Source organism: Streptomyces sp. NPDC001443 (assembly GCF_053597355.1).
Map to the genome: position 1 here is coordinate 1 of NZ_JBSFIA010000016.1, position 56,591 is coordinate 56,591.

Consider the following 56,591-nt stretch of genomic DNA (forward strand, 5'->3'; position numbering starts at 1 on the left):
ACCTTCGCCACCGGCCAGCTGCTGCGCGTCGCCCTGGACGGCACCGGCGCCCAGCTCGTCAACGCCGGCCACCTTTGGCCCCTCCTGCTGCGCGAGGGTGCGGTCCAGGAGGTCGAGCCGGCCGTGGACCTGCCCTTCGGCGTTCTGGCGCAGGGACCGTACCGGGTGCAGGACCTCGACCTGCGCCCCGGTGACCGCCTCGTGCTCTACACCGACGGTATGCAGGAACGCCAGGCGGAGACCGTCGATCTGCCCGACGTCATCCGCAACACCGCAGCCCAGCACCCGCGCGAGGTCGTACGCATTCTGACCGCGGCGGTCACCGACGCCACCGACCGCCACCTGCCGGACGACGCCACCGTGCTGTGCCTGGACTGGCACGGCCCCCACCGCGGAGAGTGCGACGCGGAGGCCGGAGCCGACACCTGACCTGCCCGTGCGACCCACGCCCCCCGAAATTCGACGGCGCCCCCGAGGTCCACCGCCACTCGGGAGGCGCCACAGCCGAGTCGTGTCGGCTGATCACCGCCCCTGGGCGGGGTCTGCGGCCTTCACCGACCGGGCCTTCGCGGACCGGCTGCTGTCGTCGCCCGCGAGGTTCCGAGGCCGGTTGCGTGACCGGCGGGTGGACGCCGGGGTGGTGAGGACGGCGAGGCAGGTGATGACGAGCGCGATGCCCGCCCAGCCGGTGGCCGGGAGGCGTTCGCCGACGACCAGGACGGCGAGGAGCGCGGCGACGGCCGGTTCGAGCAGGGACAGGGTGGTGGCGGTGCTGGCGGGCACGTGGGCGAGGCCCCAGCCGAAGAGGACGTAGCCGACGAGCATGGGCACGAGCGCCATGTAGGCGCCCACGGCGGCGTTGGACCAGGAGGCGACCAGCGGCGCGCCCGTGAGTGCCAGAACGGGCAGGAGGAGGAGTCCGCCGATCCCGAAGACGGCGCCCATCGCCGCGCGGGAGGGGATCCGGCGCGTGATGAGCCGGTGCGCGGCCCAGGAGTAGAGGGCATACGTGGCTGCCGCCATGAGCCCGAGTCCGATGCCGAGCAGGGTGGCGCTCATGGAGGCGCGGCCGCCGGTGGCATCGGCGTGGGCGGCTTTGGCGACGCAGAGCAGGAGGGTACCGAGGAGGCCGAGGGCGGCCGCGAGCATCCAGCGGCGGGTGAGCCGGCGGCCGTCCACCACGCGCTCGATCAGGGCTGAGGCGAGCGGGGCGGTGCCGATGGAGACGACGGTGCCCACGGCGACTCCGGCCAGGTACATGGAGCTGTAGAACGCCAGCGGGTAGACGGCCACCGAGGCGGCACCCAACAGGACCGTGCCGCGCTGCTCGCGCAGACCGGCGGTGCTGTCGGCCAGCCGCGGGGCTGCGAGGAGGGCCTGAAGGAGTCCGCCCGATCCCATGGCGGCGGCGCCGATGGCCAGGGGGCCCACGGCCGGGGCGAAGGTGGCGGCCGTGCCGGTCGTGCCCCACAGCACGGAGGCGGCCAGCACGCACAGGGCTCCGACCCCCGCGGACCGGCCGGTGCCGGTGCCGGTCACAGCCGCTCCAGCAGTGCCGCGGCCATCGAGCGGGCATGCCGGACGCGCTCGCCGTCGCCCTCCAGACCGGCGCGGGCCATCGCGCCCTCCAGCAGGAACGACAGATGCTCGGCCGCCGCGCGGGCCTCGTCGGGCCGACCGGGCAGCAGCCGCTCCAAGTGGCCGGCGAGCAGACGCTCGACCTCCTCCTTGTGGGCGCGCACCACAGCCCGCCCCTCGTCGCCGGCCGGGAGCTCGGCGGCGGCGTTGAGCAGCCCGCAGCCGCGGAAGCCGTGCTCGTACGCGAACGCCGCGTGGTCCGCGTAGGCGTCGAAGACGGCCAGCACACCCTCGCGGGGGCCGTCGACGGCCTCCAGCCGGGACCGGTAGAGACCGAGCCACTCCTCGTGCCGGGCGTCCAGATAGGCCCGGACCAGGTCGGCCTTGGAGGAGAAGTTGTTGTACAGGCTCATCTTCGCGACGCCGGCCTCGGCCGTGATGGTGTCGATGCCCGTCGCCGCCACCCCGTCGGCATAGAAGCGCCGGGCCGCCGCCTCCAGAAGCCGTTCCCGGGCCGGCCGCCGCCGTCCCGTACTCACCTCGGTCCCGCTCATCACAATCCCATCTAGGTAGGTCGGTCTACCTATATTAGGGGACCGGTCGGAGCCGTGGAAAGTCGCCCACCAGTAGCCGATCCCGGCGCGCGAAGGCAGACGGCCGGAGCGGACCGTGTACGCGGCGACCGAGCTGGGCCAGAGCGAATTCGTCCGCCGGCTCGGCGAACTCATGCGCACACCCGTCGCGGAATACCCGAAGTCCACGGCCGCGGTGTCCTGGCTCGGCGCCCTCGGTCCGGACAGGACGGCAGAGGCATCGGCTGAACGGGCGGGGCATCTGGTCAGGTGCTCCCGCCGTCGCGTACGGCCGGACCCGGCGGGGGGACTCGCGGTCTGCCGCGGTGGCGCCGTCACGAGGCCCGGTCCTCGATCCAGGCCACTACGCGCGCCCGGGCATGGGCGTCGGAGGTCTGTTCGTGGGGCTGTGCGCGGTCGAACCGGTGGAAGTACGCGCCGCGTACACCGGCCAGTTCGGAGTCCAGGGCCACCCGCAGTACCGCCAGTGTCCCGTCGTCGAGTGTCGAGGCGACGGGGAGTCCTGCCTCCCTGACCAGCGGGGTGGGCATCTCCCGTGCAGGGTGGACGACGTTTACCGGAATGCCTTTCCGGGCCAGCTCGATCGTGGACATCACCAGGGCGACCTTGCTGCGGCAGTAGGCCTCGATCCCGTCGTAGTCACGCTCGTAGTTCAGATCGTCCAGGTCGAGCGGCAACTGCCCCATGCTGCCCACCTGCACGATCCGTCCCGCGGGGGTCAGTGAACCGGACAGCTCCCGGGCGATCAGATGCGGCGTGACGGCGTTGACCGCCATCCGCAACTCGACCCCCGCGGTGTTCGTCTCCCTGCGAGCGGGATCGGCCCCGCCGCCGACCGCGGCGTTGTTCACCACGAGGTCCAGCAAGCCCTCGCCGATGACGGTGCGGCACATCTCCCGGACCGCCCCGTGATCGGACAGATCGCACTCGACGACCAACGGCAGGGGCGCCCCCATCGCCCTTGCGGCCGCCACCACTTCGTGGGCTCGCGTCGCGGTGCGCACGGGCAGTACCAGCCTCCAGCCGCGTCGCGCCAGGTCCAGTGCGAGCTCGCGGCCGAGCCCGGAGGCGGCCCCTGTCAGCAAAGCAGTATGCGCAGCAGAAGTATTCACGTCTTGAAGACTATCAAGGCCTTGATATCTTTAAAGGGCTGTAGAGTGAGGGCATGGCACTGGCGGTGGGCGAACGGCTCGGGTACGACATCAAGGCCACTGAGGTCGCGTTCATGACGGCCAAGGCCGAGGCTCTGCGGCCGATGGGCCTCACGGTGGCGCAGTACGCCGTGCTGCTGGCGCTTCGTGACAACCCCGGGATCAGCGGCGCGGGCATCGCCAGGGCCTGCCTGGTCACGCCCCAGGCGTCGGCGGCCACGCTGAAGACCTTGGAAGCCAAGGGACTTGTCGTACGTGAGCTGGACGACTGGGCCCGCAACAGCCGGCCCAACCGGCTCTCCGACGAGGGGCGCCGCCTGATCGACCTCGCGGACTCCGCGGCCGGCACGGTCGAGCAGCGCATGTACGACGTGCTCGCCCCGGCCGACCGCGACGTGCTGCGACGTCTCCTCGCCCAGTGCCGTACCGCGGTCGCGGTGAACCCCTGACCGTCCGACCGAGCCGCTCGGGGGAGGTTGTCACACATGTGCGCCCGTCGGTGTCTTCATGCCGAAGCAGGCCGCCAGGCCTCTGGAAATGGAGAACACCATGACACCGCGCATCCCCAAGGCCGAGCTTCCCGCCGAGATGAAGGAGGCTCTGGTCAAGCAGCTCGGTTCCGTGCCCGAGCCCGTGGAAGTCGTCTTCAACAACCCTGCCGTCGCCATCTCCAACCTGGAGTTCTCGGCGAAGGCCGCCGCGTGGGACGCGGTCGACGAGGGTCTCAAGACGTTCGCCCACATGGCCGTGGCGGCCCAGGTCGGCTGCAGTTGGTGCCTGGACATCACCTACTTCGCCGCGCTGAACCAGAACCTCGACCTGGACAAGGCCGGCCAGGTGCCCGACTGGCGTGACTCCGACGTGTTCACCCCGCTGGAGCGCGAGGTGATGGAGTACTCCGAGGCCATGACGAACACACCGCCCACCGTCACCGACGGACTGTCGGCGAGCCTGCTCGAGCAGCTCGGATCGGCGGGCCTGGTCGAACTCACCGTGTTCATCGGCTTCGCCAACCTGTCGACCCGCGTCAACACCGCGCACGGGATCACGTCGCAGGGCTATTCCGAGGCGTGCCGGATCCCGCTGGCCGAGCGCCCTCGGACGGCGGGTGCGGCCTGACAGCGTGACCGGGGTGACGCATGACGCGTGGGCGATCCGTTCGTCGGACCGGACCGGCCGACCGCGTACTGCGGCGGGCGGCCCGTTCGCGATCGACGCCGGGCCAGGGCGGCCGGCCGTGCAACGCCCCTGGAAAGGCGGCCGGTCGGAACCCGGAGGCGGGGCGGGAGCGACTTCGGGTCACGGGCGCGGGAAGCGGGTGCGCATGGCGTCGATGCAGGTGTCCCGGGACGTCGGTCCGGCGAACCGGAGACGGTCGTAGGCGGTGAACGCCGGTTCCAGCGCGTCGAGTTCGTCGACCAGAGCGTGCAGCCGCTCACGCCACCGCCCCGAACCGGCATCCGGCTCGTGCTCGGAGGAACTGATCGCGGCCGTCAGGTAGTCCTTGCGCTGAATGGCGGCCGGGGTCACCGAATGCAGACACACGTACTGTCCGCTGAGATAGGCATCCCACTCCGCCTTCCCGGTGACCGGGTCGGCCCAGTGAGCGGTGAACCACGTCTCGAGCAGTTCTGTGCCGCCGGCGTCGTCGGCGAGGGCGAACAAGTCGGCCGGCACCATCTCGGCACCGTCGGAGCGGAGATATCCAGGAAGCGGCAGACACCGCCCCAGCATCAGTCGGCGGACCTCATCGGCATCGCGGCCATGGACTGCGCACAGTTCCTCCAGGGCGACGAACTGCGCGCTGACGTACACGTCATCCGCGTCGGTCATGGGATGGTCGCCGTTGACCTCGCGAAACCGCTTCGTAAGCTGCGTCTTCAGATCTGTCTCCGACATCTGGCTCCCTCCGGCGTCACCGGCGCGGGCATCTTCCGCGCAACGCTTCGCACGCTACCTACCGGACGGTTCGGCACCCACCGAACCATCGACGAGATCACGGCAGCACGAGGCGGGGCTGCCCTTCTCGTGGGGTGACGGGGTTTGGCGGTTGGGTCTGACCGTGTGCCGTGCGGGCCAGTGATGGAACCGGCGTATGGCATACAGGTTCAGGGCTCGCACGGTGGCTGCGGAGGCAGACGTCGATGGCGAGACGCAGGCCGGCGTAGCGGAGTACGAGGATGAGGAGGGCTTCTTCCTGTTCTTTACGTGCCCTGTCGGTGAGCCGTCTGCGCACGGCATCGCGCTCGGGCTCGATACTTACCGCGTGATGACCCCGGACCAGTGCACGGCTTACGGCTGTGTCCGTGAAGTCGCTCTGACGGACGGCCTGCTCACGGTGTCGTTCGACCCGGATCGCCTGGACGACTTGGAGCCGGAGGACGCCGGGACCGGGGCAGTGCTCGATGTGTCGGCCGAGAGCATTGATGAGACGCACGAGGTGCTTGCGAAGGTGCTGACCTTTGGACGAAAGAATGCCCGCCCTCGGCTCACGGGCTTCTCGGCCTGATCCGCTGGGCGGGTCGGCGGTAGCCGACAGGGCACGAAGTACATTGGTGCGAGGCTCCGTTGCCAGGGCCTCCAAGACAACGGGGGCTTTCATGGGCATGGACACGGCGGCCAGGGCCGAGTGGTGGGCGAGTCTGCCGACCGGGATCCGCGAGGAGATCGACGGGTACGTCCTTCAGGACTCCCTTCTCACGGCGGTGAAAACTGTCACCGCCGTCGGCCGTGTTCCTCATGGCATCGGGATCGGTATCGCCCAGTTGATCGTCAACGACCGGTACCTCCACTACGGAGACCGGATCGCCCGCAGGCCGGAGAGCCCCCTCGACCTGGAGTCGCTGGCCTGTCGGGCGGCCGGGTGCGGGGGCCGCATCGTGGCGATCGAGGCCATCTGGGACGGTGACACCATCCACGACTGGTTCGTGCTGCTGGCCATCACCGCCGATCCGGCGGGAGAGGCCGCGCTGGCCACCGTCTACTGGTCGACTGCTCGGCGATACCTCGGCGAGGAAGGGAAGCACCTGACGCGCCACCCCGCAGCGGTGGCCGCCGAGCAGGCGGGCCGCGCTCTCGCCGACCACCTCTCGGTTCCCTTCCACTTCGCCAGCCCGGACACCCCCGATGACGAGGTCCCGCGCTGGGCTGGGTCCGCTCAGGCCCGCTGACGGGCTGCGAGCGCACCCCGTCGCGCCGCGCCGGTCAAGGCTGACGTCCCCGGCCCCCCGATCGGGACTCACGTGATCCACGACTCGTGACAACGACTCACGGCGGAGGGACGGACCCGCAGGGGCCGCGGGCGGTCATCCTGCGCGTCGGTGGCCGCGAGGGCGTCGCGCAGGGAGAAGGGAAAGCCCGTGTGCGGCTATCCCCAGGCCTGGCGGCACAGGGCCGTGATGCCCGAGGAGGTGACGCCGTTCGCTCGGTGGCACAGTTGGCGCAACTCGCTGGGCCAGGGCTGCGGGCGGACGCGCGGTGCCCGCGGAGCCCGGTGGTGGGGCTTTGCCCGCGAGTGCGGTCGCGACGGGACCCCGTGCCGCGGCACGGCCGGCGCGTGCGGCACCACGCGTGTCGGCGGGGTCGTACGAGGTGTGCGTCGTGCCGGTTCCGCCGCCCGGTGTCGAGGAGCCGTTCCGGCCGTGGCCGAACGCCTCGGTCGCTGCGGACCGGTTTTCACCAGGGCGGAGCGGGGCGAGGCCTGTACCGCGGGCACGGGCTCGGGCACGGGTGTCGGTGTGGTCGCGCTGTCGGCCGCGAGCGAGGCACGTACGCCCGGGTGGCGAACGGCCGGCGCGGTGTCGGGGGTCACGGTCGTGCAGCCGGTGACACTCAGCAGTGCCAGCAGCAGGACGGTCAGCGGGCGAGGAGGCACCGGCCCACTGTGCTGCACCCAGGGCGTGGGCAGACGGCACCACGCGCTCGGTCTCACCGCAAGGAGGGGAGGGTGACGTTGTGGGTTGACGAGGCGGGCGACGACGTAGCGCGGTTCGGGAGCCGCGCCGGCCGCGTCGGTTGACGTCCTGGCCGGCCCCACTGAGGCCAACCCGAAGAGGTCAGTGGCCGATCTGTTCGGCCAGGGCGAGGATGATGCCTGAGGGGCCGCGGAGGTAACAGAGGCGGTAGATGTCCTTGTACCGCGCCACCTCGCCGAGCAGTTCGGCGCCGTGGCGGCGCAGGCGGGCGATGGTGTCGTCGATGTCGTCGACGGCGAACATGACCCGGTGCAGGCCCAGCGTGTTCGGCGGCGGGTTGTCCGATGCGTCACCGATCGCCGCGGGGGTGTGGTACTGCGCGAGCTCCAGCCTGCCGTGGCCGTCCGGGGTCCGCATCATCGCGATGTCGCTGCGGACTCCGTCGAGTCCGATGGCCTGATCCGCGAAGAGGCCCTCGATCTGTGCCCTGCCATCGACCTCCATGCCCAGTTCGATGAAGAAGGCGACAGCGGCGTCCAGGTCTTCGACGACGATGCCGACGTTGTCCATCCGCTGAAGCGTCATGACGGTTCTCCCTCTGCGTCGCGCGACCCTTTGAGGCCACCGGTATACCGAGGACGGAGCCGGCCGCCCGTTCTCGACACCCGTGAACGGGCGATCGCGTGCCCCGTCGTCGTGCCCGTCAGACGACTCCTCCGCGGAAGGCACTCTTCTGGTTCATCGCATTCCCGATGTGCCGAGGGCGTCCAGCGTCGCGATGACGTCGGCGGGTTCGGCGCGGGCGGTGTAGTCGGTGTCGACGAAGGCCCAGCGGATCACGCCGTCCGGGTCGATGACGTAGGTGGCGGGCAACGGCAGTGTGCGGGGGTGGCCGTCATCGACGCGCTGAAGGTCGAAGCCGAGCTTGTCGTAGACGGCGGCGAGGCCGTCGGAGAGGTCGAACGCGAGGCCGTACTGCTTGGCCGTACCGGAGCCGAGGTCGCTGAGGACGTCGAAGGCCAGACCGTGCTTCTCGGTGAGGGTGAGCGACTCGTCGGGAATCTGCGGGAAGACGGCGACCAGACGGGCACCGCGCGCGGCGAAGTCGGCGTGGTGCCGCTGAAGGGCACGCAGCGCGAGGTTGCAGTACGGGCACCAGGCGCCGCGATAGAAGGTGAGGACGACGGGACCCTCGGCGAGCAGGTCGTCCAGAGCCACCAGGGCGTCGGTCTCGGAGGGCAGGGCGAACCGCGGGGCGGGCTCGCCGACGGTGCGGGCGCGGCCACGGCGGCCGACCTGCCGGCCCTGCTCGCCTACGGCGTCAACCTGCGTTCCCGCGCGGGCGCCGACGCCGGTTCGCCGAGCGCGACCGTCGCTGCCGCGCTGCGATCGTTCGGCAGCCGTCCGGCCGAGCAGCCGGTCCCTTTCGGGGGCGGCCGCAGCCCGCCTTCGACGACCTCGCGGCCCGTCGGCGCTCGCTGTCCGGACCGGAGGCGCCGGCCTGGTGCGACCGGGTCCGCAACCGGCTCGTCGACGGCTTCGCGGACCGCGACCGGAGGTGGCAACCGCCGTGGTACGGGCCGCCGATGAGCGCCGTGGCCTGTCCCACCGCACGGATCATGGTGACCTGGGCCCGCGGCCAGGAGGTCACCGACGCGCTCCGCGTCACCCGCGAGCCGACCGCGCGGCCGCGACACGTCGCGTCATCCTCGGTGCGGTTCGGTTCCACCGCTTCGGGGCGGGGGCGATGCTTCCTCCCGGATCTCGTGCAGTGCCTCCTCGAACATGGTGCGGGCGCGGGTGAACCAGTCCGTCAGTACGGCGATCTCCTGCGGTTCGTAGTCACCGAAGAGGGATGCGAGCCGCTGGTAGACGGGGCCGTAGATCTCGAGGACGCGCCCTTGGGCGGTCTCCTCCATGACCACGTACACCCGTCGGCGGTCGCCCGGGTCCGCGGTGCGCCGGATGTAGCCGGCCTTCTCCAGGCGGTTCAGTACGCCGGTGACCGCTCCCGTGGTCAGCCTGGCCCGCTCCGCGAGGTCGCCCGCGACCAGTGACTCGCCCGCCATGGAGGCCTCGATGAGGAAGCCCAGACAGGTGAGGTCCGTGACGTTCAGGCCCATCCGGCGGGCGATGTCCTGCTGCCCGAACTGGGCCGTGGCGATCATCCGGTCCATGGCGTAGAGGGCCTGGTCCGCCGTTGCGGCCGGGCGCGTCTTGTGATCGCTCACGAATCCCCTTAGCATCTAAGATAATTAGCTCGCGAGGTAAGAGATTCTCGCGGCGGGTCACCCCTACCATCTTCACAGCCCCAGGAGCACGATCATGTTCATCCACGGTGACGACGACCACGACCTGGGCCACACCGTGGCCGGCTGGAGCGGTGCGGGTATCGCGGTGCTGGGATTCGGGCTCTGCGGACTGGCGATGGTGAGGGCCTCGGGGCTTCTCGCCCTCGGGGGAGTGGCGGTGCTGACCACATGGATGCTGCACCTGGCGGGCTGGGGCAAGCCGAGCGGCCCGCGCCCGGTCGCCGAGTGGGACTGGCGCGTCAGGGACCGCACCGCCCGGGGCGGTCACGCGGACTGCCTCGGCTGCCGCCTCGCCGGGCGACGGGCATCTCGCCGACAGACCGTGGACCGCCCCGACGGGGCTGTCGTGGCCCCCGTCCTGTCGGTCGATCGGGGCTGACCTCTGCCCCCTCCTGGGGGAGGGCTCCCGCGGCCCGCCCGACGGGGCGGGCCGGTCAGGCGATCTTCACGACGGTGCCGGCGTCTTCGAGTGCGGCGACCTCGTCGGCGGGTGCGGTGGTGTCGGTGACGACTGTGTGCAGGAGCGTGGAAGGGCCGACATGGGCGAAGGCGGTGTGGCCGAATTTGCTGCCGTCGGTGGCGAGGAGGACGCGGCGCGCTGAGGTCATGGCCGCCCGTTTCACCGCGGCGTCGTCGAGGTCGTAGGCGGTCAGGCCGTCGGCCGCGCTCAGCCCGCAGCAGCCGATGACGGCGGTGTCGAAGCGCAGGGCCGCCAGGGAGGCGAGGGTGAGGGGGCCGGTGAGGGCTCCCTCGGCGGCGCGGGGCTGTCCGCCGGGCACGACCAGCGTGGCCGGGCCGGGTGCCGTGCCGAACAGGTGGATGGCCTGGAGGGACAGGGGCATCACGGTCACCGGGCGGTCGCGCAGGAGGCGGGCGACCTCCAGACAGGTGGTGCCGCTGTCCAGCAGGACGCTCTCGCCGTCGGCGACGAGCGCGCAGACCTCGGCGGCGATCCGGCGCTTGGCGTCGACCGATTCGTTGGTGCGCAACGCGAAAGGAGGCTCCTCGCCCCTGAGCAGCAGGGTGCGGGCCCCGCCCCGGACGCGTTCGAGGACGCCCTGGGCGGCCAGGGCGTCGAGGTCGCGCCGGATGGTCATCTCCGAGGCGCCGGTCAGTTCCGCGAGCTCTTGGACCGTGATGGCGCCGGAGTCCCTGACGGCCTTCGCGATCAGCCCGTGCCGCTCTGCGTTGCTCATGCACGGATTGAACACCACCACATAATGAACATGCAATGCGTTCAATGATCGGCCTTTCGAACATCGGAAATGTTCGTTACGGTGAGCGGTATGGAACGTTCGCTTCGAGCCGCCCGCGTGGCGACCTATGTCTACTTTGTCCTGTGCGGCACCCTGATGGGTGCCTGGGTGGTGCACATTCCCGCCGTCGAGGAGCGCGTGGGCGTCAGCCACGCGGCACTGGGCGGCCTGCTGGTCCTGCTCGGGCTCGGGGCCTTCGCCGGGATGCAGGTGGCCGGCCCCCTGGCCGACCGCTTCGGCGCGCGCGTCGTGGTCCCGGCCGGCGGCGTGCTGTGCGGCGCGACCCTGATCCTGCCCGGCCTCGCCCGGGATCCCTGGACGCTGGCGGGAGCCCTGTTCGTCTTCGGGTTCTGCAACGGCTGCCTGGACGTGAGCATGAACGCCCACGCCGTGCACGTGGAGAAGGCCTACGGACGGTCCGTCATGTCCGGCTTCCACGCCACGTTCTCCGTCGGCGGCGTCATCGCCGCGCTCGTCGCGGCCGGTGCCGCGAGCGCCGGCCTGACCCCGGTCGCGAGCATGGCCGCCACGGGAGCCGCAGGCGTCGTCGTCGCCCTGGCGTCGGTCCGCGCGCTCCTGCCGACCGCCCCCGCCCCCGCCCCCGACGCCGAGGGCGCCGGCTCCGACTCCCTCGAGGAGGCCGGGACATCACCGACCCTCACGCCCGCCAGCGCCAAGGGGCGCATCTGGCTGCTCGCGGTCCTGGCGCTGATGGTCATGCTGTGCGAGGGCGCCGCGAACGACTGGAGCGCTCTGCATCTGAAGGACGTTCTCGGCGCACCCGCCGGAACGGCCGCTTTCGCCTACGGCACCTTCGCGGCGGCCATGACCATCGGCCGGCTGCTCGCGGACCGTCTCGTCGCCCGGTTCGGTTCCATGGCGATCCTGCGTCACGGAGCGGCGATGGCCGCCGTCGGCATCACGCTCGTGGCTCTCGGCCCGTGGATGTGGGCCGCGTTCATCGGCTGGGCGCTGTTCGGCCTGGGCCTGTCCGGCACGGTCCCGCAACTGTTCAGCGCGGCCGGTCACGCCGACCCCGCTGCCGCCGGGGCCAACGTCTCCCGCGTCGCCGGGCTCGGCTACGTCGGCATGCTCGCCGGTCCCGCCGTCATCGGCTGGCTCACCCACCTCGTCGCCCTCGACCACGCGTTCGTCCTGCTGACCCTGCTGTGCGTCACCACCGCCGCGGCCGCCGGGATCCTGCGCACCGGATCCGACCGCACGCCCCAGAACGAGATGGCCACCGCCGACCGCTGACCGCCGATCGCTGACCGTCGGCGCGGCACGGGCCTGACCCCGTGCCGCGCCGGCCGCCGTCTCGTCGGCTGCCGGGGTCGGGCGCGAACTCGCCCGACGACTACGGAAGTTCGCGGCGCGAGGTGCTAGCCGACGGGTCGAGGCGTGCTCTCCTCGGCCACCCAGGCCAGGTAGGCCGCCGAGCCCCCCGTCACCGGGACGGTGATCCACTCGGGCACCTCGTAGCCGTGCTGCTCGGACACCCACGCCTCCAGCTCCGGAAGCCGCTCGGTGGTCGTCTTGTACGAGATCCGCCACTCCTGTGCAGTCTGGATCGCGTTGTCCCACCGGTACACCGCGGTGAACGGTTGGTCGATGTGCGCGCAGGCGGCCAACCGGCCTTCGACAGCGCCACGCGCGAGAGCCTCCGCCTGCTGCGCGTCGTCGACGGTCGTCTGCGCAATCACGATGTCGGTCATGAAGCTGCTCTCCCAGGGTTGCCGAATTGCGACCCTATCCAGCGGCCCGGGCGCGATGACGGAAATCGTCGCGCTTCCTGATGAGGGCCGTCCCTGCGCCGAACGGTGGTGCGCCGACTGCGCTTGATGCCGTCGGTGCGCAGCGGGTAGAGGCCGTACGGAGCAGCGGCACTGGTGATCGCGATCTTGACGGGGAGTTCGGCCATGGCGTCGGCTGCGATCCGGAGGCTCCGCTCAGCCTTGTCAATGATTGTTTTTCAGCCAGTCAACAATCGTTTGGAGTTGGGGGGCAGAGGTCGTACAGTGCCCGGGAGGCGCTGCATCCGATCCAGACTCCGGGGGTATGTCGGTGGACCCTGTCCCGTCGCTGCCCGAGACGCTGGAGCGTCTTGAAGCGCTCCTCCGGGAACAGGATCTGAAGCAGTCGGATCTGTTCGGCCTCAAGGAGCTCTCGGCCAAGACGGCTCTGCCCGAACACACCGTCCGCACTCTGTTGCGAGACGGTGCCATCCCGGCCGACAGCGTGAACGACCGGGTCCGGGCGCGTATCAAGGCCCTTTCGGACGCGCACTTGGCGCGCACCGGCCAGCGCATGTCGGATCTTGCCGGCAATATCTCCCGAGAATTGGGAATCTCGGGCGTATGGGCGCGCCTGATCTGTTCGGGCGAGAAGATGCCCAGCGTCGAACTCCTGCACGGCCTGGTCGACTTCTTCCGGGTGGAGGGAGGAGAGGCCTTCTTCACGGCTCCGGCACCCGAGGCCCTGAACCGTGCGCTCCTGCCGATCCTCGCCGCGCACCGACCGAAGTCGGAAGCCGGAGAACCCACGAGTCGCCTCCTGGCCCCTCCGTGGTCGCGGGAGAACGACATCCGCGGCATCGCCCTTCGGCAGGCGCTGGATCTGCCACAGGAGCGGTGGAATGTTCTTGATGCAACCCTGAAGGCTCTGCTGGAGATCGACGACAATGCGGGTGGTCAATGAGTGGGGACTGTCGCCGCTACGACAACACAGCGCTCCATGCGCTCAGCCGGTGGGTCAATTCCGGAGCGACGCCGAACGTTCCGTCGGGGCTCGGCGAGATCACCAAGGGGATATTTTGACGTGACTACATTACGAGATATGCGACGTCTCAGCAATCAGTTAGTTCACGCCTTCAATCCACCTGCGCGCGACGAAGACCTCATCCCTGAAATCGGAGCGGCACTTAATTGCGTGCGAGGACGCCCTGTCCGACTGCACGCGTTCCCCTTCCCGCCCGATGTGGCCAATGGGTTATGGATCGATCGTCAAGACCATGACGTCATCGCCTACGAAAAGCGTGCCGATCTCGAACATCAGATCGTGATTATCGGCCATGAAATATGGCACATGTTCCAGGGCCATTGCATTTCTCTCACCTCCCACGGACCCACTGCGGCGCGAGCCAAGGAAGAGGGTTCGTCCCGTGCGCGGCAGTTGGTGGCAGAGATCTGTGAGGATATCGATCAGGCGGTGAATTCAGGGCATACTGTGGATCCGGTCGAGCACTTGCGGGCCAGCATGCAGTTTGCCCTGCGTGCCGACAGTGCCGCGGCCCACCGGGAGGAGGAGGCCGACCGGTTCGGCGTTCGGTTCGCCACGGCTTTACAAGCCCACCGCGAGGAAGTCCAGTCACTGGTCGGCCTGGAAGACACCTTCGCTGGGCGTATCCGCCTCACCATGGCTCATCGCTTCCGCTGACCTACATACGATGCTGCCCCGAGGCGGCAGTCCCAGGAGAGTCGCTGTCTGTGAGCCACGGCCCCAACAACACTGCCTTCTTCATTTGTGGAACGCTCCTTCTGTTGATCTGTCTCCTTAAATTACCGGCCCTCGTCCGCCGGCGTCATGACATGCTCCTGCGTGCAGTCGTCATGCTGCTCTTCGCTGCCGCAGGGGTCTTCTACCTTGCCGCGCCGGATTCTCTTGCCGAGATCAACCGGATCACTGGGGTCGCCAACTTTGCCGCACCTGTGGTGTACTCCGTCATCATTGCAAATGCCGGTGCAAGTCTTCTGCTGATCATCAACTGGCGGCCGGCGCCACCTGACCGGACACGGCGTGCTTCACGTATATGCATCACTGCCTACGGTCTGGTCATCGTCGCCATATTCGCACTGTTCTGTGCGGGCGATGCCCCAGTGGAACAGCTCACCTTATTCGATGGGTACTACGCCGGCACGCCATATATTCGTGAAATGATCCTGACCTACTTGGTCGCCCAGGGCGTCGCGACGATGACGACAAGCGTGCTGTGCTGGCGTTGGTCGACCAAAGTGGAAGGATCCCTTCGGATCGGTCTGCGTATCCTGGCGCCCGCCTATCTCCTTCATGTGTGCTACGACATCGTCAAACTGATTGCCATTTTCGCCCACTGGGCGGGTCGCAACCTTGATTTCCTGATCGACCAGGTGGCCCCTCAGTTCGCAGCTCCATCCGCGCTTCTCGCCGTCGTCGGATTCTCCCTCCCGCTGGCAGAGCCGCGCGTCACGCAAGCAGTCCGGGCCCTTCGGCAGTTGCACGAACTTGCACCGCTGTGGCGCGAGCTGAAAGACGTACCGGCACCAGGAGCCATTCCCGCTTCATTGTCATGGTGGTCCTTTCCTGCCGTACGCCTGACCGGGCGGAAGACGGCAATCAAGGACGCACTGCTTGCACTGACGCCTTACCTCGACAGGTCCATTCGAGAGGAGGCGTATCAGACCGCCGTCCAAGCTGGCGAGAATGAGTGCTTCGCGGCCACAGCGGCGGATGCAGCCATGATCGTCGTCGCCAGTAGGCGGCAAAATCGGACGACTCTCACAGTCGATGACTCTGCGGACACTCCGCCGTGGCGTTCTCAAGACCTCATTCCCTTGTCTCGTGCCCTCACGTCGCCCGTCGTCGCAAGATTTGGGCAGATCCACGGTGCCCCTACCGAAAGCAGCTCGCTATGAGTGAACGTTCACGTCACAGTGGATTCCGTGCTGTCGTCATCGGCGGCAGTCTCGCCGGCATGCTGGCCGCAGCGGCGCTCACGAACCATGTCGACACCGTCGAGATCATCGAAGCCCACGACCTCCCTGCCGGAGCCGAACCACGACGCGGCGTCCCGCAGGCTGCGCACTTCCACATTCTGCTCTCCGGCGGAGCCGACGCCGTCGAACAGCTTCTGCCGGGCACCGTGGCCCAGTTGCTGGCCTCTGGTGCGAATCGCGTGCCCATGAACACCAACATGCTGCTGCATTCTCCAGAAGGCTGGTACCGCCGCTGGAAGACCGATACGCAGTACCTGATCGCCGCAAGCCGGGACCTGACCGATGCCGTGGTACGCCGGCAAGTTCTCAGCGACGATCGGATCAAGGTTCGCACCGGCACCAGGGCCATAGGGCTGACCGGAGATCACCGGACCGTCACCGGCATACGTGTCCGCGAATCCGGCGGCTTGGAAACGGAGCTCGCGGCAGATCTCGTCATCGATGCCTCCGGCAGGGGAACGCACGCACCGACTTGGCTCACCGAACTGGGCATCACCGAGCCGACAGAGGAACGAATCGACGCCGGCCTCGTCTACGCCAGCCGCATCTACCGCGCACCCGTTCCGACCGAGCACTGGCCACTGATCAACGTCCAGGCCGACCCGCGCCGGCCCGGCCCGAGCCGAGCGGGCGGGATCGTCCCGATCGAGGACGGGCGCTGGCACGTAAGCCTGATGGGGACGCCCGGCGCACACCCGACCCGCGACCCGGATGCCTTCGAGGCCTTCGCCCGCACGCTGCGCAGCCCCATCGTGGCTGACCTCCTGGCCGATGCCGAGCCACTCACCGACATCACCGTCACGCACAGCACCGTCAACCGGCGCTACTACTACGAACGCCTCAAGACTTGGCCCGAGGGGTTCATCGCGATGGGCGATGCCCTCGCCTCGTTCAACCCCGTCTACGGACACGGCATGTCCGTGGCGGCCCTGGGCGCTGCGGCACTGCGGACAGAACTGGCCGCCACGGGAATCACCGACGGCCTGGCGCGTCGAGCGCAGTGCGCCATCGCTCAGCCGGTACAACTCGCGTGGAGCCTCGCGGTGGGGCAGGACATCCACTACTCGACAGTCGAAGGCCAACGCGCAGGGCTGGCCGACAGACTCCTCCACCGCTACGTCAGCCGTCTCTCGCACACGGCAACTGGCACCTACCATGTCGCGGCCGCCATGACGGACGTCCTGACCTTGAAGTCCTCCCCATTCTCGTTGATGCGGCCCACTGTTCTGCTGGCGGCGATGAGAGGGCCGCTGCGGCCCCCGCTCAAAGGTCCGACATTCACTGCCCGAGAGCGCTGTCTTCTGCAAGAAGCAGGCATATCACTCACGGAGGAGCCCAAGTAGTGGCACTCCCAGCAGAGCGAAGGCGACCGGCCACTCGTACCCCAGCAGAAAGCAGCCCGACATGCATGAATCTCCGCGCCAGAGCCTTAACCGTGTTCTCGTCATCGGGGGCAGCATCGCCGGCATGCTCGCTGCGGCCGCCGTCAAAGACCACGCCGACTCTGTGGAAATCATAGAAGCCCACGAACTGCCCCAAGGGCCCGCACCACGCATCGGCGTACCCCAAGCCGCCCACATCCACTTCCTGCATGCCGGCGGCGCACAGGCCGTCGAAAGCCTCCTGCCCGGCACCATCGACCAGTTACTGGCCGCGGGCGCCAACCGCATACCGATGACGACCGACATGGTCGTCTACTCGCCGGAGGGCTGGTACCGCCGCTGGCAGCGCCCCACCCACTTCATGATCTCCGCGAGCCGGGACCTGACCGACGCCGTCGTCAGAGCGCAGGTCCTCAAGGACCCCCGAGTCAGCGTACGCACGAACACCAAGGTCGTCGCCCTGCTCGGAGACCGTCGCAAGGTCACCGGCGTGCGGGCGCAGGGCGCCGACGACCATGAGACAACACTGCACGCAGACCTCGTCATCGACGCCTCCGGCCGTTCCACCCGTACGCCCCGATGGCTCACGCAACTGGGCATCACGAACCTCGTGGAAAAGCGCGTCGACTCGGGACTCGTCTACGCAAGCCGCGTCTACCGCGCTCCCGTACCCACCCGCGACTGGCCCATGGTCGGTGTACAGGCCGACCCACGACTTCCCCGGCCCGGCAACTCCGGCGGCCTCCTGCCGATCGAAGGCGACCGCTGGCACATCAGCCTGATGGGCGCTCCCGGCGCACAACCCACGCGTGACGCGGACGCCTTCGAAGCCTTCGCCCGCACCCTGCGGCATCCCGTCCTGGCCGACCTCATCGCACTCGCCGAACCGCTCACCGACGTCAGCGTCACCCACAGCACTGCCAACCGGCGCCACTTCTACGAGCGGCTCACCTCATGGCCGGAAGGACTGGTGGCGCTGGGGGACTCCGTCGCGTCCTTCAATCCCGTCTACGCCCAGGGCATCTCGGTGACCGCACAGGGCGCCCTCGCCCTGCGGACCGAGCTCGCGCACGGCCCGACCCCCGGTCTGGCCCGCCACGCCCAGCGCCTGATCGCACACCCCGTGGACACGGCGTGGAGCCTGGCCGTGGGGCAGGACATCCACTTCCCCACCACGACGGGCGCACGCCCGAACATGGCAGATCGCCTCCTGCACCGCTACGTCAGCCGTCTGTCCCGCACCGCGACCGGCTCCTTCCACGCGGCCACGGCGCTGACCGACGTGCTGTCCCTCCAAGCCTCACCGGCCTCCCTCGTGACGCCTCGTGTGCTGCTCACAGCCTTGACCGGCCCCCTGCGTCCACCGTTGCAGGGACCACCCTTCACTCCGGCGGAGCGCAGACTCCTGGAAGGGCTGCAGACCGCGGCTGTGACTTCCGAGCAGCAGGGCCAGTAGGACTCCGTCAGGTCCGACTGGCGACAGACAGCGACGGCTCAGTGCCGAGCCTGGCCGCGGGCACGCGTTCGGGTCGTACGTCAGCAGGACATATATCCAGCCAAGGAGGAATCCGACGCCGGCGGCCCGGCTCGATGGGATGGTCGGGACGTGAGTGCGCGTTCGTGTCAGGAGGGACGCCATGGCCGTCTACGAGCTGAAGAACCGTCTGGTCGTCGGCATCGCGTCCAGCGCGCTGTTCGACCTGGCGGAGGCGGACGCCGTCTTTCGTGATCAGGGAGAGGATGCCTACCGCGCCTACCAGGAGGCGCACTTGGAAGACACGCTGGACAAGGGGGTCGCCTTCCCCTTCATCCGCAGGCTGCTGTCCCTGAACGACCTCTCACCCGACGACCCTCTCGTCGAGGCCATCATCCTGTCCCGCAACGATCCCGACACCGGGCTGCGGGTCATGCGGTCCATCCAGTCCTACGGCCTGCCGATCAGCCGGGCCGTCTTCATGCAGGGCCGCTCGCCCTATCGCTTCATGCCCGCCCTGAACATGTCCCTGTTCCTGTCCGCGAACGAGGACGACGTCCGCGAGGCCGTCGCGCTCGGACTGCCCGCCGGCCGCGTGCTCGGCCCGGGAGTGGCCGACGAGGGTGACGATCAGGATCTGCGGATCGCCTTCGACTTCGACGGAGTCCTGGCCGACGACGCCTCGGAACAGGTCTACCAGTCCGGCGGCATCGAGGACTTCCGGTTCCATGAGACGGCGAACGCCGCCACCCCGCACGACCCGGGACCCCTGCGGGACTTCCTCGCAGGCGTCAACCGGCTCCAGCGGCGTGAAGAAGAACAGAGAGCAGCGGACGCCGACTACAAGATGCGGGTCCATGTCTCCCTCGTCACCGCCCGTGACGCACCCGCCCACGAGCGCCCGGTGCGCAGCCTGAAGAACTGGGGTGTGACCGTCAACGACGCCTTCTTCCTCGGCGGCATAGACAAGAGCACGATCATGGAGGTCCTCAGACCCCACATCTTCTTCGACGACCAGGTCGGCCACCTGACGGGTACCGCCCGCAGCACGCCCAGCGTGCACGTCCCCTTCGGGAAGATGAACGAACCGGACCGCTCGCCAGGCGCCTGAGGAAGCGCGGCCATGAGGTGCCGGACGCAGTGGCCCGGGGAGACCGGTCAGGTCGCTCCCCGGGCCTGCGGTGCGTGGGCGATGGGCTCAGAGTCCCAGGCCGCGCAGCAGGGCGTGCTGGCGTCGTACCTGGTCGCGGCCTCGGTAGGGTTCGCGGCGGCCCTCGTACTCGCTGGAGAGCCAGCCGGTCCAGCCCGCGCGGTGGAGCGTGGGGACGATCTCCTGCCAGGGCACGTGCAGGTCGTTCAGCCGGTCGTCGATCTCGAAGAACTTCGCCTGGACGAAGTGGACGTGCGGGAGCACCTAGAGGAGGTCGGACATGGGTACGGCCAGCGGCTCCAGGAAGGGCGGACGCTTCTTGCCCTCGAAGCCTTCGTGGCCGTCGTCGACGGGGGCCGTCTGGAAGATGCCCGTGTCGATGAGGAGCTTGAAGTGGTCGCTGCCGGTGCGCTCGATGAAGTCGACGTAGCTCTGCGTCACGGGGTGCTTGACGGGTGTGGGGCTGTGGATCTCCGGGCAGACGACGACGTCGAGTTCCGCCGCCAGGTCCAGGACCTGCTCGACGGCGGGCTGCCAGATCGGGTGCGGGTCCAGCTCCGGGGAGATCACCCCGAACTTCGGGCGGATCGAGGTGAAGCCGAGTTCCTCGGCCAGGCGCAGGTCCGTCTCCAGCTGCGCACGGCCCTCTTCCACGCTGAGGTCGCGGTCGTGCCACATGGCGCTGTCGACCCATGCGCCGTAGTTCGTCGGGGTGAGGCCGTACCGGTCGAGGAGCTTGTGCCGGGTGTCGATCCACGACGCGTCGGGGCGCGGGTGGCCGGGGACGTTGCCTTCGCCGAGGATCTCGATGCCGGTCGCGCCGAGGTCGGCGATGTCGGCCATGGCGTCCTCGAGGGACATCGAGGTGTGGATGTCGCCCGAGTAGCTGTAGAGGGAGACGCCGTACTTGATTCCGGGGGTGGCCGTGCCGGGGACGATCGTGCCGGTCGCCGTGGCGCGGAAGGCAGATGCGCGGCGCCGCGGCCATGGGCTTCTCCGTGGTCCGTGTCGGTGCGGCCTGCCGGGCGTCCGTATCGCCTACGACCTCACCGAGCGCGAGGAGGCGGAACTGGACACCGCGCGATCGGTGGCCATCCGTACCGCGGCACTCCTCGGCGACTTCCTGCCGGGCATGCCGCGCGTGATGCCGACGGGCAGCTCCCTGCACTACATGGGCACCTTCCGGATGGGAGCCGTCGACGACGAGGTCGGCCCCCGTGATGCAGGCGGCTTCGTCGGAGGCGAGGAAGACGGCGGCGTTGACGACGTCGTCGGGGCGTCCGACGCGGCCGAGCGGGATGTGGCGGGCGATGGCGCGCATCGGGTGGTCGTCGGAGAGGAGATCGGTGCGGGAGCCGGCGGTGTCGACCAGGCCGGGGCTGACGCAGTTGGCGCGGATGCCGTGCGGGGCGCCCTCGGCGGCGAGCTGGCGGGTCAGCGCGATGACGGCGCCCTTGGAGGCGGAGTGCGCGGTCCGCTGGCCGGTGAGTGAGCCGGTGAGTCCCGCGGTGGAGCCGACGGTGAGAACGCAGCCGCGGCTGCGCCGCAGATGCGGCCAGGCGGACCGTACGGTCAGCCACACCGAGTCCAGTTCGGCCCGCATGGTGAAGGCGAAGTCCTGGTAGGGCCGGCTGTCGACCGGTCCGAAGCGGACGGCGCCCGCGTCGGCGTAGACGATGTCGATGCCGCCGAAGGCGTCCACGGCCTCTTCGACCCAGGAGGCGACTGACTGCTCGTCGGTGACGTCCAGGGGGCCGGGGGTCAGCGCGGTCCCGCCGTCGCGGGCGATGAGGCGCTGCGTGTCGAGTGCCTGCTCGTGCAGCAGGTCGCCGCCCACGACGAGCGCGCCCTCGGCCGCGAAACGCAGTGCCGCGGCCCGCCCCTGGCCGCGGGCGGTCCCGGAGATCAAGGCCACCTTGCCCTCGAGCCGCTTCATGCGCCGGCCTCCCCGAGGAGCGCGTCCGACACGGACTTCACGCCGCCGTGCGCGGTCAGGCCGCCGTCGACGGGGATCTCCGCGCCGGTGATGAAGGACGATTCGTTCGACAGGAGGAAGACGACCAGCGGGGCCACCTCGGCCGCGGTGCCCGTGCGCCCGAGCGGGGTCTCGCGGATGTTGGCGTCGCGGAAGGCCGGTGCGGCGGAGGCGGTCATCTCCGTCTCGATGTAGCCGGGATGGACCGTGTTGACGCGGATGCCGCGCGGGCCGAGTTCCGTGGCCGCGGTCTTCGACAGGCCGCGCAGGGCCCACTTGCTGGTCGTGTAGGCGACCGGGTAGTGAGCGGTGAGGGCCGCCGAGGAGCCGACGTTCACGATGGACGCGCCGGGCGGCATGAGCGGGGCGAGGTGCTGGATGCCCAGCAGCGGTCCGGTCACGTTGACCGCGTGGACCCGTGCCAGGTCCTCCGGGCGCACGTCGCCGATGCGGGCGCGCCAGGTGATGCCCGCGTTGTTCACCAGGCCGTGCACCTGCCCGTACGTCTCCTGGAGTTCGGCGGCCAGTTCGGCCCAGTCCTGCTCGCTGGTGACGTCGAGGCGACGGCAGCCCTCGGTGGACGTGACGTCGGCGGCGATGACGCGGGCTCCCTCCCGCACCAGCGCCTCGGCCTCGGCGGCGCCCTGGCCGCGGGCGGCTCCGGTGACCACGACGACCTTGCCGAGCAGCCGCTTGGGGTGCAGGCCGCTCACGGCCGCTCCCGGGAGCGGCGCCGGCCGGCGGGGAGGGCCACCGGGTCGGTGCCGGGGACGACGGTGTTGGTCACGGTGCCGATGCCCTCGACCGTGAGCGTGACCGTGTCGCCGGGCCCGAGCGGCGGCGGGGTCCGTTCTCCGCGTACGCCCCACAGTTCGGCGAGGCAGCCGCCGTTGCCGCAGGTGCCGGAGCCGAGCACGTCGCCCGGGACGATCCGGGTGCCGCGGGAGGCGTAGGCGACCATCTCCTCGAACGTCCAGCTCATGTTGGACAGCAGATCCCGGCCGACGACCTCGCCGTTGACCTCGGCGGTGAGGGCCAGCCTCAGGAAGCCGTCCTCGTCCCGGTACTGGTCGAGCTCGTCGGCGGTGACCAGGTACGGGCCGAGGGTGGTGGCGGTGTCCTTGCCCTTGCACGGGCCGAGTCCCACCTTCATCTCGGCGGACTGGAGATCCCGTGCGGACCAGTCGTTGAAGACCGTGTAGCCGATGATGTGGTCGCGCGCCCGGTCGGGCGTGAGGTCACGGCCCTCGCGGCCGATGACCGCGGCGACCTCCAGCTCGAAGTCCAGGACGGCGGAGCCCGGCGCCATCGGGATGTCGTCGCCCGAGGCGTAGATCGCGTGCGGGTTGGTGAAGTAGAAGGTGGGCGCCGCGTACCACTGTTCGGGCACCCCGGCAGTGCCCTCCACCGCGCGGCGTACGCCCTCGACGTGTTCCTCGAACGTGACGAAGTCCCGCACGGAGGCGGGCCGGAGCGGTGGCAGGAGGCGCACCTGGGAGACGTGCGGGCCCGCCGGGACGTCGAGGGTGGCGGCGCCGAGTTCGAGGAGTGCCGAAAGGCCGCCCCCGGCGTCGATGATCCCGGTCAGCGACCGGACGCCGGGCACGGGATACAGCACGCCGTCGTCGGCGACGACGGCGACGCGGGTCTGACGCTGGTGTTCGTAGGCGACGAAGCGCATGAGCAGCTCCTGGCTGGGGCTGGGCCCGGGGCGCCGCGCCGTGCGCCAGGGCGGATGACAGGCGCCCGCGCCCCGGGAGTCGGGAGAGGGATCAGACCGGCGGGGCGACGAAGCAGCCGCGGTCGGGGTCGTTGAAGGACTCCTTGGCGACCAGTTCGTTCATCGGGTTGGCGGTGCCCCACTGGTCGGTGACCTCGGGCCGGGAGAAGTCGTAGACGTGCGGGTGCCAGGTGTCCTCGTCCAGGCATTCCAGTTCGGTGGTGTACTCGACGGTGTTGCCGTGCGGGTCGAGGAAGTACGTGAAGGTGTTGTCACCGGCCATGTGACGGCCGGGGCCCCAGATCTTCTGGAAACCGGCGCGGATGACCCGGCCGGAGCCGCGCATGTACTCGTCGATGCCGCGCATCTCGAACGACACGTGGTGCAGGGAGGTGTGCGGGCCCTTCGCCAGTGCCATCGAGTGGTGCTGGCTGGAGATCCGCATGAAGTGCATGACCTCGCCCATGTGCGGCGAGCTCAGGGTGTCGGAGAGCCGGAAGCCGAGGTGCGTTTCGTACCAGGCCCGGGTGCGGTCCAGGTCGGGGGAGTTGAGGACCACGTGGGACAGCTTGACCGGGATCGACTCCTTCTCCTCGATCTTGCGGTGCTGCCGTACCGCCACGTCGGCCGAGACCTCGACGGTCCGGCCGTCCACGTCGAAGAAGCGGAAGCCGTAACCGCCGCCGGGCGTGTCCACGGTGCCCGGCCGCGTGATCAACTGCACGCCGCCGGAGAGGAGTTGCTCGGCGAGGGTGTCGACGTCAGCGGGCGTGGCGGCGCCGTAGGAGACGAGGTCGAGGCGCTTCTCCTCGGCCTTGCGCAGCCGGACGACGTACTGCTCGGGGGAGCCCTCGGCGGCGAGGAAGGAGATCCCGGAGTCCTCGGCGACCTCGGTCAGGCCCCAGACGCCCGCGTAGAAGTCGAGTTGTCTGTCGTAGTCGGGCACGGCCAGGTCGACGTGCCGCAGATGGGTGAGCAGTCGTGCGCTCATGACGGTTCCTCCTCAGGACAGGGTCAGGTCGAGCAGGGCGGAGGCGGTGCCGCCGCGGACGGCCTCGAAGTCGGCCTCGGGGACCTGCGCGGCGCGCAGCGCGCCGAGGGGGTCCTCCGTGCCCATGTCGAAGGGGAAGTCGGAGCCGAGCAGCACCCGGTCGGGTCCGGCGACCCGGATCAACTCCCGCAGGACGGACGGGTCGTGCACCAGCGAGTCGAAGTACAGGCGCTTCAGATAGCTGCTGGGCGGATGAGCGCAGCCGGCGGCCGCGTCGGAGCGGGCGGCCCAGGCGTGGTCGGAGCGGCCGATGTGCGTGGGCAGATAGCCGCCGCCGTGGGCGGCGATCACCTTCAGCGCCGGGTGACGGTCGAGGACTCCCGAGAAGATCAGGTGCGACAGCGCGACGGCGTTCTCGGTGGGCTGTCCCACGGTGTTGGACAGGTACCACTGGTCCAGACGCTCGTCCAGCGTGCAGCCGAAGGGGTGCAGGAAGATGAGAGCGCCCGTCTCCTCCGCCCGCGACCAGAACGGTTCGTAGGCCGGGTCGGACAGTTCCAGGCCCGGGGCGTGGCTGGATATCTCCACGCCGGACAGGCCCTGTTCCAGGGCGTGATCGAGCGCGCGTACCGTGTGGTCCGGGTGCTGGAGCGGTGCGAGGCCGAGGCCGCGCAGCCGGTGCGGAGCGGCTGAACAGTGCTTGGCCGTCGCCTCGTTGGCCAGCCGGTACAGCTTCTCGGCCGTCTCCTCGTCCGTCCAGTAGTGGTAGTGCGAGGGCGAGGGGCTGACGAGCTGGACGTCCACTCCCTGCGCGTCCATCGCGGCCAGCCGTGCGGCCGGATCGGTGAGCCGCGGGACGCGGTCGCGCACCATGGGGCCGCTGACCGCGAGGGCCGCGGGGCCGTTGCGCCGCGCGTCCAGCGCTCTCGCCGTCGCCTGCCCGGGCAGGCCCTCCACGAGTGATTCGACTTCCGGCAGCAGCACGTGCGCGTGGACGTCGACGGTGGGCGCGGTCACGGCAGCTCCCTGAGCATCGTCATCGTGCGGCCCATGAGGGCGGGCACGTCCGCGTCGCGTACGCCGTCGAGCTGCCACTGCCCGATCTGCACGGACGCCTCGACCACCGGACGGACGCGGGTGATCCGCCGGTCGTAGTACGACTGCAGGAGCGCGTCGTCCCAGACCTCGGCGCCGGTCAGCAGCTGCGCGAGCACCCAGGCGTCCTCCAGGGACAGGGCGGCGCCCTGCGCGAGGGTGGGCGGACAGCAGTGGGCGGCGTCGCCGACGAGGACCACGCGGCCCCGGTGCCAGGAGCCCTCGACCAGCATCCGGTCGAACCAGCTGTAGTTGACCTTCGCCGGATCGGTGATGTGCTCGGTGATCTCCGGCCAGGATCCTCCGTAGGCCGCGGTGAGGCCGCGCATCTCGTCGGCGTAGGACTCCGGCGGGAGCGACGCCCGGTCGCGGTTGGCCTCGACCACGTAGGCGTAGATCGTGGTGTCGCTCGTCGGACAGTACCCGGCGATGTAGGCGGGACCGCCGTAGGCGAGATCCGTGCGGGTCACGCCGGTCGGCCGGGGCACCGCGACGCGCCAGATGGCCATGCCGGTGGGCTCCGGCTTCGCCGTGATCCCGATGGCCGCGCGGGTGGTGGAGCCCATCCCGTCGGCGGCCACCACCAGGTCGTAGCGGCCCTCGGTGCCGTCGGTGAAGCGCACGCCCACACCGGAGTCGTCCTGCTCCAGGTGCTCGACCCGGGTGCCGAGGCGCACCGAGGCGCCGCTGCTGCGCACGGCGTCGATCAGGATCTGCTGAAGTCGGGGGCGCTGCATGCCGACGGTGGCGGGCAGGTCGTCGCCGCCGGTGCGGATGTCCTCGGCGACGTGCAGGACCGTACCGTCGGGAGCGGTGATGCCGACGGACCCGAAACCGAAACCGGAAGCGCTGACCTCCTGCCACACGCCCAGTTCGCGCAGTACCCGCAGGGCGTTGCCCTGCAGGGTGATGCCCGAGCCGGCGGTGGCGTTCCAGTCGTCCTTCGCCTCGATCAGGTCGACGGCCAGACCGGCCCGGCGCAGCAGAATGGTCATGGCGTTACCGGCGGCGCCACCGCCGATCACCAGGACCGTGCGGGCTGTGTTCATGCAGAACTCCGTTGTCGAGCGAGTCACTTGACCGCGATCGGGTTGACGGGGGAACCGACGGCGCCGGTGATGCGCAGGGGAGCGGCGGTGAGCCAGAACTCGTACACACCGTCCGCCGCGCAGTCCTCGGCGAGGGCTTCCAGGTCCCACATCTCGCCGATGAGGAGTCCGATGTTGGGTATCGCGACCTGGTGCAGGGGCTGGAAGGCGTTCTCGAACTCGTTGGGGCGGACCTCGAAGCCCCAGGTGTCCGTGGCGATCGCCGCGATCTCGGTGCCGTGGAGCCAGCCGGCCGTGGTGAAGGACAGGCCCGGCGCGGGGCCGCCGGCGTAGTCGCCCCACCCGTCCCGGCGGACGCGCGCGAGCTGACCGGTGCGCACCAGCACGATGTCGCCGCGTCCCACTCTCACCCCGTGCGCCTCGGCGGTGGCGGTCAGGTGCTCCTGGGTGACGGCGAATCCGTCGGGCAGCTCGCCCGCGGTCCCTATGACCCGTCCCACGTCCAGGAGCACGCCGCGCCCGGCCACATGAGGGGCCATGTGCTCGATGCCGGTGACCAGGTCGCCGTCGGAGGTGACGACCTTCTCGGCCGCGCGACCGTTCCACGCCTTGCCGTGGTCGAAGATGTGCCCCAGCCCGTCCCACTGCGTGGAGCACTGGAGCGGCATGGCGATCACGTCGTCGGCGCCGCCGATGCCGTGCGGGAACCCCTGCCGGCCGAGGGCCGCGTCGGTGCCGGTGTCCAGCATGGTGTGCACCGGGTTGGTGCGCCGCCGCCAGCCCTTCTGCGGGCCGTCCATGTCGAAGGACTGCGACAGCGAGAAGCTGACCCCGCGCCGGACGAGCCCGGCGCCCTCGCGGCGCTTGTCCTCGTCCAGGAAGTTCAGGGTGCCGAGCCGGTCGTCCTCGCCCCAACGGCCCCAGTTGGAGAAGGCCTTGGCCGCCTGAGCGATCGAGCCCTCCGGGTCACGGGGATCGAGGGCCGTCATGCCGTCGCCTCCGCCACACATCGGGTGCGCTGGGCGCCGAGCCCGGTGACCGAGCCGTCCATCACGTCGCCGTCGCGCAGCAGCCGGCCCCAGTGCATGCCGTTGCCGGCCGGGCTGCCCGTGAGCACCAGGTCGCCCGGGAGGAGACGAGCCGTCTGCGAGGCGTACGACACCATCCGCGCGACCTTGAAGATCATGTCCTTGGTCGACTCGTCCTGCATGGTCTCGCCGTTGAGCTTCAGCGTCACGCGCAGGTCGTCGGGGTCGGCGATGGACTCCGCGGGCACGATCCACGGGCCGAGCGGCGTGAAACCGGGCGCGTTCTTGCTGCGCAGCCAGTCGGTGCCGATCTGCGGCATGTCCCGGCGGAAGACGGTCGACCGGTCGGTCAGATCGTTGGCGATCGTGTAGCCCGCGATGTGCGCGGCCGCCTCGTCGACGGACACCCGGTACGCGGGCCGGCCGATCACGACCGCCAGTTCCAGCTCCCAGTCCGGCTTCTCGGCCCAGGCGGGCAGCACGACGTCGTCGTAGGGACCCGTGATCGCGCTGGGCAGGCCGATGAACACATAGGGCAGGTCCTCGGCCGCCCGCCGGTCCATGATCTCCGCCGCCTCCGCCCGCCGTTCGGCCTCGGGCCGGTCGTCGCCGGGGGCACGGTGGGCCACGTGCAGGTCGATCACGTGCTGCCGGTAGTTCGCACCCGACTGGAAGATCTGACGCGGCTCGACCGGGGCGTGCACACGAAGGTCCGTGATCGGCGTACGGCCGGCACCGGTGTCGGCGGCCAGGGCGCGCAGCTGCGGCAGGATCTCGTCCCAGCGCGCCAGCAGGTCCAGCACGGTCAGCCGTTCGTCACCCAGCGCGGCCCGCAGGTCGAGCGCGTTTCCGTCAGGCGTGACGAGAGCGGGAAAGCGGGGCCCGTCGGGGGCCGAGAGAGTCGCGAGGGCCAACGGTCCGGCGAAGAGTGCGGACGCGGATTCAGGTTTCACGGACATGTCCTCCTGATTGCGGTGGGACTAATCTGAACCCCGGACCTCTGATCAGGGAAATCGATTCTGTGGATGACCTCAATCCATCCGATGGATCCCGCTCCATGGATCCCGCTCCATGGATCCCGCTCCATGGATCCCGTTCCGTGGATCTCTCCTGGTCGGTATCGCTCTGCGGAGGAACCCTCATGAACCTGGCCCGCCTGGACCTCAACCTCGTCGTCGCTCTGCGCGCCCTGCTGGAGGAGCGCAACGTCACCCGTGCCGGGCAGCGCGTCGGGCTCAGCCAGCCCGCGATGAGCGCCGCCCTGTCCCGGCTGCGCCGGCACTTCGACGACGACCTGCTCGCCCGCGTCGGCGGCCACTACGAGCTGACCGCGCTGGGACAGGTGCTCCTGGACCGGACCGCCACCGCCTACGACGTGCTGGAACGCCTCTTCGCCAGCCAGGCGGACTTCGACCCGGCCAACGAGAACCGGGAGTTCAGGCTGATGGCGTCCGACTACGCCGTGGCGGTCTTCGGCGCCGAGCTGGCCCGCGTGATCCATGAGGAAGCGCCCGGGATCCGGCTGCGCTTCTCGCAGACCCCGACGACCGTGGTGGACGACACCGCCACGCTGCTGAGCGCCTGCGACGGGCTGTTCATGCCGCACGGCGTCATCAGCGACTTCCCCGCCACCGACCTCTACGACGACCGCTGGGTCTTCCTCGTCGCCCAGGACCACCCGAGCGTCGACGACCGGCTCACCCGCAAGGACCTGGCCCGCCTGCCCTGGGTGACGTACCAGCGTACGTACGACGCCCCGGCGGTGCGCCAGCTCGGCATGCTCGGCATCGAACCACGGGTCGAAGTCTCCGTCGACAGCTTCCAGTCGCTGCCGCTGCTGGTGGCCGGCACCCGGCGCATCGCACTGATCCAGGCACGCATGGCCCGGATGATGGAACCCGTCGCCGCCGTCCGGGTGGTGGAGCCGCCCTACGAAGCCGTACCGCTGAGAGAGGCGCTGTGGTGGCACCCGGTGCACACGCACGACGCGGCCCACATCTGGCTGCGCGAGACCGCCGCGCGCGTCGGGGCCCGACTGGGCCCTCAGGACTGAGCGGAGCTCATGGGACTCCGGACAGGACGCCCGTCGGGCGGGAGGCCGGCCCGGCCCAGCCGACGACACCGCCATCCAAGCGCTGGATCGGGAGCATCGGCAACCTGGATGGCGTGAGGGCTGGGCAGGCCGGGACCCGGAACGCATAGTCGTGGGACACCACGGCGCCGGTCGGCCGCCCGCGGGGCTGCCTCCAGCAGTTCCGGCCCGGCGCGGTCCGCCCGCTGCACAGGCCTTTCCCTCCCTCTCGTCCCACGGAGTGTCGCCATGCCCGCTTCCGCCACCCCGCCCGCCCACGAACAGGCGGGGGACCCGGCCGTCGGCGGCAGGCTGCCCGCCGTGCTGCTGATGGCGGGCAGCTGCCTGCCGATCCTGGGAGCCGTCCTCATCGCTCCGGTCCTGCCGCGCATGCAGGACCACTTCGCACACGTCTCGGGCAGCGAGGCCCTCGTCCCCCTCGTGCTCACCGTCCCCGCCCTCTCCCTGGCCGTGCTCGCCCCGTTCGCCGGAGTCCTCGTCGACCGGCTCGGCCGCAAGCGCCTGCTGGTCGTGGCCACCGTGCTCTACGCGCTGTTCGGCACCGTCCCGCTCTGGCTGGGATCGCTCTACGGCATCGTGCTCAGCCGCTTCCTGGTCGGCGTCGCCGAAGCGGCCGTCATGACCTGCTGCACCACGCTGATCGGCGACTACTACAGCGGCCGGACCCGTGACCGCTACCTCGCCCTTCAGACCATGTGCGCATCGGCGTCCGCCACACTCTTCTTCGTCCTGGGCGGGGCCCTCGGCTCGATCGGCTGGCGAGCGCCCTTCTGGCTGTACGCCGTCGGTCTGCTGCTCGCTCCGGCGATGGCCCGGGCGCTGCCGACCCCACGTCCGACGACCGAGCCGGCAGCGTCAGGCAGGCCCCCGTTCCCGCTGCGGCGCATGGCGGGGATCTGTGCGCTGACCGTCTTCGGCGCCGTGGTCTTCTACACCGTGCCCGTGGAGATGTCGTACCTCATGGACGACCTGGGCGTGCGGTCCACGGGAGTGGTGGGCGCGGTCACGGCGCTGGCCAGCGCGGCCACCGTCGCGGGCTCGGTGCTCTTCACCAGGCTCAGCGATCGGCCCCGCCGCCGTATGCCGGTCCTCTTCCTCCTGTGCGCCGTGGGCTTCGTCCTGATGGGAGCGACGGACCACGTCGCCCTTCTCGTCGTCGGAGCCGTCGTCAACTGCGTCGGTACGGGGCTGCTGTTGCCCTCTCTGCTGACACTGGCGCTGTCCCGGCTCGACTTCGCCGACCGCGGGCGTGGCACCGGCCTGTGGACGGCGGCCTTCTTCCTCGGCGAGTTCGCCTGCCCGCTCGCCCTGTTGGCGGCCAAGGGCATGCTCGGCACCCTGGCCTCGGCCGTCGTGCTCCTCGGCCTGCTCACGACGCTGGTCTCGGCCGCGCTGCTTTCCGTGAACCGCCGCTCACCGAAGACGACGCCCGGGCAGGCCGCGTATGCAGGTGGACTCATCGCCTCGGACAGTCCGGGTGACTGATGATCGACCACCGGGCCGCGGGCTGCCATGCGCGAGATCGAGAGCGCTGAACATCCCTATATTCCATACATGTTCCGGCTGAACGGTTACATTGGTGACTATGGTCGAGCCCCAATCAGTGCAGCGGAAGGCGATCGACCGACGCGTCGCTCTGGCGCGTGAGTGGGATGATCTCGTGGGCCGTGCCCGGTCGCTGGGCCCTGAATTCGCCGGCTTCCTCGATCCGCCGCGGTTGAGCGAGCTGACACCGCCTGTCGGCACGGGCACCGCGGTCCTGATCAACGTCACGCCGGAACGCTGCGACGCACTCCTGGTCTCGGCCGGCGGTGTCCAGCCGGTCCCGCTGCCCGGCCTGTCCTTGCGCGAGGCCGGTGTCCGGACGACCGCGCACCTCGCGCGGCTTGCGCGTCTCGACGCCGCCGCCGCCAGGATGGTGCACACGGCGCACTGGGCCGGGGCCCGGCCCAGTGCCACCAACTTCACGGCACATCATCGGGCCAAGACAGAGCTCCTCCAGGCGCAGGACGACGTCGACGGGCACCTGTCGGCGGATCTCGTGTGGCTGTGGGACGCGGTGACCGGACCGGTGCTCGAACACATCTGTTCCGACAGCGCCACCGGGCGTCGTGACACCCGGGTCTGGTGGTGCCCGACCGGCCCGCTGAGCTTTCTGCCGCTGCATGCCTCGGGGCACCACGACGGCAGCGGCGTCAGCGTGCTCGACCGCGTGACCTCCTCCTACACGCCGACGCTTCGCGCGCTCGCGCTCGCGGCGCAGCCACCGCGCGAGGAACGGCACCGGCGGATGCTGGCGGTCATCGTCGAAGATCTGGCCGGTCAGCCGCCGCTGCCACAGGCCGAGGCCGAACTGGAACTGCTCCGGCAGCTGTTCCCCGGCGATCAGCTGACCGTCCTCGACGGCCGGGCGGCGACCCGGGCCGCCGTGCTGGACGCCCTGCCGCACCACCGGTGGGTGCACTTCAGCTGCCACGGCCGCCAAAACCTGTCCAACCCCTCACGAGGCGGGCTGCTGCTTGCCGACGGGCCGCTGACGGTGACCGAACTGGGCCGAGGCCGGTTCGACGGCGAGTTCGCCTTCCTGTCCGCCTGCATGACCGCGACCGGCGGCGTCCACCTGAGCGAAGAGGTCATCACGCTGGGAGCAGGACTTCACTACGCGGGATTCCGGCACGTCCTGGCGACCCTGTGGTCGATCGACGCGGATGTCGCGGCAGACCTGGCACACAAGATCACCAAACGGCTGGTGACGGACGGCCGGCTCGATCCGACGGGCTCCGCCGCCGTCGTCAACGAGGCGGTCCTGTCGCTCCGTACAGACTCCCCGACCAGGCCCAGCAGATGGGCGTCCATCACCCACACCGGCCCCTGACGCTCTGGAGCGAGCTTGAGCCACCTGGACTACCGCCCCGTCACGGACGACACCTTCGCGACGACCGCGGCATCGACGTTCACCGCGAAAACCGTCTCGGCGGGTACGACGGAACTGACCGGCCCCTGCCCCCGGTGCGGAACGATCATCCGGATACCCGTGGTCACCGGCATCTACAAAAGCTTCCGTCTGCTGCGACGGCGGCACGCCTCGCCCGCGCCGGACGCCCGGCTCGAACCCGTGATCTGCACCTGCGACGACGACCACCCGGGACGACCGGATGGCGATGTCGGCTGTGGTGCGTTCTGGATCTTCCGCCTCGAGTCGGCCGCGGAGTGAACGTACGTCTGGCAGCGGGGGGACATGCCAACAACGCCCTCGGCGCCAGTGCCCGACAGCGCCACAACGCGCTGCGCACCGAGTTGCCGAGGGTGCGCGCCGCGGCGCTCGCGTGGCGCAATGGCGTAACCGGTCTGCTGACCGCACTGGTCGGCTTCAGCGTGATCCGCGGGCGCGCGGAGATCGACAAGGTGGCCACGCCCTGGGACCTGGTGGCCGGCCTGCTGCTGCTCGGTGCGCTCATCGTCGGCGCGGCCGGAGCACTCTGGGCGCTGCGCGCCTGCAACGGGCCGACCGGGCTGACCCCGGTGGACTCCACGACCTCCACCGTCACACAGGATCACGTCATCGCCGAGGCCGCGTTACTGGACCTGAGGCGCGGTATCGCCGGAACCCTGCTGTGCGGGGCCTTCCTCATCGGGGCCATCGCGGTCACCTGGTACGCCCCTGGTCGATCCGACCCCGGTATCCGCCTCCAGATTCCTGGAGCGGTGGTGTGCGGAACGAACGCCGGGATGGATCACGGCACGCTCACGCTCAAGACGGACGCGGGGCCCGTCCTCGTGAACCTCGACCAGGCACTGACGATCCAGGCGGTGGAAACGTGTCCGTGAACGAGGACGACGAGGGGCGCGACCGCATCATCGAGCGTCTTCGGAGCCGCATGGACGACATCGCGGACCTCGAACTGCGCGCTGCCGCCCTCGGGTTCCTGGCGTCGCTCCTCGAAGCGCGCGCGAGAAAACCGGCAGATCTCAGCGAGGCCGCCGACGCGTTGCGCGAGAGCGTACGGCTGACCGGTGATGCGGAGACACGGGGCAGATACCTCTACAACCTGGGTGCGCTTCTGCAGACCACGGCCGAGAGGACGACGAGTTCCTCGGCGTTGAGGGAGGCCGTCGAGGCCTACCGGATGGCGCTGCCGCTGGCCGACGCGGAGATACGAAGTGACTGCCGGCACAACCTGATCCGCGCCCAACTCGGGTTGGGCAGGCTCGCCGACCGTCCTGGCATGGCCCAGGAGGCGTTCGACATGGCTCGGACCTGGCTGGCCGAAGGGCGCCTGGAGCCCCGCGTCGAGTCAGGGGTGTGGGACGCGGTGCTCTGGGGGCTCGAAGAGCGGTGGGCAACGCTCGACATGTGCCTCGACGTCCTGGACAGGGCCCGCGAGAACTCGGTCCTCCCCGGACCGGACTCCGTGCGCGGCGAACGGTTCCACCGGTTGTGCTGGATTCTGCTCCGCGTCGAAGAACTGACGAGTGACGCCCGGTACGCCGCCGAGGCGGTACAGGCCGGCCGGAGCGCTGTCGCCCTTCTCCCGCCGGGCCCGACGGATCCCGGACATGCCGAGGCGGCGCTCGCCGACGCACTGCGCGTGGACGGCACCCACAGACGCGATCCCGACATGCTCGAGGAGGCGGTGCGGGTCTCGCGCTCGTTCCTCGCACGCTTCGAGACCGGTCACCCCGACCATGCCAGGGCGAGCCGCGGGCTGGCCGCAGCCCTGCTCGCCCTGGACCAGATGGCGAGCGATGACGCAGGTGCGCGCGAGGCTGTCGACCACGCGGCGGCGGCCGTCGCAGGGGCCACGGAGCCGGAGCACCTGACCGGTGCACTGCCGACCCTCGCCGAGGCCACTCACCACATGGCGGTCACGTCCGGTGATCCCGCGCTCCTGGACGCCGCCGTCGATCACTACAGGCAAGCGCTCACCCGACCCCGGGCCCAGCGGGGCAGGGTGGCGGTGCTGCTGAACATCGCCGAACTGCTCCTGAATCGCGCCGGGTATCGGGAAGCGACTCGGATCGCCGACCTCAACGCCGCGATCGCGGCGCTCTCCGAGAGCCTTGCGCTGATGTCCCCAGGGCATCCCCGCCGACGGCGGGCCGCGACCATGCTCATGGGCTCATACGCCTGGCTTTCGACCGGTGAGGAAACGGACCAGGTCCTCGACGAAAGCCTCGCCGCCGGGGAGAGCCTCGCAACCTGGGTGTGTGAGGACACGTCGGACGGGCTCGCCTGGGCCTGCCTGCTCGGCCTGACCACCGGCTATCGCACCCGGTACGACCGGCACCGCGACGCGTCCGATCTCAGCCGGGCCGTCGAATGGGCGGAACGCGCCTACGAAACGATCCCCGGCTACGTTCAGGGCGATCCGGCGTTCCTGAGCACATTCGGCGTCACCTTGCGCATGCGGTACAACGTGACCGGCTCAGCGGAGGACCTGACCAAGAGCGTCGACTACGGTGCGCGGGGGCTGGTTGTCGCCACGCCTGGCGATCCCGCACTGCCCGAGCAGATGGCGCAGCAGTCGGCGAACCTCCGTGAACGGTTCCACGCGTTCGGCGATCCCGAGGACATCGAGCGCGCCGTGGACCTCGCACGGAAGGCGCACGAGCAGATGCCGGAGCCGAGTGCGGTCGTCCTCACCCATCTCGGGGCGGCGCTCAGCGAGCGATACCAGGCGTACGGGGACGACGCCGACCTCAATGACAGCATCGAGGCCTACCGCGACGGCCACCGGGCGATCCCACCGCAGGAGCGATCGGCCGACAACGCGCTCGTGGTGCTGCACAATCTGGCGGTCGCCCAGGCGAAACGCTACGGACGGCACGGGATCCCGAGCGACCTGGACGACGCGATCGAGGGCACGGAAGCGGTGGTCGCAAGGACACCGCGAACACATCACCAGTACGTCGTCCGGTTGAACAGCCTCGTCCAGGTCCTGCGACATCGCGCGGCCCAGCCCGGTCACAGGAAGGATCTGGACCGGGCCGTCGCCTACGCGTGGCAAGCCGTAAAGATGTCCCCGCCGGAATCGACCATGCACCGGACGGCGGTCGCCGCCCTGCTCGGGTTGTTCGCGGTTGCCGGGCGGACCGCGGAGAACGCGCCCTCCTTCGACGACGCGGTGACGCTCGGACTGCGCATCGTCGATGACGGCGACAGCACGAACCCGGGCTGGGCGGCCGTGGCAAGCAGTATCGGCCTCGCCCTCCTCAGGCGTGGGGCGGATCGCGGCGACGCCGAGGATCTGGGCAAGGCGATCGACATCTTGCGCGTCGACGCCTCGAACAGCTCCGCCAGCGCCGGACGGTCGGCCCTGATGCTGGGCAGGGCGCTGATCCACCGGGCCATGGCCACCGACGACGCCGCGGACCGGGCGGACGCTTCGAGTGTGTTGTGGGAGGTCGCCTCCCGGGGCACGGTGCCCGCCCGGATCAGGTTCCACGCCGCACGCTCGTGGCTGACGGTGGCGGACCGCGCATCGCCGGATCTGCCCGAGCGTCTCGACAGGATCATGGGCCTGTTGTCGGTCTCGGCGTGGCGGGGTTCCTCCCGGGCGGTGCAGGAGTCCTGGCTGGTCGACCATCGCGGGTTCCCCGCGCAGGCGGCCCGGGTCGCACTGGAGGCGAACCGGCCCGACATCGCCGTGGAGCTGATGGAGCAGGGGCGCGGGGTCCTCTGGTCGCAGTTGCTGGAGCTGCGCACCGATCTGGCGCGGATTGCCGACGTCGATCCCCGACTGGCGGCCCGCATGGGCGAGGTGCGCGACAGCCTGGACGAGCTCGCCCTCCTGGACGACGGCCTTCTCGAGGAGCCGGTCGAGACGGAGCCGGATGCCCCGGACCGGGCGGAGACCCTGTCCAAGGCTCGCGAACTGCTCGCGCGGGGCGACAGAGCCGGAGTCGTCGGGCTTCTCGGGCCGCTGGCCGACGCCGACGACCCGGAGGCCGTCGCGGTGGTCGAGACGGTCAAGGGCGCACAGCTGTTGGAGTCCGAAGAGCTCAGTCAGGCGAAAGTGGCCTTCTTCCGGTCGATGACTGTCGGTGCCGGGCAGTTTGCGGCCAAGGCGGCGGGGGCGCTCGGCGACATTCTCGGCGGCGAAGGGGACTTCGACGGCTGTGCCGCCGCCTACGAGCGGCGGCTCGAACTGGACGACGGCGGGGAGTCGGCGTCCTCGACGCGGGAGGCCCTGCGGTGGCTGACGGCCCGGAAGTCCAGAAGGGTGCAGGCCCCGCCGGCCATCGACCACCTGATCCTCCTGGGCGATCCGCAGGCACGAGCCCACGCCGCCAACGAGCTGTTCCAGCACGGCGAGGACGCCGAACCACTCCTGGTGCTCGAATGGGCCATACGGGAGATGCCCGCCGTCGCCCATGACACGCTGCTCGGCGCGCTACGAGCACGCCTCGGTGACTACGCCGGAGCACGCGAGGCCCTGGAGTCCGCACTGACCGCACCGGATCCCCAGGTCGCGGCACGCGCAGCTCTGAGTCTGGGCGACCTGTGCGTCTCGGAGTTCACGGCGGCCGAGGCCCGGCACGCCTACCAGCTCGCCCACGACGGTGCGGACCCGGAGACGGCGGAACTCGCACGGGACCGGCTCGCGACCGTCGCACCGGCCGAGGCGGCGGCGATGCCCGGCGACCTGTTCGACTTCGGCCGGTACGTGGCTCACCGCGAACCGCCGGCTCAGGCGCTCGAGACGCTGACCACCTCGATCACCGCGGGAGACTCCCGCGCCAGAACCCACTACTACCTGGCCGAGATCCAGGCGCGGCTCGGCGGCTTCGACGTATCCCGGACGCTGCGCCGGGCCATGGCCCTGGCGGGAGCCGACGAGACCGCGCTGACCGCGCTCTGCCGGGCCTGGCTGCGAGCCGAACGAGAAGACAAGGCGGAGAGCCGGAAGGCTTACGAGTACGCGTACCGCCTTGCCCGCACCAGCGGCGATACGGAAGTCGCCGCGCTTGCGACAACCGCGCTGGCGTCGTACCTCACTGCGGCGGGAGACCTCGACGGGGCCGTAGCAGCCTATGAACGGGCGATGGAGACGGGGCACGCACAGCATTCCCCTGCGGCGGCTTTCGACTTCGCACTTCTGCTCGCCAAGCACAACCGGAAATCCCAGGCCAGGCAGGTCTACCGGCAGATCATCGAGACCGGACATCCCGTACAGAGCCGAGTTGCGGCGATCAACCTGCGCCGGATGGACGTGAACCGAAGCAGTTGACGCTGTCCAAGGATCACGGAGTCGCACGGCCGAGCGGCAGCGCTGCCCGGCTTCGTGATCCTCGGCCGAGCTCTCTCGCGGCCGCGCGTCGGCTGCTGGAAGCCAGATAAGAGCAACCTGTCAACGCGCCCAGTACTTTTGCTGGATACGCGGAGCAATCCCACCGAAGGGGACGCACTCCGGGAACCTCGCCTTGAGGTGTCAACAATATTGCTGATAGTTCTCTCGTCGATCGCGCGCGTGTCCTGGACGGTGCCGCCGGAAGAACCTGCGGCACCGTCTCCCACCCTTGTCTTCAGGGAGTGTCGTGAGCAAAGAGAGAACAAGTCGGGTGCGCAGCCGCAGGGTTCGGCGGGGCATCGCGGGCGTGGCCGCCGGAGTGACCCTCGCCGTCGGCGGATTCGCCGTGGCGAACGCCTCGACCACCACCGGTGGGACGAAAGCGGCACCGGTCGCCAAGCGTCCCGTCGACAAGAACGCCAAGGGCGTCGCGGCCGTGGTCAGTGCCGCCAACGCGTTCCTGAACACGCTGGACTCCGACCAACAGGCGTCCACGGTCCTGGACTTCTCGCAGGCGAACGCGACCGCCTGGTCCAACCTGCCGTGCGGCTCCTCCTGCCGTCCCGGCATCGGCTTCGGCACCCTGACCGATGACCAACTGGCGTCCGCAGAGCACGTGTTGAAGGTCGCCCTGGGTTCCGGCAAGGACACCGGCTACGAGCACGTGCTGCAGACCCTCGAGGCCGACGACGTGCTCGCCTCGGCGGAGGCCACCGGCTCCGCCTCCGGCGCGCCCACCGCGGAGCCGACCGACTCGGCCACCGCGGAGCCGACCGACTCCGCGTCCGCGGAACCGACCGCCTCGGACTCGGCCGCACCCACCTCGACCGCCACCGATCTCCCCACCGGCGCCCCGCCCTCCGGCGGCCCCGGCGGCGGCGGAGGACCCGGCGGCTTCTCGTACGGCAGTGGTTCCTACTACCTGGCCTTCCTCGGCACGCCGTCCGCGACCGGCACCTGGCAGCTGCACTTCGGCGGCCACCACCTCGCCGTCGACATCACCTACAAGGACGGCAAGGTCGCCGGCTCCAGCCCCTTCTTCACGGGCGTCGAGCCGACCAGTTGGACCGCCGACGACGGCACCACCTACGCGCCGCTCGCGAAGTTCCGCGACGGGCTGCTGAAGCTGACCGGCAGCCTGAGCACCGGCCAACTGGCCCAGGCCGAACTGTCCCAGTCCTTCGGCGACGTGCTGCTCGGCCCCGGCCAGGACGGCAAGTTCCCGGAGACCAAGGAAGGCATCAAGGTCAGCGAACTGTCGCCCCAGCAGCAGAAGCTGGTCCTGGCCGCCATCCACCCCTGGGTCGCCGACGTCGACGACGCCACGGCGGCGCAGCTCATGAAGACGTACGCCAAGGAGCTGTCCGAGACCTACGTCGCCTACTCCGGCGGCACGGGTCTGGACACCCAGGGCGACTACGTCCGCATCGACGGCCCCAGCGTCTGGGTCGAGTTCGTCTGCCAGAACGGCGTGGTCTTCCGCGACCAGATCCACTACCACACCGTGTACCGGGACCACACCCGCGACTACGGCAGCGAGTTCTCCTTCTCATGACCGCATCGCGAAACTGGCTGACCGCAGCATTCGTACGCCTGGTGGCCGGGATCGCGATCGCGGTGCCGGCGGCGCTCCTGACCGGGGCGTCGCCGGCCGCCGCGCATCCGATGCCGCACTCGGTCGTGGAACTCGACGTCCACCAGACCGCGGTGAACGCGCGGCTGGAACTCCCGGTCGGCGAGTTCGCCGTGGCCAGCGGCATCGACCTGAGCGACGCCACCGGGGCCACCCTGTCCCGCAGGGCCGCGGCCGTCCGCGCGTACCTCGGATGCCACATCCGCCCGGCCACCACCTCCGGAACGCAGTGGCAGGTCACCGTCGGCGCGCTCAGCATCAGCCGCGCCGAACAGACCTCGACCGGCCGGTACCGTGAGCTGGTCGCCGAGGCCGTGCTGACCCCGCCCGCCGGTGGCGATGTACGGCACTTCACCTTCGGCTACGACGTCATCGTCCACCAAGTCGTCACGCATGTGGTCCTGGTGTCGGTACGTCAGGACTGGGCAGCCGGTCAGGTCGACGGCAAGGGCACCACCCAGGTCGGCACCATCCGGATCGACACCCGGACCATGACGGTCCCGGCCCTGAAGGTCGACCTCGGTGACGGCAGCGTCTGGCGCGGATTTGTCGCGATGGTCGAACTGGGCGGCGACCACATCCTCACCGGCACCGACCACCTGCTCTTCCTGCTGATCCTGCTCCTGCCCGCTCCCCTGGCGGTCCGTGGCCGCCGTTGGGACGGTCTGGTGGGCTCCCGCACCGCACTGGTACGCATCGGCCGCGTCACCCTGGCCTTCACCGCCGGGCACTCCGTCGCGCTGGCCGCCAGCGCGCTCGGCCGACTGGACATCCCCGCCTGGCCGGTCGAGGCGTTCATCGCCGCGAGCATCCTCGTCGGCGCCGTCCACGCCGTCCGCCCGCTGTTCCCCGGTCGGGAGGCGGTCGTGGCCGGGGTCTTCGGACTCGGGCACGGCCTGGCGTTCTCCTTCGTCCTGGCCGAGATGCACCTGTCCACCGGACAGCTCGTGACCAGCCTCCTCGGCTTCAACCTCGGCATCGAGCTGGTCCAGCTCCTGCTGGTCTGCCTCGCCCTGCCCGCACTGCTGCTGCTCGCACGCCTGCGCGCACAGCCGGTGCTGCGGCTGACCGGCGCGGCGCTCACCGGCACGGCGGCCCTGGGGTGGCTGCTGGACCGGCTGGGACAGCCCAACCCGGTCGCGCGGGCCGCCGACGGCGCCGGATCACACACCACGGCACTGCTGGCCGGGCTGGCGGGGACGGCGGTGGCGGCCGTGGTGTGGACACTGACCGCGCGGCGGCGTCCAGCGGCCGACGGCGCCTCGGAAGCCCAGCGCGTCCAGGAGGACCGGGACGACGAGGCCGCGTCCACGTCCGCCGACCGCGCCTCGGGGGCGCGGCCCGCCTGACTTCGGGCCGAACGTGGTGCGGCGCATCGTTTTGGTGGCCTTGGACCGGGCAGTGCGGGAGATTGTGCTGCCCGGGCTCGGCTGCGGCGCCGGGCGCCTGACCGAGGTTCCTCGGTCAGGCGCCCGCGCCGTTCGTACGGGGGTCACTTCTTGGTGATGGACGCCACCCAGCTGATGAAGTTCGTCGTCGAGTCGCCGGTGCGCTCGGCCTGTGTGTGCCCCTGGCCCCACACGGTGGCGAAGTCGACGTCGCGGATGCCGTAGTTCCTCAGGGCCAGAGCGATGTTGATCTCGGTGGTGTTGGCGGTGTCGCCCTGCATGATGCCGGTGCGGATGCGCCAGTGGCGCGCCGGCCGCGACCGGCGGTAGCCGTCGAAGGCGGGGGAGAGGAAGTACAGGGGGTTGTACGCGTCGGCGCGCCAGGCCATGTCCTTGCCGACGCTGTCCTTCTTGGCGAAGTCGCTGTCGTAGGCCGAGGAGCCGTAGTCGGAGTTCCAGTCGGAGTAGGTGGCGTACGTCGTCTCGTTCGCCTTGATGACGTCCCGGGTGAGCGGCGCGAAGTGGGCCGGGGCGTCGAGCCCCATGGCGAAGACGCCGTTCTCGGTCTGCGCGCGGGAGTATCCGTCGAACGCGCCGACCGGCTTGTTCGCGGTCTTCTGGCTCTTGGCGAAGCCTTCGAGGCCGGACACCGTGGCGGTGTTGGTCGTGGCGTCGTAGGTGACCCAGGTGCTGTCGGTGTTGAGGTGGGTGATGTAGTCGGCGACCGTCTCGTAGGTGGTGGAGGTTCCCGGCTGGCCCGATCCGGGCGGGCCGCCCATCGTCGTGACGGTGTACGGGAAGGTGGTGTCGGCCAGGAAGTGGTTCAGCGAGGTGGTGATCACCTCGATCAGGTGGTCGTAGTAGCTGCCGGCCAGGTGGATGCCGCTGTCGGACTCGGTCAGCTTCAGGCGCCTGCCCTGCTCGTCGCGCAGCCCCAGCCGGTTGAGGTACTTGGGCCAGGCCTTGGCGAGGTCCTTGGAGTAGGCGCTGGTCCAGGTGTCCGCCGCGCGCGTGCCGGTCGAGGCGAACTGGCCCATGTTCCACTCGTAGGACAGGTTGGCCTCGTGCAGGCTGGTGATCGGGCACCAGGCCATGACGCCGGCGACCGCGTCGCTGAGGGGGCGGCCCTCGGCGTCCTCCATGGCCGCGCCTATCGTGCGCAGGTAGGGGTGGTACAGGGGGCTGTCGCCGGACGCGCCCGCCACGGTGTCCTGAGCGCCGCCGCCGCTCATGCCGAACAGGACGATGTCGTCCGTGCTTCCGGGCAGCACGCTCCGGTTGTACCGGAGGTAGCGGACCGCGGCCTTGAGGTCGGTGACGCCCCAGGGGGCCGCGTCGGAGCGGGTGCTGGTCGAGGTGTTCCGGCCGCGCAGGCCCGGCCACACGTAGATGTGCCCGGCCTGGAGATACCGCGACACGCTGGTGTAGCTGTAGGACGTGGCCGGCTTCTGCGCCGAGTAGCCGGGGGTGTTGACCGGGATCACGATCGGCGCCGTGCGTCCCGAGTAGCCGCCGACGGTGCCCTTCGGATCGACCGTCGCCGTGTACGTGGTCCCGTCGCTGTTCGCGGTGGCCGTCAGGTAGGCGCCCGGCACGTAGATCGACAGGTTCTCGTAGTCCGTCGCCGCCGGGTCGGTGACGTACACCTTCCCGAGCTGGTAGTACACGTCGTTGGCCGCGTCGTACGACCAGGCGGTGGAGTCGAGCTCCAGCGCGTACGCCGCGGACGCGCTCGCCGTGCCGTGCGACGACGAGGTACCGGCGAAAGCCTCGCCTGCCGCGCTCTCGGCGATTCCGAACGCGGCGACGGCCGCGGCGCCCCGGATGACGGTTCTGCGATTGATGTCCACTCGTGGACCTCCTTGTGCAGCGGGTGACGTGGGCCGCACCCGCACCTGCGCGCCGCCTCGGCGACACCGCGGGCAGGTCCGGCTGTGCGGCTCGTTCGAGTCCCCGACTGTAGGCAAGGAAGCTGTGATTGTTGACAATTTTGATGAGGGTTTTGTTAGAAGTTGTGCGCAGCTCGTCGGCGATCGCCTCGACGACAGCGGCATCCGGGTAGCGGCCGAGGCGATCGAGACGCGCACCGAGCGTTTCGCCCCGGCACTGAACGGGTGATTCCTGCCGTGTGCTTCCCCGGAGCCCCCGCAGGGGCACACGGTTTGTCAGACGCCGACGAACGACGGCGGGGGAGTCCGGTCCACCCAGTGGGTGGCCTGCTCGTAGGCGTGGCCCAGCTGGAGCACCGTCAGGTCCGCCCGGTGCCGGCCGATCAGCTGCACCCCCATGGGCAGCCCCCGTTCGCCGAAGCCGACCGGCATCCCCAGTACCGGCAGCCCGGTCAGCGACCAGCAGGCCACGGTCTCCATCCACCGGTGGTAGGTGTCCATCGCCCGGCCGTCGATCTCGGCGGGCCAGTGCACCTCCTTGTCGAACGGGAAGACCTGCGCCGAAGGGGCGAGGACGAAGTCGTAACTCTCGAAGAGCCGCTGCACCGCCGCGTACAGGGCGGTTCGGGCGGCGTCCGCCGCGGAGACGTCGAGTCCGCTCAGCCCGAGCCCGTTCTCGATCTCCCAGACCGCTTCGGGCTTGAGCCGCGCGCGCCGCTCCTCGTGCCGGTAGAAATCCTGTCCGGCCGCCGCGATGCCCCACCAGCGCAAGGACAGGAAGGTCTCCCAGATCTTCTCCGGCGCGAAGTCGGGAAGCGCGCTGTCCACCGAACACCCGAGGGACTCGAAGACGGCGAAGGAGGATTCACACAGCTCCAGCAGTCCGGGTTCGGTGGCCAGATGACCGTTCCAGTCACCGACCCAGGCGATCCGGGTGCCCCGGAAGTCGCGCTCGAGGGACCGGGTGAAGACGGCGGGATCCTCGTCGACGGACAGGGGAGCGCCGGGGTCGGCTCCGGCCATCACGGACAGCAGGGCGGCCAGGTCCTCGGTGGTACGCGCCATGGGGCCCGCGACGGCCGGTGAGACCAGGAAGCCGGGCTCGGGTATCCGTCCCGCGCTGGGGCGCAGGCCGAACACGTTGTTGAAGGCCGCGGGATTGCGCAGTGATCCCATGAAGTCGCTGCCGTCCGCCACCGGCACCATCCGCAGGGCCACGGCGACCGCCGCACCGCCACTGCTCCCGCCCGCGGTCAGGGCCGGGTCGTAGGCGTTCCCGGTGGTTCCCCAGACCGGGTTGTAGGTCTGCGAACCGAGGCCGAACTCCGGGGTGTTGGTCTTGCCGATGAAGATCGCACCGGCTGCCCGCATCCGGGCCACGCACAATTCGTCCCCGGCGGCCACCTGGTCTTCGAACAGCGGGGAGCCCATGGTGAAGGGCAGCCCCGCCGCGGCCGCGAGGTCCTTGACCGCGTGCGGGAAGCCGTGCATCCAGCCGCGGTACTCGCCTCGGTTCAGCTGTTCGTCCCTCTCGCGTGCCTGAGCGAGGGACAGTTCCGGGTGCTGCAGGCCGACGATCGCGTTCACGCGCGGGTTCACGCGCTCGATGTGGTTCAGGTAGGCCTGCATGACCTCGACGCAGGAGAGGGTCCGCTGCTGGATGGCCCGGGACAGGGAGACGGCGTCGAGGGCGACGATGTCGTGCACGAGGTGCCTTTCCGGTCTGAGAGAGCCACGGCCGAGCGGTCGCGCGGGCCCCTGGAGTCAGCGTGCGGCGGCTCGTGGACGGGCAGGTCGAAGGCCGACGGGATCGCTGCGGTGAGTGAGGCGCGGTGGCGGCGGCCGCGGAGAAGGGGGAGCGGCCGGCGTGCCGGCGCCGGCCCGAGGTACGGGACTCGCCTTCGTGGTGCAGGCGTTCGATCAACATAATCAAGATGCCATCGGCCGTTGATCGTATGGCTCGTTCAGGTGATGATGGCTGATTCGGTCATCGGTCGGCGTTCCGCTGCGCTTGAGGGCGCGGATTGCAAGCGGGGTCTCCGCCGCTGCGGCGCGGTGCCGATCGAGCTCTGAGGCACGGAGGAGGACGGCCGGGGACGGGAACCGCTTCCCGCGCTCACGCGTGACGGTGGTACGCCTTGTTGGCGATGCGCCAGCCGTCGTCGACGCGGGCCAGCAGGAAGATGTCGGTGAACGTGTCCGCGCCGTGCGAGAGCGTCATGGTGGCGGTCGCGACGGTCCCGTGGACGTCGACGGCTTCGACACGGCGGGTGCGGGCCGGTTCGTCCGGCGCCGGTCGGCCGTGGAAGAGGGCGCAGTACTCCTCCAGGCGCCAGGAGACGAATGCGCCCTCCCGGATCCCCTCGATGTGGGCAGTGGGCAGGAAGGCGTCGTGGAAGTGGGCGGGGTCGCCGGTGGCGTGTCCGCGGATGTAGGCGCGCAGCGGTTCGAGCACGGCGTCCTCCACGGAGGGGGCCGTGGCGGCAACAGCGATGCCGGCCTCGAGGTCAGCAGGTGAAGCAGGGGAGTCGGCCAGGCCCGTCGCGCTGCGCAAGGGGGTGTCCGACGCGGCGGCCGGCACGGCCATGTCCTTGGCCGGTGCGGCGATCGTGAAGTGGGCCGTGGCCGCGGTCGGCTCACCGAGGAGGAAGGGCCGCTCGCGGGCCACGAGCCCGCCTGGCTGGCCGAGTTCGAGGACGTCCAGCGTTCGGGTGCGGGGCAGGCCGAGGGCGTCGGCCTGCCGCAGTGCGTCGCGCAGCGCGAGGACGGCTCCCGCGAGGCTGTTGTTGGCGATCAGCTTGAGCGCGGCGGCGGTGGCGGCGTTGTCCACGCGATGGACGGTGCCCAGCGTTTCCAGAACCGGCCGGACTCGGTCGAGTGCGTCCTGGTCGGCGGCGGCGAGGAACTGCAGGGCGCCTGCGGCGGCAGCGGGCACCGAGCCGAGCACGGGCGCGTGGACGTAGGACGGGCCGAGTCGCCGGGCCAGGCTCGATGCCTCGGCGGGGGTGATGGTGCCGGTGTTGAGGACGATCGCGTCCGTGCGCAGCGAGCCACGGACGTCGTCGAGGGCCTGTCGGCAGGCCGGGCCGTCGAACAGCGCCAGGACGACGAGGTCCGCCCGGGCCACGGCCCCGTTCGCATCGTCGGTCGTCCTGACGGTGCCTGAGGTACGTCCTGAGCGGGTCCGGCCGACGACGTCCCGGCCCTGGGCGGCCAGTCGGGACGCGATCGCGCCGCCCATGCGCCCCAGGCCGAGGACGGCGATCGTGTGCGGTGTGGTCATGCCCGCCACAGTGCCGCAGGCCAGTGCGTGCGACAAGCGCAGATGTCGCAGGCCTGCCCTGCGGGAGGCGCATACCTGCCGGGCATACTGCCTCCATGGATCTGACGGTGTGGCGGACTTTCGTGACCGTGTGCCGGACCGGCTCGCTGTCGGCGGCGGCAGCCGAGCTCCATCACACGCAGTCGGCAGTCTCCCGGCAGATCGCCGGACTGGAGCGGCAGTTCGGCGTGCCCCTGGTGCAGCGCCACGCACGTGGGGTGCGGCCGACGCCGGCGGGTGAGGTGTTCTGGCGCCATGCCCTGGCCACGCTCGACGAGGCCGACCGCGCCGTTCGCGCGGTACGGGACGTGCGCGACGGGGTGGGGGAGCGGCCCCTGGCCATCGGAGCGACGCCGTCTCTCGCCGCGGGGATCGTCCCGGAGGCCGTCCAGGGCCTGCTGGAGCAGGCGGGATCCCTCCGGTGGAGCCTGCTGCCGGCTCTGAGCGGGCAGCTGCACGGCCGCGTGCTCGCCGGCGATCTGGACATCGCCGTCGTCACCGACGCTCCACCCGGGCTGACCGCCGACCCACGGGTCGAGCGCAGGCTCCTCGGACTGGACGAAATGGTCGTCGTACTGCCCTTGGGCCATCCGCGAGCCGGCCACGGTCCGGTGCACATCCAGGCGCTGGCCGACCAGATTTGGGCCGAGGACAACGACGGCTCGGCGGCGCTCCTGCGCCAGCACGCCGCGCGCGCCGGAGTCAGTGCCCGCATCGACCTCACCGCGGCCGACCTGCCCGGCAAGTTGGCCCTGGTCGCCACCGGTCACGCCATCGCGTTGATCCCCGGAGTGCTGACGGGCGCGCTGCGGGCCGATGTCACCACGGTCGGCCTCGTGGATCCCCCGACCCGCGGCATCTACACGATCACACCGCGCCACAACGCCCACCCCCGCGCAGCGTCGCTCCACGACCGGCTCGCCGCCGTGTTCGCCTCGTCCCGTCCGGCCCGGACCGCCCACCGGCCGACCGGGACGGACACCCACCACCCTCACGTGCCCGCGGGCCTCGGTCCGGGGCGACCCGGCCCCGGTGCCTGAGGGCCGCACAAAGCATGCGGCCGGTATCGCAACCCTGGGCTACTCCTCGGGCTCCCAGGCGATCAGCTGCTCGAACACCTGCTGGTCGCCCTCGATCTTCAGGTCGCTCAGCGTGAGGCGGCCCCAGACGAAGAGGAGCAGTTGCTCGGCCGTGCCCGTGGCCGAAGCGGAGGCGGGCGCGGCGTCGTCCGTGAGGGGTGCGGGCCAGGCGCCGGTGCCGTCCAGCGCGAGGAGCCAGGAGCGGCCCTCGGCGGCGTGGTAGTGGATGGTGGCGGCCTCGTGCGGCCAGGCCGCCGGGGTGGAGTTGCAGGTGTCGAGGAACTCGGCCACGCCGTCGATCGCGACGTCCGCCGGCATCGGCTGCACGGCGCCTGCGGCGAGCTGGGCGTCGTAGGTGTGCACCAGCACCTCGTGCACCCGGCGCCGGGCAACGCCCCAGGCATTCGCCGGCGACACGCCGGCGCTCCACCACGCCCAGCACTCGCGCTCCGGGTCGGCCTCGCGCAGCGCACTCAGCAGCAGCTCGTTCGACTCGGCGTACCAGGCCAGCAGCGCCTCGAGCTCGCGCGGCACCTCCGCGGCATCCTTGGCCGGCGGAGCCTCGGCCGGGCCCGCGGCGACGATCGCGGCCCACCAACGCTGGCCCGTGCCCAGGTGCTGCACCAGATCGAACAACGTCCACTCGGGGCAGGACGGCACCGGCGCGTCAAGGCTGGGCGCGGCGGCAACCGCACTCCGGAACGCGGCCGACCGCTCGTCGATCAGTTGCAGCAGGGCGGAATACTCAAGACTCTCAGTCACCCCGCTTACCTATCACCCAAGCTCAGCCGACCGCACCCCCTTTTCCGGGCCGTCAGCTACGGGAGTTGGAGCACCTGCCCCGGCGCCGACCCTCATCGACCGCAGGGGCCTGCCAGTGGCCGGCGGTGCCGAACCGTTCCGGGCATGCGCTATGATTGATCTTGAGCCGGTCGGCGGAAGTCGTAGCCGGTGGGTGATGCGTTGGTGGTCCAAGGAAAGACGCCCCGCTTCCTGCGGGGAAATGCAGGTGCAAGGCCTGCCCGGCGCTCTGTGAAGACCCTGTCCCGTTCCGCGGGGCAGGGTCTTTTTCGTCGCCCGGACCCCTCGGCCGCACACAGGTCGTTTTCGGGTGACGGCCGGCCGGCCGTCCGGTGCGGTGGCGGCAGCAGGCGGGCGGCAGCCGTCCTCACGGTTCGCCGGCTGTGTGAGGCATCCCTGGTCCGTCGTCGTGGCGCTGGCGGCCCGGGAAGGTCGACCATGTGGTCATGACTTCCTCGCCCCGCCCGCCGCACGTCGGTGGCCGACCGGAACCGGCAGGGACCATCGCGCTCGGTGGGGAGTCCGCTCCCGCCCGCGGATACCTGCTGGACAACGCGCGCGCCGAGGCGGGCGAGCGATTCGTCTGGCTGGCCGAGCTGTTCGACGGTGTGACGCGCGGGCACTTCGATCGACTGGGCGTCAGGGCCGGCTCGCGCTGCTGGGAAGTGGGGGCCGGCGGCCCCGGTATCCCGGAGGCGCTCGCGGCGGCCGTCGGTCCGACCGGGCACGTGCTGGCCACGGACATCGACCCGTCGTGGCTGAAGGAAGGCGACGGGTACGAGGTACGCCGGCACGACGTCGTCGCTGATCCGCCCCCGGAGCCGGGGACGTTCGATCTGGTGCACGCCCGGCTCGTGCTGGTCCATGTACCCGACCGGGCCCGCGCGTTGGCCACGATGGCGGCAGCGCTGAGGCCCGGCGGCCGGCTGCTGATCGAGGACGCCGATACCGCTCTGCAGCCACTGGCGTGCCTGGACGACAGCGGCCCTGCGCAGCAGCGGGCCAACCGGATGCGCGACGCGGTCCGGGAACTGCTGACGCGTCGTGGCGCGGACCTGCGCTACGGCCGGACCCTGCCGCGGGCATTGCGTGAAGCCGGCTTGGTGGACGTCGCCGCGTCGGGCTCTTTCCCGGTCGGCGGGCCGGCCTGCGACCGGCTGGAGGCGGCGACCATCCGGCACGTGCGCGGCGAGCTGCTCGCGGCCGGCCTGGCCGACGACGCCGAGATCGACGCGCACCTGGCCGCCATCCACGCGGGCGAGCTCGACCTGACCCTCGCACCGCTGATCTCGGCCTGGGGACGCCGTCCGGCCTAGGTGTATTGATCACGAGCGTTGTTGACACCCTTGGGGTGCTTGATCATGGCGAAGACCTCCGGTGGGGTGGAGCTGTCTAGGACTGCACCGCACGGAGGTCTTCGTGTCTCACCGTAATGCCCGGCTGACCGTTCATGGCAGGCGGCTGCTCGTCGAGCCACTTCTGCACGGTGGCGGATCGGGCCGCCTCTACACGATGTCGGAGTGGGCCGCCCGCTTCCGGAAGGACGGCTTCACCCGACCCGCGCCCCGGCCGGTCCGGCCCGGCACGGACGGTCCAGGCTGGGCCGGACCGCGGACGGGGAGGTCCACCCGCAGGTCCAGTCCACCGGATTCCGGGGCGTGCGAGGTCAGCACCCCGTCGTGCGCGGTCACGATCGCCCGGACGATGGCCAGCCCGAGGCCGTGTCCTTCCCGGAGCCTGGTGCGTTCGGCGTGCAGCCGTTGGAACGGCACGAACAGCCGGTCCAGCTCCTCGGGCGGGACGACCGGGCCGGTGTTGCGGACGGTGAGGTGTGCGCCGTCCGCCGACCGTGAGGTCGTGACCTCGACGCGGCCGCCGGGGACGTTGTGCCGGATGGCGTTGTCGACCAGGTTGGCGACCAGGCTCTCGATCAGATGGGGATCGCCCACCGCAGGTGCCCTGGTGAGCGTGACGTCCACGCCCACGTCCCGCCGTTCGGCCTCGGGTCTGCGCAGCAGGACCGCCTCGGCCGTGATCGCGCCGAGGTCCAGCGGCTCGAAGTGCTCGACGCCCTGTTCGCTGGTCGCCAGGGTGAGCAGCGACTCGACGAGGCGTTCCTGGGCGGCTCCGAGGTGCAGGACCTCCTGGCACGCCGAGCGCAGCGTCGCGGTGTCGGCGTCGGGGTCGGCGAGTGTCACCTGCAGCAGTGCGCGTTCGGCGGTCAGCGGTGTGCGCAGTTCGTGCGAGGCGTTGGCGACGAAGTGCCGCTGCGCCTGGAAGGCGGCGTCGAGGCGGCTGAACAGGTCGTCCAGGGTGGACCCGAGTTCCATGATCTCCAGGTAGGGGCTCCGCAGCCCGATCCTCGAGTGCAGGGTGCTGGCCGAGATCGCCCGGGCGGTGCTCACCATGGTGCGCAGCGGGCGCAGGGCCCGGCCGGCGATGATCCAGCCGAGGACGAGCGCGACGACGACCGTCACGGCCAGGCCGATCGCACACGAGATCAGCAGAAGGTGCAGGTCGGCTCCCTGCTGCACATCGGCCGAGGATCCGCCCCCGGTCACCTGCCCGCCGGGCGCGGGAGCCGCTTCGCGGGTCGACTTGCCGGTGAACAACGCGACGACGAGGCCGAGCAGCAGGGCGCCCGAGGCCAGGAAGCCCGCCGTGCACAGGACGGCCAGGCGCAGCCGCAGCGTGCGGCGCATCACGATGCCGCCACGCGGTAGCCGCCTTCGCGGACGGTCTCGATCAGCGGCGGTTCGCCGAGCTTCGCCCGGAGCCGGCCGATCGTGGTCTTGACCGTGTGGGTGAACGGGTTGGCGGCCTCGTCCCAGACCTGCTCCAGCAGCTCCTCCGCGGACACGGCCGCGCCGGCGTGGCTGAGCAGACACTCCAGCACCGCGAGTTCCTTCGGGCTGAGGGTGAGCCGTCGGCCGTTGCGGAACGCCGAACGGCTGGCGGAGTCCAGCGTGAGGTCCCCGCACTCCAGCACGGGCGGTACGGGAACCGTGGCCCGACGGCCCAGCGCCCGCACCCGGGCCACCAGTTCCGCGAAGTCGAACGGTTTCGGCAGGTAGTCGTCGGCGCCGAGGCTCAGTCCCGTGACCCGCTCCCGTACCGTGCTGGCCGCAGTCAGCATCAGCGTGCGGGTCCGTGATCGCTGTGCGACGAGGTGGCGGCACACATCATCCCCGTGCACGCCGGGAAGGTCGCGGTCCAGCACGACCACGTCGTACCGGGTGAGCGCGAGACGGCCCAGGGCCTCGTCGCCGTCGAGCGCGATGTCGACCGCCATTCCCTCGCGGCGCAGCCCGGTGGCCACCGTCCGGGCCAGCAGTTCGTGGTCTTCGACAACGAGCACTCTCATGTCGCGCCACGATGCCACAGCCCCGGTCACCGCCAGGTCACAGCTTCCGTGCCCGTCCTGTGACCGCCCGGACGATACAACGCCGGTCATGACTGATGACACGGTGCTGGTGGCCCGGAACCTGGGCAAACGATATCGACGGCGGTGGGCGCTGTCCGACTGCACGCTCGCCGTCCCGGCCGGGCGCGTGGTGGGCCTCGTAGGCCCGAACGGCGCGGGCAAGTCGACGCTGTTGCGCCTCGCGGTCGGGCTGATCCCCCCGACCGCGGGCGAGGTCGAGGTGCTCGGCGGCCGGCCCGCGACCGATCCCGCCCAGCTCGCCCGGGTCGGGTTCGTCGCGCAGGACACCCCGGCCTACGCCCAACTGACGGTCGCCGACCACCTGCGCCTGGGCGGGCGGCTCAACCCGCGATGGGATGCCGGCCTCGCCGAACGCCGCATCGCCGCGAGCGGCCTCGACCCGCGCCAGCGGGCGGGCCGGCTGTCCGGTGGTCAGCGCGCCCAGCTCGCCCTCGCCCTCGCCGTGGCCAAGCGCCCCGAACTGCTGGTCCTGGACGAGCCGGTGGCCAGCCTGGATCCGCTGGCCCGCCGCGACTTCCTGCACGGCGTCAGCGAGATCGCCTCCGGTCAGGGCGTGAGCGTCGTCCTGTCCTCCCATCTGGTGGCCGACCTGGAACGGATCTGCGACTACGTGATCGTCCTGGTCGCCTCGCGGGTGCGGGTGGCCGGCACGGTGGAGGAACTGCAGGCCACCCATCACCGCCTCACCGGGCCCCGGCACCTGGATGTCACCGCCGTCCGGGGCGTCACCGCCGCGCGGGTCGTCGAGGCCCGGGACACCGGCGATCACAGCATCGTCCTGGTGCGCTCCGAAGCGCCGGTCGACCACCCGGACTGGGAGTCCGCACCGGCCGGCCTGGAAGACATCGTCCTCGCCTACATGGGCACCGCCGACACGGCTTCGGAGACACGTTCATGATCCAGCTCACCTGGCGGCAGTTCCGGACCTCCGCCTTCGTCGCGCTCGGCGCGATCATCCTGGTCACCGCGTTCGCCCTGGCGACCGGCCCCGACCTCGCACACGCCTACGCGGCCACGATGAAGGCATGCCGCTCGGCCGGCGACTGCACGTCCGCCGCAGCCTCGTTCGCGCGCACCGACCGCGTCCTGTCCGGCGCGCTCGGCACGCTCGTCTCGGTGGTGCCCGCGCTCATCGGCGCCTTCTGGGGAGCTCCGTTGCTCGCCCGGGAGATCGAGTCCGGGACGCTCCCGCTGGTGTGGACGCAGAGCGTCACCCGCACCCGATGGCTGGTGACCAAGCTCGTGACGGTGGGAGCGGCCGGCATGGTGACCGCCGGTCTGCTCAGCCTCGTCGTCACCTGGTGGGCCCACCCGCTGGACCAGGCCGGCGCGGCCGCCTACGACACCTTCGGCGAGCGTGACCTCGTGCCCGTGGGGTACGCGGCGCTGGCGTTCATGGTCGGAGCTACGGCCGGCACGCTGATCCGCCGCACCGTACCGGCCATGGCCGCCACCGTGTTCGCCTTCGTCGCGGTACGCGTCACCCTGGCCTACGGGATCCGGCCGCGGATCATCGGCCCGGTCCATCAGACGAAGGCGCTCGATCCCGCATCGACCGGGTTCGGTTCCGAGGTGTCGCCGTCCATCGTGCTCGACTCCCTGTTCAACGGCGGCCCGTCGAGCGCACTGCAACCGGCGGCTCCGGACCTCCCCGACGCCTGGGTCTACTCCACCCGGGTCGTCGACGCATCCGGACACGATCTGACGAACAAAGCGCTCGAGGCGGACTGCCCCGGGCAGCTCTCCGGCGGAGGAGGCCCGTCGCTGCCCGGCGGGCACGGTCCCGTGCCCGCGGAGGCACAGCAGCGGGCGCAGGCGTGCGTGTCGAAGATCGGTGCCACGTACCACGAGTTGGTGACCTATCAGCCTGCGGATCGCTACTGGGCCTTCCAATGGGCGGAGTTGGCGGTCTGCGGTGCCACGGCGCTCCTGCTGGGCGGGTTCTGCGTCTGGTGGGTGCGCCGCCGCCGGATCGCCTGACCTCGCGGAGTCGGGTGCGTTCCGAGGTGAGGGGGCGGTGAACGAGGCGGTGCCGGCGGGGAGGCGGCCCTCGACGCTCGGCATCGGGGCCGGACGATGTCTCGCTTCCGCGGCGAGTGGCTGTCGCGACAGCGGGGCGACCCTCACTTCCAGGTACCGCACGCCGTCGTCGACGACGCGGAGCCGGGCGCAGGCTTCCTCGCTGCGATCGACCGAGTCGCACTGCGGTTCCAGCTCACCGTGCCGTCGGGAAGACTGCGGTTGCCGGCCTTTCACACCTGCCGGGCCGTACGGGAACACGAACGCGGCGCGGGCGACCTCCACGCCCAGCAGCAGCCCATCCTCGACGGCCTGTACGCAGCACTGCTCGACAGGCGGAAAACACTGCGCGCCTGCGCGCGCCTCGCGGACTTCCTGCTCATCCCCGAGATCGACGGCGCGGACGGCCCCGGCCGCGCCTTCCTCGGCACGTTCGAGGAGCTCGCCGGTGACCGTCCGGCCGAGCCGCTGCTCGTCCTGACCGCCTGCGCGGGTCCGCCTCCGGACTACGCCGCGCCGCTGGGCGCCGACCTCGACCGGCCCGACGGCATCGCCGACAAGGTCCTCACGTTCCTCGACGAGGGCAGTGACGAGCCGGTACGCCTGGTCACGCTGCCCGCCGAGGACGACACGGACGGCACGGCCAAGACGAAGATCGACACCCATTGGGGCGTCATGGCTCGCCGGGACCACCTGCTCGACTGGTTGCGTCCGGCCGCTCTGCCCGTCATGGCGGCGGTGACCGCGAGCCTCCTCCTGGTCCCGCACCACCTCTGGCCCACCGCGCCTCCCGAGGCTCCCTCATGCGTGACCGTCGGTACCGGTGAGCGCGTGGGCGTCACCGACGGCACGCGATGTGATCTGGCCGTACAGGGAGAACGCGGAAGGGAACTGCGCGACCTGGAGCAGCAGGTCGCGAAGGAGAACGCCCAGATCCCGGACGGGCGTTACCGCACCCTGGTCTTTCTCGCTCCGCCGAGTCCGCAGAACGGCGTGTACGACGACCCGCCGATCGGCCTGCAGGTCCTGCGCGGCGCCATCGCCCAGCAGCACAGGCTCAACACCGAGGTCCGCCAGAACAAGATGCCGATCCGCCTGCTCATCGCCAACACCGGCCAGTACTTCCAGTACGGCGCCCACCGCGCCGCAGCGCCGAAGAGCCCGGACGCCGCCCAGACGATCATCAGTCGGCAGCGGCAGGAGCACATCGCCGCGGTCATCGGCATCACCCAGAGCCGTCCCGAATCACTGAGCGCGGTCCGGGAACTCGACCGGGCCGGCATCCCGGTCATCGCGAACGGTGTGTCCGGCAGCATCATGGTCGGCCCCGACCCGCCGCAGCGGTACTTCCAGATCTCGGCGCCCGACGGGCGAGTCGCACCGGTCCTCGCCGACTTCATCCGTCACTCTCCCGCGGTACGCGCACTCACCAGCGGCACACCGCACGCCGTAGTCGTGTACGACCCGACCGACGCGGCCTTCAGCACGGACCTCAAGAACCTGTTCGTCGCCGCCTATCGCGGACACGGCAAGAACAAATACCCACCCGACAAGGCGGTGTTCATCCGGGAGATCGCCCAACCGAGCGGAACCACGGCCACACTGCTCGGCTGCGGACTTCTGCCCGACCGGCAGGACCCCGTGAAGTGGGGCACTCCTCCCGACACCTTCCCCTGTCCGCGGGACGACACCGCGGCGGATTCCCCATGAGAGGTTGCGGGTTCGGCGCCGGACGCGGGCACGGGTCCGGCGTCGCGTACCGCTCACTCCGGCAGGAGCTTCGAGGCGCGAAGGTGCCAGCGGCGCTCGGCGTACGCCAGGTCGTCGCGCCACAGCCGTCCGGCCGCCGCCCGCACGAGAGGCCGTAGCAGCGGGGCCATCGTGCGTACCGCGGCGAATCCGCGTCGGTCGGACGTCGCCACGACCGCCTCGACGACGGCTGTCCGCGGCTCGCCCCGGGCGCCGGGGCCGAGCGGGGTGGCGTGGGTCTCGACGACCGAGCCCTGGCCCTCGCCCTCAGTGATGTGCATGACGACCGTACGGGGTTCAGGGGCGGTGAACACGGCCCGGACGGGAACGACGAGCCGCCCGGTGAGCTTGAAGGAGACGTCGACGGTGAAACCGTCCTCGGCCGCCCCGGGCCGCCCTCCTTCCGGCACGTCCACGACGGTGAGGTCGAGGAAGGAGTACGGATGGAGCCAGGCGCCGTGCCACGGATCCAGACGGTTCGCCATGACGTCCTCCGGCTCGCATGTCCCGATGCCCGTGTAGACGGCCGACAACGCGCCCGACGGCGTGGGCCTGACCGGCACCACCGGTGCGTCCAGTGGCGGCTCGCCGCCCACCTCGTCCATGCGCACCCACACCAGCACCCCGTCGTCGTGCACGGGCAGCGGTTCCCAGCCGGCGAACGGCGTGCCCTTGAGAGCGAGCCCGTGCCAGTGACATACGAGCGTGCCGCAGCGCACGGGGCTGTCCCGCAGCGGCGCGCCGAGGTGCGGACAGACGCCGGGACCGCCGACGAGGCGGCCGTCGCCGTCGCGCCACAGCACGACCTCCCGCCCCTCGACGGTCCGTGCGAGGGACCGCTCGGCGGAGACGTCACGAGCGGCGCCGACGACGTACCAGTTCCCGGAAGGGCGGCCCTGCGCCCGTTCGAGAGCTTGCGCGATCACGCCGGGACGAGCCTCGCGCCAGGTGGGACGCTGGCGGTCCCACGGCACCGGATGCCTGCGCAGCGACAACGGAATACGTCCGCGCGCGGCGGAACGGTCGAAGCTCACGCGACCTCCTCGTGGTCCTGCGCCGACGGAAGCCCGGATGCCGTGCCGCGCGACCGGGCCGTGCTCGGGAGCGCGCCCTGCCGGGCGCCACCGCCTGTGCCGGCGCGGGCCGCCAGCAGGCGTACCAGACCGTCCAGGGCGACTGCGGCACGGCGCCGGCGGGGCACCACGGCACGCCGGTGCACCACCGCGTAGCCGTCGTCGGCGATGGCGTCGAGGATGCCCCCGTACAGCACGAAGGCAGTCCGGATGCACGGCCGGCACACCGGGTCGAGCATCGCGATTCCCGGCGCCGCCTCACGGTAGACACCACGGGTGAGGTCTTCGACGGCTCTCAGTGCCGCGGTGATGCGCCGGTCGCGGCGGCCGGTGCTCCTGCTCCAGCGCAACAGGTCCCGCTCGACGTCGTGGGCTGCCAGCAGGTCCGCGG

53 protein-coding genes and 1 pseudogene (1 of these 54 running past the window's edge) are annotated in these 56,591 nt (G+C 70.6%); 27 read left to right on the forward strand and 27 right to left on the reverse strand.

Translation table 11 applies throughout. The annotated features are described in order from the left end of the window. On the forward strand, positions 1-429 hold a 429-nt coding region (locus ACWC24_RS18260; RefSeq protein WP_450663841.1), incomplete at its 5' end, for a PP2C family protein-serine/threonine phosphatase. 93 nt (positions 430-522) lie between these two features. Here the strand turns inward: ACWC24_RS18260 and ACWC24_RS18265 are convergent. The 3 genes from ACWC24_RS18265 to ACWC24_RS18275 all read right to left on the reverse strand — a co-directional run bounded on the left by ACWC24_RS18265 (position 523) and on the right by ACWC24_RS18275 (position 3,283). After that, positions 523-1,539 carry a DMT family transporter gene (locus tag ACWC24_RS18265; protein WP_450663842.1) on the reverse strand — a complete coding sequence of 339 codons (1,017 nt, stop codon included), beginning with the start codon at positions 1,537-1,539 and terminating at the stop codon, positions 523-525. Beyond that, positions 1,536-2,132 (reverse strand): TetR/AcrR family transcriptional regulator, encoded by a 597-nt coding sequence (locus ACWC24_RS18270; protein ID WP_450663843.1) that lies wholly within the window; start codon positions 2,130-2,132, stop codon positions 1,536-1,538. Before ACWC24_RS18270 ends, ACWC24_RS18265 begins: the two co-directional genes overlap by 4 nt. 353 nt (positions 2,133-2,485) lie before the next feature. Further along, entirely contained in the window at positions 2,486-3,283 is a 798-nt protein-coding gene (locus tag ACWC24_RS18275; protein ID WP_450663844.1) for an SDR family NAD(P)-dependent oxidoreductase, read from the reverse strand. A gap of 53 nt (positions 3,284-3,336) precedes the next feature. On the opposite strand from ACWC24_RS18275, the gene ACWC24_RS18280 reads away from it, so the two are divergent. Further along, a complete protein-coding gene (locus ACWC24_RS18280) occupies positions 3,337-3,771 on the forward strand; it encodes a MarR family winged helix-turn-helix transcriptional regulator (RefSeq protein WP_450663845.1) in 435 nt (144 codons plus the stop codon). A gap of 100 nt (positions 3,772-3,871) precedes the next feature. Continuing rightward, positions 3,872-4,441, forward strand: coding sequence for a carboxymuconolactone decarboxylase family protein (locus ACWC24_RS18285; RefSeq protein ID WP_450663846.1), 570 nt, complete (start codon positions 3,872-3,874; stop codon positions 4,439-4,441). A 180-nt stretch (positions 4,442-4,621) separates the two neighbouring features. On the opposite strand, the gene ACWC24_RS18290 is transcribed toward ACWC24_RS18285, so the two are convergent. Continuing rightward, a complete protein-coding gene (locus ACWC24_RS18290; protein WP_450663847.1) occupies positions 4,622-5,221 on the reverse strand; it encodes a DUF6058 family natural product biosynthesis protein in 600 nt (199 codons plus the stop codon). Positions 5,222-5,417: 196 nt separating this feature from the next. Between ACWC24_RS18290 and ACWC24_RS18295 the strand changes: the two genes are divergently transcribed. Both ACWC24_RS18295 and ACWC24_RS18300 read left to right on the forward strand, forming a co-directional pair. Next, on the forward strand, positions 5,418-5,831 hold the full coding sequence (locus ACWC24_RS18295) for an Imm10 family immunity protein (protein ID WP_450663848.1): 414 nt from the start codon (positions 5,418-5,420) through the stop codon (positions 5,829-5,831). A 91-nt stretch (positions 5,832-5,922) separates the two neighbouring features. Continuing rightward, positions 5,923-6,492, forward strand: coding sequence for a hypothetical protein (locus ACWC24_RS18300; protein WP_450663849.1), 570 nt, complete (start codon positions 5,923-5,925; stop codon positions 6,490-6,492). Between the two features lie 885 nt (positions 6,493-7,377). Here the strand turns inward: ACWC24_RS18300 and ACWC24_RS18305 are convergent. The 3 genes from ACWC24_RS18305 to ACWC24_RS18315 form a co-directional block, all read right to left on the reverse strand. Further along, on the reverse strand, positions 7,378-7,821 hold the full coding sequence (locus ACWC24_RS18305) for a VOC family protein (protein WP_450663850.1): 444 nt from the start codon (positions 7,819-7,821) through the stop codon (positions 7,378-7,380). Positions 7,822-7,974: 153 nt separating this feature from the next. Further along, entirely contained in the window at positions 7,975-8,652 is a 678-nt protein-coding gene (locus ACWC24_RS18310) for a peroxiredoxin-like family protein (RefSeq protein ID WP_450663982.1), read from the reverse strand. Positions 8,653-8,939: 287 nt separating this feature from the next. Then, complete coding sequence (locus ACWC24_RS18315; protein ID WP_450663851.1) at positions 8,940-9,467, reverse strand: MarR family winged helix-turn-helix transcriptional regulator; 528 nt, start codon at positions 9,465-9,467, stop codon at positions 8,940-8,942. A 94-nt stretch (positions 9,468-9,561) separates the two neighbouring features. Here ACWC24_RS18315 and ACWC24_RS18320 point away from each other — a divergent pair, with 94 nt between their 5' ends. Further along, positions 9,562-9,927 carry an HGxxPAAW family protein gene (locus ACWC24_RS18320; RefSeq protein WP_450663852.1) on the forward strand — a complete coding sequence of 122 codons (366 nt, stop codon included), beginning with the start codon at positions 9,562-9,564 and terminating at the stop codon, positions 9,925-9,927. Positions 9,928-9,982: 55 nt separating this feature from the next. Here ACWC24_RS18320 and ACWC24_RS18325 read toward each other — a convergent pair whose 3' ends face one another. Beyond that, on the reverse strand, positions 9,983-10,744 hold the full coding sequence (locus ACWC24_RS18325; RefSeq protein WP_450663853.1) for a DeoR/GlpR family DNA-binding transcription regulator: 762 nt from the start codon (positions 10,742-10,744) through the stop codon (positions 9,983-9,985). A 90-nt stretch (positions 10,745-10,834) separates the two neighbouring features. Here ACWC24_RS18325 and ACWC24_RS18330 point away from each other — a divergent pair, with 90 nt between their 5' ends. Further along, on the forward strand, positions 10,835-12,061 hold the full coding sequence (locus ACWC24_RS18330) for an MFS transporter (RefSeq protein ID WP_450663854.1): 1,227 nt from the start codon (positions 10,835-10,837) through the stop codon (positions 12,059-12,061). Positions 12,062-12,186: 125 nt separating this feature from the next. On the opposite strand, the gene cutA is transcribed toward ACWC24_RS18330, so the two are convergent. Further along, the gene (gene cutA, locus ACWC24_RS18335) at positions 12,187-12,519 is read right to left on the reverse strand and encodes a divalent-cation tolerance protein CutA (RefSeq protein WP_450663855.1); all 333 of its coding nucleotides are present in this window, start codon (positions 12,517-12,519) and stop codon (positions 12,187-12,189) included. 343 nt (positions 12,520-12,862) lie between these two features. On the opposite strand from cutA, the gene ACWC24_RS18340 reads away from it, so the two are divergent. The 6 genes from ACWC24_RS18340 (at position 12,863) to ACWC24_RS18365 (ending at position 19,522) form a co-directional block, all read left to right on the forward strand. Continuing rightward, on the forward strand, positions 12,863-13,501 hold the full coding sequence (locus tag ACWC24_RS18340; RefSeq protein ID WP_450663856.1) for a hypothetical protein: 639 nt from the start codon (positions 12,863-12,865) through the stop codon (positions 13,499-13,501). 138 nt (positions 13,502-13,639) lie between these two features. Beyond that, complete coding sequence (locus tag ACWC24_RS18345) at positions 13,640-14,239, forward strand: hypothetical protein (RefSeq protein ID WP_450663857.1); 600 nt, start codon at positions 13,640-13,642, stop codon at positions 14,237-14,239. A gap of 50 nt (positions 14,240-14,289) precedes the next feature. Continuing rightward, complete coding sequence (locus ACWC24_RS18350; protein ID WP_450663858.1) at positions 14,290-15,474, forward strand: MAB_1171c family putative transporter; 1,185 nt, start codon at positions 14,290-14,292, stop codon at positions 15,472-15,474. After that, on the forward strand, positions 15,471-16,898 hold the full coding sequence (locus ACWC24_RS18355; RefSeq protein WP_450663859.1) for an FAD-dependent oxidoreductase: 1,428 nt from the start codon (positions 15,471-15,473) through the stop codon (positions 16,896-16,898). The genes ACWC24_RS18350 and ACWC24_RS18355 overlap by 4 nt, the downstream gene beginning before the upstream one ends. Positions 16,899-16,959: 61 nt before the next feature. Further along, positions 16,960-18,393 carry an FAD-dependent oxidoreductase gene (locus ACWC24_RS18360; RefSeq protein ID WP_450663860.1) on the forward strand — a complete coding sequence of 478 codons (1,434 nt, stop codon included), beginning with the start codon at positions 16,960-16,962 and terminating at the stop codon, positions 18,391-18,393. 181 nt (positions 18,394-18,574) lie between these two features. Continuing rightward, a complete protein-coding gene (locus tag ACWC24_RS18365) occupies positions 18,575-19,522 on the forward strand; it encodes a 5'-nucleotidase (protein WP_450663861.1) in 948 nt (315 codons plus the stop codon). 87 nt (positions 19,523-19,609) lie between these two features. Here the strand turns inward: ACWC24_RS18365 and ACWC24_RS18370 are convergent, their stop codons facing one another. From ACWC24_RS18370 to ACWC24_RS18415, 10 genes and pseudogenes are all read right to left on the reverse strand, one after another. Further along, positions 19,610-19,825 (reverse strand): hypothetical protein, encoded by a 216-nt coding sequence (locus ACWC24_RS18370; protein WP_450663862.1) that lies wholly within the window; start codon positions 19,823-19,825, stop codon positions 19,610-19,612. Continuing rightward, positions 19,826-20,422: a sugar phosphate isomerase/epimerase family protein gene (locus ACWC24_RS18375; protein WP_450663863.1), complete on the reverse strand. Its 597-nt coding sequence runs from the start codon at positions 20,420-20,422 to the stop codon at positions 19,826-19,828. A 391-nt stretch (positions 20,423-20,813) separates the two neighbouring features. Then, a pseudogene (locus ACWC24_RS18380) lies at positions 20,814-21,497 on the reverse strand (SDR family NAD(P)-dependent oxidoreductase); the annotation flags it as partial. Further along, positions 21,494-22,249 (reverse strand): SDR family NAD(P)-dependent oxidoreductase, encoded by a 756-nt coding sequence (locus tag ACWC24_RS18385; RefSeq protein WP_450663864.1) that lies wholly within the window; start codon positions 22,247-22,249, stop codon positions 21,494-21,496. The gene ACWC24_RS18385 and the pseudogene ACWC24_RS18380, both read right to left, overlap by 4 nt. Beyond that, a complete protein-coding gene (locus ACWC24_RS18390) occupies positions 22,246-23,217 on the reverse strand; it encodes a fumarylacetoacetate hydrolase family protein (RefSeq protein ID WP_450663865.1) in 972 nt (323 codons plus the stop codon). Before ACWC24_RS18390 ends, ACWC24_RS18385 begins: the two co-directional genes overlap by 4 nt. Before the next feature lie 91 nt (positions 23,218-23,308). Continuing rightward, positions 23,309-24,247 carry a VOC family protein gene (locus ACWC24_RS18395; RefSeq protein WP_450663866.1) on the reverse strand — a complete coding sequence of 313 codons (939 nt, stop codon included), beginning with the start codon at positions 24,245-24,247 and terminating at the stop codon, positions 23,309-23,311. A 12-nt stretch (positions 24,248-24,259) separates the two neighbouring features. Next, a complete protein-coding gene (locus ACWC24_RS18400) occupies positions 24,260-25,264 on the reverse strand; it encodes an amidohydrolase family protein (protein ID WP_450663867.1) in 1,005 nt (334 codons plus the stop codon). Next, on the reverse strand, positions 25,261-26,391 hold the full coding sequence (locus ACWC24_RS18405; RefSeq protein WP_450663868.1) for an FAD-dependent oxidoreductase: 1,131 nt from the start codon (positions 26,389-26,391) through the stop codon (positions 25,261-25,263). Before ACWC24_RS18405 ends, ACWC24_RS18400 begins: the two co-directional genes overlap by 4 nt. A gap of 23 nt (positions 26,392-26,414) precedes the next feature. Continuing rightward, positions 26,415-27,380 (reverse strand): cyclase family protein, encoded by a 966-nt coding sequence (locus ACWC24_RS18410; RefSeq protein WP_450663869.1) that lies wholly within the window; start codon positions 27,378-27,380, stop codon positions 26,415-26,417. Next, positions 27,377-28,378 carry a fumarylacetoacetate hydrolase family protein gene (locus tag ACWC24_RS18415; RefSeq protein ID WP_450663870.1) on the reverse strand — a complete coding sequence of 334 codons (1,002 nt, stop codon included), beginning with the start codon at positions 28,376-28,378 and terminating at the stop codon, positions 27,377-27,379. Before ACWC24_RS18415 ends, ACWC24_RS18410 begins: the two co-directional genes overlap by 4 nt. Before the next feature lie 182 nt (positions 28,379-28,560). Here ACWC24_RS18415 and ACWC24_RS18420 point away from each other — a divergent pair, with 182 nt between their 5' ends. The 8 genes from ACWC24_RS18420 (at position 28,561) to ACWC24_RS18455 (ending at position 40,784) form a co-directional block, all read left to right on the forward strand. Then, complete coding sequence (locus ACWC24_RS18420) at positions 28,561-29,472, forward strand: LysR family transcriptional regulator (RefSeq protein ID WP_450663871.1); 912 nt, start codon at positions 28,561-28,563, stop codon at positions 29,470-29,472. Positions 29,473-29,739: 267 nt separating this feature from the next. Next, the gene (locus tag ACWC24_RS18425; protein ID WP_450663872.1) at positions 29,740-30,996 is read left to right on the forward strand and encodes an MFS transporter; all 1,257 of its coding nucleotides are present in this window, start codon (positions 29,740-29,742) and stop codon (positions 30,994-30,996) included. A gap of 100 nt (positions 30,997-31,096) precedes the next feature. Further along, positions 31,097-32,386: a CHAT domain-containing protein gene (locus tag ACWC24_RS18430; protein ID WP_450663873.1), complete on the forward strand. Its 1,290-nt coding sequence runs from the start codon at positions 31,097-31,099 to the stop codon at positions 32,384-32,386. 15 nt (positions 32,387-32,401) lie between these two features. Beyond that, complete coding sequence (locus tag ACWC24_RS18435) at positions 32,402-32,725, forward strand: hypothetical protein (RefSeq protein ID WP_450663874.1); 324 nt, start codon at positions 32,402-32,404, stop codon at positions 32,723-32,725. Next, positions 32,722-33,339, forward strand: coding sequence for a hypothetical protein (locus tag ACWC24_RS18440; RefSeq protein ID WP_450663875.1), 618 nt, complete (start codon positions 32,722-32,724; stop codon positions 33,337-33,339). The genes ACWC24_RS18435 and ACWC24_RS18440 overlap by 4 nt, the downstream gene beginning before the upstream one ends. After that, positions 33,336-37,742, forward strand: coding sequence for a hypothetical protein (locus ACWC24_RS18445; protein ID WP_450663876.1), 4,407 nt, complete (start codon positions 33,336-33,338; stop codon positions 37,740-37,742). Before ACWC24_RS18440 ends, ACWC24_RS18445 begins: the two co-directional genes overlap by 4 nt. 307 nt (positions 37,743-38,049) lie before the next feature. Further along, a complete protein-coding gene (locus tag ACWC24_RS18450; RefSeq protein ID WP_450663877.1) occupies positions 38,050-39,357 on the forward strand; it encodes a DUF3500 domain-containing protein in 1,308 nt (435 codons plus the stop codon). After that, positions 39,354-40,784 carry a HupE/UreJ family protein gene (locus tag ACWC24_RS18455; protein ID WP_450663878.1) on the forward strand — a complete coding sequence of 477 codons (1,431 nt, stop codon included), beginning with the start codon at positions 39,354-39,356 and terminating at the stop codon, positions 40,782-40,784. Before ACWC24_RS18450 ends, ACWC24_RS18455 begins: the two co-directional genes overlap by 4 nt. A gap of 143 nt (positions 40,785-40,927) precedes the next feature. Here ACWC24_RS18455 and ACWC24_RS18460 read toward each other — a convergent pair whose 3' ends face one another. After that, positions 40,928-42,673, reverse strand: coding sequence for an esterase (locus tag ACWC24_RS18460; protein ID WP_450663879.1), 1,746 nt, complete (start codon positions 42,671-42,673; stop codon positions 40,928-40,930). 124 nt (positions 42,674-42,797) lie between these two features. On the opposite strand from ACWC24_RS18460, the gene ACWC24_RS18465 reads away from it, so the two are divergent. Next, positions 42,798-42,941, forward strand: coding sequence for a hypothetical protein (locus ACWC24_RS18465; RefSeq protein ID WP_450663880.1), 144 nt, complete (start codon positions 42,798-42,800; stop codon positions 42,939-42,941). A gap of 47 nt (positions 42,942-42,988) precedes the next feature. Here ACWC24_RS18465 and ACWC24_RS18470 read toward each other — a convergent pair whose 3' ends face one another. Together ACWC24_RS18470 and ACWC24_RS18475 are read right to left on the reverse strand one after the other, a co-directional pair. After that, the gene (locus ACWC24_RS18470) at positions 42,989-44,419 is read right to left on the reverse strand and encodes an amidase (RefSeq protein ID WP_450663881.1); all 1,431 of its coding nucleotides are present in this window, start codon (positions 44,417-44,419) and stop codon (positions 42,989-42,991) included. Between the two features lie 409 nt (positions 44,420-44,828). Further along, positions 44,829-45,995: a nuclear transport factor 2 family protein gene (locus ACWC24_RS18475; RefSeq protein WP_450663882.1), complete on the reverse strand. Its 1,167-nt coding sequence runs from the start codon at positions 45,993-45,995 to the stop codon at positions 44,829-44,831. Between the two features lie 95 nt (positions 45,996-46,090). Here ACWC24_RS18475 and ACWC24_RS18480 point away from each other — a divergent pair, with 95 nt between their 5' ends. Beyond that, entirely contained in the window at positions 46,091-47,074 is a 984-nt protein-coding gene (locus ACWC24_RS18480) for a LysR family transcriptional regulator (protein ID WP_450663883.1), read from the forward strand. 39 nt (positions 47,075-47,113) lie between these two features. Here the strand turns inward: ACWC24_RS18480 and ACWC24_RS18485 are convergent, their stop codons facing one another. Further along, positions 47,114-47,875 (reverse strand): maleylpyruvate isomerase family mycothiol-dependent enzyme, encoded by a 762-nt coding sequence (locus ACWC24_RS18485; protein WP_450663884.1) that lies wholly within the window; start codon positions 47,873-47,875, stop codon positions 47,114-47,116. A 485-nt stretch (positions 47,876-48,360) separates the two neighbouring features. On the opposite strand from ACWC24_RS18485, the gene ACWC24_RS18490 reads away from it, so the two are divergent. Next, positions 48,361-49,230, forward strand: coding sequence for a methyltransferase domain-containing protein (locus tag ACWC24_RS18490; RefSeq protein ID WP_450663885.1), 870 nt, complete (start codon positions 48,361-48,363; stop codon positions 49,228-49,230). A 189-nt stretch (positions 49,231-49,419) separates the two neighbouring features. On the opposite strand, the gene ACWC24_RS18495 is transcribed toward ACWC24_RS18490, so the two are convergent. Both ACWC24_RS18495 and ACWC24_RS18500 read right to left on the reverse strand, forming a co-directional pair. Next, positions 49,420-50,616 carry a sensor histidine kinase gene (locus ACWC24_RS18495; protein WP_450663886.1) on the reverse strand — a complete coding sequence of 399 codons (1,197 nt, stop codon included), beginning with the start codon at positions 50,614-50,616 and terminating at the stop codon, positions 49,420-49,422. Then, entirely contained in the window at positions 50,616-51,278 is a 663-nt protein-coding gene (locus ACWC24_RS18500; protein ID WP_450663887.1) for a response regulator transcription factor, read from the reverse strand. Before ACWC24_RS18500 ends, ACWC24_RS18495 begins: the two co-directional genes overlap by 1 nt. A gap of 88 nt (positions 51,279-51,366) precedes the next feature. Here ACWC24_RS18500 and ACWC24_RS18505 point away from each other — a divergent pair, with 88 nt between their 5' ends. The 3 genes from ACWC24_RS18505 to ACWC24_RS18515 all read left to right on the forward strand — a co-directional run bounded on the left by ACWC24_RS18505 (position 51,367) and on the right by ACWC24_RS18515 (position 55,088). Further along, on the forward strand, positions 51,367-52,257 hold the full coding sequence (locus ACWC24_RS18505; protein WP_450663888.1) for an ABC transporter ATP-binding protein: 891 nt from the start codon (positions 51,367-51,369) through the stop codon (positions 52,255-52,257). Continuing rightward, positions 52,254-53,339 carry an ABC transporter permease subunit gene (locus ACWC24_RS18510; protein ID WP_450663889.1) on the forward strand — a complete coding sequence of 362 codons (1,086 nt, stop codon included), beginning with the start codon at positions 52,254-52,256 and terminating at the stop codon, positions 53,337-53,339. Before ACWC24_RS18505 ends, ACWC24_RS18510 begins: the two co-directional genes overlap by 4 nt. A 96-nt stretch (positions 53,340-53,435) precedes the next feature. Then, positions 53,436-55,088, forward strand: a complete 1,653-nt coding sequence (locus ACWC24_RS18515) for an ABC transporter substrate-binding protein (RefSeq protein WP_450663890.1) — start codon at positions 53,436-53,438, stop codon at positions 55,086-55,088. A 53-nt stretch (positions 55,089-55,141) separates the two neighbouring features. Here the strand turns inward: ACWC24_RS18515 and ACWC24_RS18520 are convergent, their stop codons facing one another. Both ACWC24_RS18520 and ACWC24_RS18525 read right to left on the reverse strand, forming a co-directional pair. Next, positions 55,142-56,161 carry a DUF5914 domain-containing protein gene (locus tag ACWC24_RS18520; protein ID WP_450663891.1) on the reverse strand — a complete coding sequence of 340 codons (1,020 nt, stop codon included), beginning with the start codon at positions 56,159-56,161 and terminating at the stop codon, positions 55,142-55,144. Then, on the reverse strand, positions 56,158-56,591 hold the final stretch of the coding sequence (locus ACWC24_RS18525) for a phytoene/squalene synthase family protein (RefSeq protein WP_450663892.1). Its footprint extends 595 nt past the window's final position; the window shows 434 of its 1,029 coding nt (coding positions 596-1,029); its start codon lies beyond the right edge, outside the window; its stop codon occupies positions 56,158-56,160. The genes ACWC24_RS18520 and ACWC24_RS18525 overlap by 4 nt, the downstream gene beginning before the upstream one ends.

Bases quoted from the DNA above. Each gene is read 5' to 3' on its own strand.
- ACWC24_RS18270 (WP_450663843.1), bottom strand. From the start codon at position 2,132: ATGAGCGGGACCGAGGTGAGTACGGGACGGCGGCGGCCGGCCCGGGAA.
- ACWC24_RS18280 (WP_450663845.1), top strand. From the start codon at position 3,337: ATGGCACTGGCGGTGGGCGAACGGCTCGGGTACGACATCAAGGCCACT.
- ACWC24_RS18285 (WP_450663846.1), top strand. From the start codon at position 3,872: ATGACACCGCGCATCCCCAAGGCCGAGCTTCCCGCCGAGATGAAGGAG.
- ACWC24_RS18290 (WP_450663847.1), bottom strand. From the start codon at position 5,221: ATGTCGGAGACAGATCTGAAGACGCAGCTTACGAAGCGGTTTCGCGAG.
- ACWC24_RS18295 (WP_450663848.1), top strand. From the start codon at position 5,418: ATGGCATACAGGTTCAGGGCTCGCACGGTGGCTGCGGAGGCAGACGTC.
- ACWC24_RS18300 (WP_450663849.1), top strand. From the start codon at position 5,923: ATGGGCATGGACACGGCGGCCAGGGCCGAGTGGTGGGCGAGTCTGCCG.
- ACWC24_RS18305 (WP_450663850.1), bottom strand. From the start codon at position 7,821: ATGACGCTTCAGCGGATGGACAACGTCGGCATCGTCGTCGAAGACCTG.
- ACWC24_RS18320 (WP_450663852.1), top strand. From the start codon at position 9,562: ATGTTCATCCACGGTGACGACGACCACGACCTGGGCCACACCGTGGCC.
- ACWC24_RS18325 (WP_450663853.1), bottom strand. From the start codon at position 10,744: ATGAGCAACGCAGAGCGGCACGGGCTGATCGCGAAGGCCGTCAGGGAC.
- ACWC24_RS18330 (WP_450663854.1), top strand. From the start codon at position 10,835: ATGGAACGTTCGCTTCGAGCCGCCCGCGTGGCGACCTATGTCTACTTT.
- cutA (WP_450663855.1), bottom strand. From the start codon at position 12,519: ATGACCGACATCGTGATTGCGCAGACGACCGTCGACGACGCGCAGCAG.
- ACWC24_RS18340 (WP_450663856.1), top strand. From the start codon at position 12,863: ATGTCGGTGGACCCTGTCCCGTCGCTGCCCGAGACGCTGGAGCGTCTT.
- ACWC24_RS18345 (WP_450663857.1), top strand. From the start codon at position 13,640: ATGCGACGTCTCAGCAATCAGTTAGTTCACGCCTTCAATCCACCTGCG.
- ACWC24_RS18355 (WP_450663859.1), top strand. From the start codon at position 15,471: ATGAGTGAACGTTCACGTCACAGTGGATTCCGTGCTGTCGTCATCGGC.
- ACWC24_RS18360 (WP_450663860.1), top strand. From the start codon at position 16,960: ATGCATGAATCTCCGCGCCAGAGCCTTAACCGTGTTCTCGTCATCGGG.
- ACWC24_RS18365 (WP_450663861.1), top strand. From the start codon at position 18,575: ATGGCCGTCTACGAGCTGAAGAACCGTCTGGTCGTCGGCATCGCGTCC.
- ACWC24_RS18375 (WP_450663863.1), bottom strand. From the start codon at position 20,422: ATGTCCCTCGAGGACGCCATGGCCGACATCGCCGACCTCGGCGCGACC.
- ACWC24_RS18390 (WP_450663865.1), bottom strand. From the start codon at position 23,217: ATGCGCTTCGTCGCCTACGAACACCAGCGTCAGACCCGCGTCGCCGTC.
- ACWC24_RS18395 (WP_450663866.1), bottom strand. From the start codon at position 24,247: ATGAGCGCACGACTGCTCACCCATCTGCGGCACGTCGACCTGGCCGTG.
- ACWC24_RS18405 (WP_450663868.1), bottom strand. From the start codon at position 26,391: ATGAACACAGCCCGCACGGTCCTGGTGATCGGCGGTGGCGCCGCCGGT.
- ACWC24_RS18410 (WP_450663869.1), bottom strand. From the start codon at position 27,380: ATGACGGCCCTCGATCCCCGTGACCCGGAGGGCTCGATCGCTCAGGCG.
- ACWC24_RS18415 (WP_450663870.1), bottom strand. From the start codon at position 28,378: ATGTCCGTGAAACCTGAATCCGCGTCCGCACTCTTCGCCGGACCGTTG.
- ACWC24_RS18420 (WP_450663871.1), top strand. From the start codon at position 28,561: ATGAACCTGGCCCGCCTGGACCTCAACCTCGTCGTCGCTCTGCGCGCC.
- ACWC24_RS18425 (WP_450663872.1), top strand. From the start codon at position 29,740: ATGCCCGCTTCCGCCACCCCGCCCGCCCACGAACAGGCGGGGGACCCG.
- ACWC24_RS18430 (WP_450663873.1), top strand. From the start codon at position 31,097: ATGGTCGAGCCCCAATCAGTGCAGCGGAAGGCGATCGACCGACGCGTC.
- ACWC24_RS18455 (WP_450663878.1), top strand. From the start codon at position 39,354: ATGACCGCATCGCGAAACTGGCTGACCGCAGCATTCGTACGCCTGGTG.
- ACWC24_RS18475 (WP_450663882.1), bottom strand. From the start codon at position 45,995: ATGACCACACCGCACACGATCGCCGTCCTCGGCCTGGGGCGCATGGGC.
- ACWC24_RS18480 (WP_450663883.1), top strand. From the start codon at position 46,091: ATGGATCTGACGGTGTGGCGGACTTTCGTGACCGTGTGCCGGACCGGC.
- ACWC24_RS18490 (WP_450663885.1), top strand. From the start codon at position 48,361: ATGACTTCCTCGCCCCGCCCGCCGCACGTCGGTGGCCGACCGGAACCG.
- ACWC24_RS18495 (WP_450663886.1), bottom strand. From the start codon at position 50,616: ATGCGCCGCACGCTGCGGCTGCGCCTGGCCGTCCTGTGCACGGCGGGC.
- ACWC24_RS18500 (WP_450663887.1), bottom strand. From the start codon at position 51,278: ATGAGAGTGCTCGTTGTCGAAGACCACGAACTGCTGGCCCGGACGGTG.
- ACWC24_RS18505 (WP_450663888.1), top strand. From the start codon at position 51,367: ATGACTGATGACACGGTGCTGGTGGCCCGGAACCTGGGCAAACGATAT.
- ACWC24_RS18510 (WP_450663889.1), top strand. From the start codon at position 52,254: ATGATCCAGCTCACCTGGCGGCAGTTCCGGACCTCCGCCTTCGTCGCG.
- ACWC24_RS18515 (WP_450663890.1), top strand. From the start codon at position 53,436: ATGTCTCGCTTCCGCGGCGAGTGGCTGTCGCGACAGCGGGGCGACCCT.